A 47,980-nucleotide genomic window follows, 5' to 3' on the forward strand; every position below is an offset into this window, starting at 1 on the left:
GCCTTGACCTCTGCGGCAGTGACCTTGCGGATGCGGTCGGGCCATTCCTCGACATCCTTCACGTTGCCGCCGGTGGCGAGCGTCGAGCCGTACATATTGGCCATGTCGTCCTGCTTGTCGCGGGCAAAGACCATCGAACGGACATAGCGGGTCTTGGCCCGCTCCAGCTCGTCACCGGTCACGCCGTCCTTGGCAATGCGCGCGACCTCGGCATCGACCGCCGCTTCGACGTCGGAAAGCTTGGCGTCGCCGCGCGGCGAGCCATAGACGGTGAAGTTGGTGGCGTCGAGCATGGTGCCCTGAAAGAACGCGCCGGCCCCGGAGGCGATGCCCTGCTTCACCACCAGCTGCTGGTAGAGGCGGCTGCGGTTGTCGCCGCCCAGGATTTCGGCCAGGAGATCGAGCGCCTCCGCCTCGCCGGGCTTGGCGGTGTGATAGGACGGGACCACCCATTGCGTGGAAAAGCTCGGCACCGAGACGCGCGCATCGGTCAGCGTCACGGTGCGCTTGGTGTTCTGCTCCGGCTCGACCGGGCGGATGCGCGGCCGCAGGTCCGGCCCGCGCGCCACCTTTCCGTAAGTCCTTTCGGCCATTGCCTTCACCGCGTCCGGATCGACGTCGCCGGCGACGATCACCACGGCGTTGTTCGGCCGGTAGAAGGTGTCGTAGAACGCCTTGGCATCCTCGCGGTTCAATTGCTCCATCTCCTGCATCCAGCCGATCACCGGAACGCGGTAGGGCTGGTTCTGCCAGAGCGTCGCGTCGACCTCCTCGTCCAACACTGCCTGCGGATCGTTGTCGATGCGCGAGCGGCGCTCCTCCAGGATAACGTCGCGCTCGGTCTTGATGACATCGTCGGTGAGGACGAGGTTGCGCATGCGGTCGGCCTCGAACCCCATCATCTCCTCGAGCGCCGAAGGCGGCACCGTCTCGTGGAAGGCGGTGTAGTCGTAGGAGGTGAAGGCGTTGTTCGAGCCGCCGATGTCGGCCACGGCGCGGTCGAACTCGCCGGCTGCGTGGTTGCTCGTAGCCTTGAACATCAGATGCTCAAAGAAATGCGCGATGCCGGATTTGCCGGGCGGCTCGTCGGCGCTGCCGATCTTGTACCAGACCATATGAGTGACGATCGGGGCACGATGGTCCGGAATGACGACGACTTCCAGGCCGTTCTCGAGCAGGAAATCCTTGACCGCGGCTTCGCCGGCGGCGCGTGCCGGAACCTGCGCCGCGAACGCCAGAGCGCCGGCAAGGAATGCTGCGCGCAGGCCTCTGGTGTTCAATGTCATCAAATGCTCCGGTCTCGGTGGCGCGACGATAGAAAAGGTTCCATGGCGAGGCAAAGTGATTTGTTCGTCATTTTCGAGGCGCGTGCGTCATTTCCTTTTCCCTTGCGGGAGAAGGGACAGTGCCCCTCACCCCACCTCGACAAACCGGATCACCGTGTCGCCATAGCCGCGCTCGTCCACCACGGAAAAACCGGCGCCCGGTTCGAACGGCGCGGACGCCGCCTCCTCGACCACCCAGAGCGCGCCGGGCAGGAGCCAGCCGCCGGCTTTTGCCGAGCGCAGCGCGCGCTCGCCGAGGCCCTTGCCATAGGGCGGGTCGGCAAAGACCAGGCCGAAGGGCGACAGCGTGCCGGCTTCGCCCAACTGGGTCGCGTCGCGGCGGAAGATTTTGGTCCGCCCGGTGAGCCCGAAGGCCTCGACATTGTCGCGGATCAGCCCGCGCCCTTCCGCCGATTCCTCGATGAAGACGCAGTAGGAGGCGCCGCGCGACAGCGCCTCCAGCCCGAGCGCGCCGGTGCCGGCGAAGAGATCGAGCACACGGCCGCCTTCGAGCTTTTCGGCATAGCGATGCGCCAGCACGTTGAACACCGCCTCGCGGGTGCGATCGGTGGTCGGACGGATGGCATTGGAACGCGGCGTCGCCAGCGGACGCCCGCGAAACTCACCGCCGACGATCCGCATTGCCACCCCTCGGCCCCTTCGGACCGCGCGGCCGTTCGCCGCCGCTTCCCTCCGGATCGTCTCTTGGCTTGCCGAACGGCTTGCCCTTGCCGCCCGGCCTGAACGACGCCTTCCGCGCCTTCGCTTCCGCGGCCTTCGCGGCGTCGGCCTCCGCCCTGCCTTTGCCGATGGGACGCGCGCCCGGCGCCATCCAGACATTGGCCTTGCGCTGGCCGGGCGGTTCGATCGGCCGCGGTTCGCCTTTCTTGCCGCCGGCCTTGCCGCCGAAGCCGCGCTCGGACTTGCCGAAGCCGCGCTCGGATTTGTCGAAGGCAGACTTGTCGAAGCGAGACTGGGGACCGCGTTCGCCGAAGGCTCGCTCGGGCTTCGTCGAAAGCTTGCTCAGCGCCTCGTCGCGGCTGCCCTCACGGCGCTTGCGGGCCTTGATCAGCCCGCCCTCGCCGATCGGCCGGCGGTCGCCCTCGCGCGTGAATTTCGGCCGCTCGTCCTCATCGCGGCGCGGCTCGCTGCGTCGCACCGGCTTGTTGGAGAACGGTTTTTGGATCTCGGCGTCGAAATTGGCGCCGGACTCTTCAACCAGCCGCTCGCCGAGCTGCTCGCGCAGCGTGCGGCCCTTGATTTCCAGCACGTGGCCCTCGGGCAGCTCGTTGAGCTGGAACGGCCCGTAGGAGATGCGGATCAGCCGCGTCACCTCCAGTCCCAACGCGCCCAGGATGTTCTTCACCTCGCGGTTCTTGCCCTCGCGCAGGCCGATCGTCAGCCAGGCATTGCTGCCCTGCTCGCGGTCGAGCGAGGCCTCGACCGAGCCGTAGAAGACGCCGTCGACGGCAATGCCGTCACGCAGGGCGGTGAGCTTGCTCTCCTCGACCTTGCCGTGGACGCGCACGCGATAGCGCCGCAGCCAGCCGGTGGCCGGCAGTTCGAGCACCCGCGACAGCCCGCCGTCATTGGTCAGCAGCAGCAGCCCTTCGGTGTTGATGTCGAGGCGGCCGACGGTCATCAGCCGCGGCAGATCGGCCGGCAGCACGTCGAAGACGGTCTTGCGGCCTTCCGGATCGCGGTTGGTGGTGACCACGCCTGCCGGCTTGTGGAACAGGAACAGCCTTGTGCGCTCGATCGGCGGGATCTCCGTGCCGTCGAGATGGATGACGTCGTCGGGCATGACGTTGAAGGCCGGCGACGACAGCACCTTGCCGTTGACCTTGACGCGGCCGGCGGCGATCAGTTCCTCGGCGTCGCGGCGCGAGGCGATGCCGGCGCGCGCCAGCCGCTTGGCGATGCGCTCGCCGGCCTCGGGCGCTGCTTCTGAGGGCCGCGGGCGCGGCTTGAAGCCGCCTTCCGGCTTTCTCGCGGCGCTGTCGCGCGGCGCTCGATCGGCGAAATCCCGCTTCGGGCGTTGCGCGAAGTCGCCTCCGTCTTCGCGCTGCGGCCGGTCGGCCAAGTCGCGCTTGGGCCGATCGCCGAAATCCCGCTTGGGCCGATCGCCGAACTCGCGCTTGGGGCGATCGAAGCGCCGTTCGGCGCGTTCGCCTTCGGCGGCCATCGGCCGGTCGCCGCGCGGCGTGTAGGGCTTACGGCCTTCGCGCTTGTCGAAGGGTTTGCCGTCGCGCGGCGGACCTTTGCGGAACGGTCGTTCGCCACGCTCTCCACCTTCGCCCCCGTCACGAGGCTTGTAGCTGCGTTTGAAATCGCGGCGCTCGCCTTCCGCGGCCGCTGGCCGATCGCCACGTGGCGTATAGGACTTGCGGGCGCCATCGCGTTTTTCGAACGGCTTTCCCTCGGGGCGCGGTCCTTTGCGGAACGGTCGTTCTCCGCGTTCCGCGCCCTCGACGGCGCGCGGCTTGTAGCTGCGCTTGAAATCGCGCGCGGGGCGCTCGCCATCGGCGGCCATCGGCCTGTCGTCACGCTGCGTGTAAGGCTTGCGCGCGCCATCGCGCTTCTCGAAGGGCTTATTCTGCGAACGCGCTCCCTGGCGGAACGGCTTGTCGCCGCGCGGCGTCGGTTTCGATCCGCCTTTGCCCGGCCCTTTGCGTGATGATTTCTTGTCGTCGTCCATATGGATCTTGCTCTTCTTGGACTGCCGCGGCGTACGCGCCCGGTCGGACGCGTTATGCAGGGCAGTGTCATCTTGATTTGCGCATGCAGCAGCGCGGCAAAAACCGATTCCGGTTTTCAGGGTCACGCGCTAGATAACAGGATCACCGTCGGGTGGCGAGGAGTAATCGGAATGCAAAGCGCGTGAAGCGGCCGGATTTCATGGCTTTGGCGCTCAAGGAAGCCGAAGCGGCCGCAAGCCGGGGCGAAGTGCCGGTCGGCGCGGTGATCGCCAACGGCAACATTGTCGTGGCCAAGGCCGGCAACCGCACGCGCGAGTTGGCCGATCCGACTGCGCATGCCGAAATGCTGGCGATCCGCGAAGCCTGCCGGCAACTCGCCAGCGAGCGGCTTACCGGTCACGATCTCTATGTGACGCTCGAGCCCTGCGCCATGTGCGCCGGCGCCATTTCGTTCGCGAGACTCCGCCGGCTCTATTTCGGCGCGGCCGACGAGAAGGGCGGCGCGGTGGTCAACGGCGTGCGCTTCTTCGCCTCGCCCACCTGCCACCACGCGCCGGACGTCTATTCCGGCTTGGGCGAAAGCGAAGCGGCCCTCATCCTGAAGGAGTTCTTTCGCGAGAGGCGGAATGGCAGTGAATGGTGAATGGTTGACGCAAGCAGTGAGTAGCAAAGAAGCAGGTCGTGAGTAGTGAGCAACAGAGACCTATTCGCAATTCGCTATTCGCTACTTACAGCCCCAGCCAGTCAAACCAGCCGCCGCCCTTCTTGCCTTCCGCCTGCGCCTTGAGCCGGCGCTCCTTCTTGTACTCGTCCTCGCCGAGCTCGTTTTGCGGCGCGGTGTCGGCGGCCTGACGATAGGCAAGCGGCGGCTCGCTCAAATACTTGCGGACATTGGGATTGCCCTGCTTCTGCTCCGCGAGGCGGCGCTGGATCTCGGCGGTTCGGGTCGCGCTGGAATCGTCCGGCGACCAGCGCGGCGGATGGCTGGATGCAGAATCGGCCAAAGCCTTCTTCACCGCCACCGGGTCGGTCTGAACGTCCTCGACCGCTTCCGGCTGGTAGTTCGGGTCGTTCTGGTGGGCGGTCGCGTCGGCGCGAATGCGGGCGCGGCGCGCCTCGGGCGATTCGGGCCAGTCGGCGCTCGCCGTCTGGATGCTTTCCTGCGGTGGCGGCAGAGTTTCCTTCTGTCCCGGCGCAGGCTTCACCAGGTCCGGGCGCGGCTTATAGTCGATAGGATCGCGGCGCTTCGGCGTGATCGCGATGGCGCCCGAAACGTCGTCGGCGAGTTGCTCGGCGGCGGTCTTGTCGGTTCCGTAGGTCGGAGAGCCGACGCAGCCCGACATGGCTATGGCCGATGCCACAAGCGGCGCCAGCAGCGCGGCGCGCGCAAACGTTCTTTCGGTCATGCCAAAAAGTCCCACTTTAAAGCCTTTCGGTCGCCACCGGCCACAGGGGCGCGGTCCCCTTCTTCCCCGCGTTTGCGATGGAAATCCGGCGACAATTTGTCTGCCGGAGTGTCGCGTGTTTACCTCAACCACTTGTCAAGGGCAACGCGCGGGCGAATTTGCGCCGCCCGGCGTGGCACTTTTGCACTTATTTCATGGGTGCATATCGTTAGCCCAAAACCGCTGCGCACTCTTGGGCGACATGCACCTACAAACGCCCGAGCGCCCTCAGTTCACGCAGCACGGCAGCATCGCGGGCCGAGACATCGTGAAATTCCGGATCCTGCCCGACATCGGCCGTGTAGCGCCAGGAGCGCGCGCATTTGACCAGACCGCGATCCTGGGCCTTCTCGACGACGACCGCGACGCCCTTGACGTCATCCAGCGTGAAAGCGCCTTGCGGCGCCTTGCCATGGCTGATGACCAGATCGCTGGTGATCGCCATCTCGGCCATGTCGACATCGGCGATGGCTGCTTCCAGCGCCGCATCGTCGATGGTGACCACCGGCACGGCTTCCAGCGAGGAGCCGATCAGTTTATCGGCGCGCGCGATCTCAAGCGCGCCGGTGACGACGCGGCGCACCTGCCGGACCTTGCGCCATTTCTCGGCCAGCGCCTCGTTCCTCCAGTTATCCGGAATGGCCGGGAACTGGTCGAGATGCACCGAGGCGGCTTCGGGGTGACGGTCGAGCCAGGCCTCTTCCATCGTGAAAGGCAGCATCGGTGCCAGCCACTTCACCAGGCATTCGAAGAGATGGCGCACGACCTGCACTGCCGCCTTGCGGCGCAAGCTGGACGGCGCGTCGCAGTAGAGCGCGTCCTTGCGGATGTCGAAATAGAAGGCCGAAAGCTCCACCACCATGAAGTCGAGCAGCGCGCGGGTGATGCGCTTGAACTCGAAGGCGTCGTAGCCCTGGCGCACCGCCTCGTCGAGTTCGGACAGCCGGTGCAGCATCAGCCGCTCCAGCTCCGGCATCTTGTCCAGCGGCACGTCCTCGCCATCGTCATGGGCGAGCGTGCCCAGCATCCAGCGAATGGTGTTCCTCAGCTTGCGGTAGGCGTCGATATTGGTCTGCAGCACGTTCTTGCCGAGCCGCTGGTCTTCCCAGTAGTCGGTCGTCACCACCCAGAGCCGCAGGATATCGGCGCCGGACTGTTTTATCACGTCCTGCGGCACGACCGTGTTGCCGAGCGACTTCGACATCTTGCGGCCTTCCTCGTCCATGGTGAAGCCATGGGTGATGACCGTCTCGTAAGGCGCCCTGCCCCTCGTCCCGCAGCTTTCGAGCAGCGAGGAGTGGAACCAGCCGCGATGCTGGTCGGAGCCTTCGAGATAGACGTCGGCCGGCCATTTGAGGTCGGGCCGATCCTCCAGCGTGAAGACATGCGTCGAGCCGGAATCGAACCAGACGTCGAGGATGTCCGTCACCTGGTGCCATTTCGAGGCGTCGTGGTTGCCGAGGAAGCGCTCCTTGGCGCCCGGCGCGAACCATGCGTCGGCGCCCTCCTGCTCGAAGGCGTCCATGATGCGCTGGTTCACCGCCTCGTCCTTCAGCACATTGCCGTCGGCATCGGCGAAGACGGCGATCGGCACGCCCCAGGCACGCTGGCGCGACAGCACCCAGTCGGGGCGCTCCTCGATCATGGCGCGGATGCGGTTCTGGCCGGCCGCCGGCACGAAGCGCGTGTCGTCGATCGCCTGCAGCGCGCGGCTGCGCAGCGTCGTGCCGTCGCCGAGGTCCTTGTCCATATAGACGAACCATTGCGGCGTGTTGCGGAAGATGACGGGCTTCTTCGAGCGCCAGGAATGCGGATAGCTGTGCTTCAGCCGGCCGCGCGCGAACAGCGCGTTGCGCTTGATCAGTTCCTCGATCACCGCCTGGTTCGCGTTCCCCTTCTTGCCGTTGTCGTCGATGACGCGCGCGGGGCCGTCCTCGCGGTCCGGGCCGAAGCCCGGCGCGTCCTTGGTGAAGAAGCCGGCATCGTCGACCGGGAACGGGATCGAGGTGTCGACGCCGCGCTTGATGAGTTCGGCCACCGCATCCATCCAGGCATCGAAGTCCTCGCGGCCGTGGCTGGGCGCGGTGTGCACGAAGCCGGTGCCGGCATCGTCGGTGACATGCTCGCCGGCGATCATCGGCACGGGGAACTCGTAGCCGCCGCCCAGTCCTCTGAAAGGATGCGAAAGCGTAAGACTTGCAAGCTGTTCAGGGGAGACGTTGTGAAGCCGGTTCAAGGTGACCTTGGCTTTGGAAGCGGCGTCCTCCGCCAGCGCGTCGGCGAAGATCAGCTTCTCGCCGGGCTGCGGCCCGAAGCTGTTCTCGGCCGCGGTCACTTCGTAGAGGCCATAGGCGACGCGCGGCGAAAAGCTGACAGCGCGATTGCCGGGCAGCGTCCAGGGCGTCGTTGTCCAGATGACGACATGCGCCTCCAGCAGGTCGAGTGCCGTCCCATTCAGCGCCGGCGCGGCATCGGCGGCGTCGACCGGCCGGGCAAGGCTCGCCACCGGGAACTTCGCCCAGATCGTGTCGCTCTCATAGTCCTGGTATTCGACCTCGGCCTCGGCGAGCGCGGTGCGCTCGACCACGCTCCACATCACCGGCTTCGAGCCGCGATAGAGCTGGCCGGACATGGCGAATTTCAAAAGCTCGCCGGCGATCCGCGCCTCGGCGTGATAGGCCATGGTCGTATAGGGATTGTCGAAATCGCCGATGACGCCGAGCCGCTGGAACTCGTCGCCCTGCACCTTGATCCAGTGGGCGGCGAAGTCGCGGCATTCCCTTCGGAACTCGTTGACCGGCACCTCGTCCTTGTTCTTGCCCTTGGCCCGGTACTGCTCCTCGATCTTCCACTCGATCGGCAGGCCATGGCAGTCCCAGCCAGGCACGTAGTTGGCGTCGTAGCCGCGCATCTGGAAGGAGCGGTTGATGACGTCCTTGAGGATCTTGTTCAGGGCGTGGCCGATATGGATGTTGCCATTGGCATAGGGCGGCCCGTCATGCAGCACGAATTTCTCTCGGCCGGCGGCTTCATCGCGCAGCTTGCGGTAAAGCTCCATGTCCTGCCAGCGCCTGACCAGGCCGGGCTCCTTCTCGGGCAGGCCGGCGCGCATCGGGAAATTGGTCTGCGGCAGGTAAAGCGTTTTGGAATAGTCGATGGTTTCAGCAGTATCGGTCACGGGAGTGTCGGTCATTGGGTCTGCCATGTGCATTGCCCGTTGGCAAAATAGCTCGGGCGTTGAACTATCATGATCTGGAAAAAGCGCGAGGGGGCCGCGCGCAAAAGTCCCGGCGGCTCCGGCGGCGCTCAGGCCACCCGGAACACCGGGCCCGTAATTCGTATCGCGATCGCAAAAAGGCGCGAAAAGCTCGTCATGGCGTGGCTTTTAGCGGATGCCGCGGCAGGAATAAAGCGCGGATTTCAAGCCAAAGCGCCGGTATTTTGACTTACATCGAGAAATTGAAACGGTAGGTGGTCGACACGCCAACGGTCCACTGATCGCGGTCGCCGCGCTCCTTGACCAGACTGGAATCGGCCGCCGGCCCCATCAGGCGGGAATATTCGGTGAAGACGCTGGCCGTCATCGGCTCGGTCACTTTCCAAGTGATCGCGCCGCCGAGCCCGGTCGACTTCAGCCCGCCGCCCGGATGGTATTCGCTGAGGCCCGAGGCCGCAGCTTCCGTGGCGTTGACGCCGTAATAGGCGTCGAAATAGCCGGCCGAGGCGAAGGAGACACGGGGGCCGCCGGAAATGCGGACGGTCGGGGTGACGTCGTAGAAGGCGTCCGCCGCGATGTCGGCGACGAAACCGTTGTGGGCGCGGATGCCGTGTCTGAGCTCCGCCCGGGCCCGCACCCAATCCAGCGGATAGAATTCGAAGAAGCCGCCGACCTCGCCGCCCCAGCGCACCGGATCAAGGCCTTGCAATTCGTCCTTGCTGGAACGCGAGAACAGGAACTTGCCGGTCAAGCCGGCGCGCACGCTGCCGTCGTCGATCAGCGCCAGCGAGATGTTGTCGTTGCGCGAGGTGAAACGCGCCTCCGGCCCTGCCTTGCCGAGCGAGATGATGGGCTGGGCGCTCAGCATATATTTCTTGCCGCCCTCGAAATTCGGGGCAACGAGACCGGTGGCGCCGAGCGTCAGGTACCAGTCGCCGGAAATCCAGCTCCCCTCGCCGGCCTGGGCAGAGGTGACGGCCATCAGGCCAGAGGCGAGAACCAGCGGAATCGTCCCGACAATACGCATCGTCAACCCTTACGCGAAACAGGCCGGCAGGAACACCGGGCAGCGCAGAAGGCATGGCGTCAGTGCGGTAAATTTTGACTTAAGATCCGTAACAGAGACGGCGCGGACCGCCAGCATGGAGATCGGCCGCCCGGCTCAGCTGCCGCGCGGCGCGTGCGACATGTCCAGCAGCTTGGCCACGGCCTTCGAGCCCTTCCCCGCGACGCGTGCCGATCCGTCGTCACCCACCTCAACGGTGGCGCCGCTGGAGAAGCTAAGCGACCAACCATCACCTTTGGCGTTGCGGCGCCGGTCGGTGAGCTCGATGCCGGCAGCCGTGACCAGCGCAACGATCCGGTCGGCGTCCATGTTCGTCCTCCGAAAACGCGCCCTCAATTCAGGTCAAGCCCGCCGGTAAGATCGCCGAGCGGCGGCTCGCCATGCGCGGCTACGGCCTTGTCGCGAACCACGATGCCGTGCAGGACCGGCAATTCGAAACGCTCGGTGATGAAGCGCAGGATCGACGTCGTGTCATAAGGGGTATGATCGACATAGCCGCGCTTGGCGAAAGGCGAAATGATGATCGCGGGAATGCGCGTGCCCGGTCCCCAGCGGTCGCCCTTGGGCGGTGCGACGTGATCCCAGATGCCGCCGTTCTCATCATAGGTGACGACGACCAGCATGTGCGGCCATTGCGGGCTCTTTTCCAGATGAGCCACGACGTCGGCGATATGGCGGTCGCCGGCCTGGATGTCGGCATAGCCGGAGTGCTCGTTGAGATTGCCCTGCGGCTTATAGAAAGAGACCTGCGGCAGGGCGCCGTCGTCGATGGCCTGGATGAAGCTCGCGCCAGTCAACCCGGCGTCGCGCAGATGTTCGCGCCTGGCCTCGGTGCCCGGAGCGTAATTGGCGTAATAGTTGAACGGCTGATGATGATATTGGAAGTTCGGGATCGGTGTTTTGTTGCCGTGGTCGAGCGTGTACTGCCAGGCTCCGGAATACCACGCCCAGTTTATGTGCTTGAGGCTGAGCATGTCGCCGATGGTCGGTTCCGTCTGCGGCGGCAGCGTGGTGGGCTTGGTAGGATCCGCGAGCAGCCGGTCGCCGCCGGGCGCCGGATCGTTGCCGCTCGGCTGGTATGGCGGCTGCATGGTGTTCACCGCGTAGAAATCCGGCGTCAGGTTGCCGTCGGAGACGAATTTCGGGATCCCGTCGCGCGCCGATTTCGGCGAATTGTCGGCGATCTTCAGCGCTGTGCCGCTGGCGTCCGTCACCGCGATCGACGGCTTGGCCGGGCTCTTGTCGGCATTCGCGTAGTACGGCGCGCAGGCGCAGATCAGCCACTGATGATTGAAGAAGGAGCCGCCGAAGCCGCCCATGAAGAAATGGTCAGCGAGCACGTATTTTTGCGCAATGGCCCACATATCGGTCTTGGAGGCGTCCCAGTTGCTCATCGGCATGGCGCCTGAATCGGCCCAGGCGACGAACAATGTCGTTCTTGCCACCGTTGATCTGCATCTGGTTCTGGTAAAAGCGATGCCACAGATCATGCGTCACGACGCTGAGCGGCACGTTGAACCCTTTCGGGTCGTTCACCGTGAACGGTTCGTTCGGAAGGTGCTCGGTCATTGCCTGCGTCACCGGCGGCGTGACGCCCTTGGCGGTCAGCCCGTCCCAGACCGGCGGCAGCTCTGACAGGACCGAGCCGTTACGGTCGCGCTGCTGCAAGCTTTCCTTGCTCGCCTTGTCGATGCCCTCGGCACCCGGAAAATGGCCATAGAGATTATCGAAGGCGCGGTTCTCGGCGAAGATGACGACCACCGTCTCTATCTTGGCGATGCCGTCCGGCGGATCGCCGGGCTGCGCCGCGAAGGCGGGAGGCGAAGCGACAGTGGACAGGGCGAGAGCCGAGGAAAACAGGGCGAGCCCATAGGATCGCTTCATCGCCGTACCTCCATTGCGCAAAGTCAAATGACCAGCTTCGGTGCATCTTGGCAATAGCCACCGCGCTGGACGGGTGATCACATCGGGATTACCTTCCTTCAACCGCAGGGCGAACTCTGCAGGGAGACGAAGCCATGAGCTTGCAAGGCAATACCCTGGAAGACGCGATCGGACGCACGCGCGACAAATGGGGATGGTTCGTGGCGCTCGGCGTGCTGCTGCTGATTTTCGGCGGCATCGCCTTCGGCAATCTCTTCATCGCCACCGTCGCTTCGGTCTATGTCGTCGGCTGGCTGATGCTGATGGCGGGCGTCATCGAGATCATCCATGCTTTCGGCGTCAAGACCTGGGGGCGCTTCTTCTACTGGTTGCTCAGCGGCCTGCTCTATGCCGTCGCCGGCTTTTTCGCCTTCTACAACCCGCTTCTCGCCTCGGCGGTGCTGACGTTTCTGCTCGCCGTCGCGCTCATTGCTTCCGGGCTGCTGAGGGCCTGGGTCGCCTGGAACCACCGGCCGCAGCAAGGCTGGGGATGGCTGCTGGCAGCCGCGATCATCACCATCCTGCTTGGCCTGATCATCGCCATGGGCTGGCCGGTCAACAGCCTGTGGGTGCTCGGCATGTTCCTGGCCGTCGACCTGGTCTTCCAAGGCTGGAGCTTCATTGCCACCGGGCTGGCGCTCAAGCGGTAGGGTACTCGACCTTCGCGATCGGCCGAAGCCTGCCCAACATCGTCATCCCAGGCGAAGCAGAAGCTCCGTCGCGAAGACCCTGGGATGACGACATGAGAGGGCGTTTCGCCAATCGCCAAGGTTTACAATCTGCTAGCCGGACGGAGGCGCTTTGAGGCTTCTCTTCGCCACCGCGCCTGCCAGACCTCAGAAACAGATGGCGGCGTCCAGTTCCGATAGCGGACGCACACCTGCGAGCAGCGCCCTCGCCTCGGCCTCGTCGCGCTTCATCTGCGCGACCAGCGCATCGAGCCCATCGAATTTGAGCTCGGGGCGCAGATAGCCGAAGAACGACACCTGGCAGATCTCGCCATAGAGATCGCCGGAGAAATCGAAGACATAGGTTTCGAGCAGCGGCACGCCATTATCGTCGACGGTCGGCCGGCGGCCGAAGCTGGCGACGCCGTCATGGAGCGTGCCATCGGCGCGGCGCAAGCGGACGGCGTAAATGCCTTCCTTCAGAGTGGCTTCCGGCGAAAGCTTCATATTGGCGGTCGGAAAGCCAAGCGTGCGGCCGAGCTGCTGGCCGGCGATCACCTCGCTCTCGACGGTGAAGCGATAGCCGAGCAGGCCGGCTGCTTCCCCGACCTTGCCTTCGCAAAGCAGGGCGCGGATGCGGCTGGACGAGACGACCTCGGCACCTTCGTCGCGGAAGGCATCGACCAGCGTGACGCCGAAGCCGTGGCGTTCGCCGGCCGCCATCAGGAAAGCCGGGCCGCCCTGGCGGTCCTTGCCGAAGTGGAAGTCGAAACCGGTGACGGCATGGCTGACGCCCAGCCTGATTTCCAGCACATCGGTCACGAATGCCTCGGCCGAGAGCGAGGCGAAGTCGCGCGTGAACGGCTGCTCGACGAGGGCGGCAAAGCCGAGCCTGGCCAGGAGCCGCGCCTTCATCGGCGGCGGCGTCAGCACGAAGAGCGGCACGTCCGGCCTGAACACCTTGCGCGGGTGCGGCTCGAAGGTGAGCACCAGGGCCGGCACGCGGCGGCGGCCGGCTTCGGCCAGCGCCCGTTCCAGCACCGACAGATGGCCGCGGTGGACGCCGTCGAAATTGCCGATCGCCACGACGCCGCCGCGCAGATGCCCGGGCAACGGCGTGACCGCCGAAATGCGTTCGAAATCGTGCGTCATGTCGACCTGCGTGATGTCGGGGCGCCCGTCATGGTCCGGCTTCCCGCCTATTGCAGCCGCGGGATGACGGCGACCGGGCGATAACCGTGCGTCGTGAGGAATCCCGCCAGCCTTTCGGGATCCGGCCGCAGCGGGTCGCCATAGTCGCGCGCATGAATCCCGCCCGAGACATAGAGCACGTCGAACCCGTTGTCGGCGGCACCCTTGACGTCGGTCATCATGCCATCGCCGATGGCGAGAACCTGTTTGCGCTCGACCGCGTGGCCGAGCAGTCCGGCGACCTCCTTCATGGCGAGGTTGTAGATCGGTGCGAAGGGCTTGCCGGCAATCAGCGTGCGGCCGCCGAGCTGCGCGTAGTCGCGCGCCAGCGCGCCGGCACACCAGATGGTGCGCTCGCCGCGCTCGACCAGGATGTCGGGGTTGGCGCAGATGAAGGGCAGGTTGCGGGCACGCAGCCGCTGCAGCAGTTCCGCGTATTCGGCGGGCTTCTCCACCTCGTCGTCGTAGAACCCGGTGCAGACGACGCCGGAGGCTTCGAATTCCTCCACGAGTTCGACGTCCAAGCCGTCATAGAGGGTGAAGTCGCGCTCGGGCCCGATGTGGAAGATCTTCCTCGGACCCTCGGCGATCAAGTCGCGCGTGACGTCGCCCGAGGTGACGACGCGGTCATAGGCATCTGCCGGAACGCCGATCGCATGCATCTGCGCAACGACGTCGGCGCTGCGCCGCGGCGAATTGGTGATCAGCACCACCGGCACTTTTGCCGCGCGCGCCCGGGCAAGCGCCTCCGCGGCGACGGGGAAGTGCCATTCGCCATTGTGCACCACGCCCCATACGTCGCACAGGATGGCCGCGTAGTTTTCTGTCAGATCGGTGAGCGAAGCGATGATGTTTGGCGAGTCCGCCATGCCGTTATCCTGAGACTGGTCTAGGCAAAGCCGCGACAGCCATCCTTTTGGTTCGGAGGCCGCCATGGCCGGTCCCGCATAACCGAAGCGCTCCATCCTGTCACCAGCTTTCGCCATCGCCGCCGGGACGAGCCGCGACCACGCCCGTTCGGAAGCGTAGGGTTAACACGCCGTCAAAATGGCGGTGCGTGCTTGAACGTTTCGGGCAAGCTGAAATTTAAGGATCTATGACCATGGTAGCACCGAACTAGGACCATGGTCGTATACCGGTATGGGTCTTTTGCGGGGGCTGAGCGCAATGATCGGCAGATTTATAGGCGACAAGCGGGGCAACTACGCCCTGTTGACAGTCATCACGATGGTGCCGCTGATGGGTGCCGTGGCACTGGCCGTCGATTTTACGGAAATGGTTAGAGAGAAGCAGGAGACGCTCAACGCCCTAGATGCTGCTGGGGTCGCGACAGCGCAACAGATCGTCAGCGGAGCGAGCGACGCGGACGCGAAGGCCTACGCCAAGCAGTTCTTCGAGGCCAATCTCAGGCACGTGCTTCCGGCCAACACGACGCTGACCGTCACGCTGCCCAACAACAATGCCGGCGGCGGCACCCTGGTCCTGGAGGCGTCCCTGAAATATCACCCCTATTTCCTGCCGGCGGCGGCGATGCTGCTCGGCGGGACTGCGGGCGACCACGTAGTCAATGTTTCGGCGAGGTCGGAAATCCGACTTAAGAACACGCTGGAAGTGGCGCTCGTGCTGGATAATTCCGGATCGATGTCGACCCTGGGCTCGGGAACCGGGCAGAAGCGTATTGACCTGCTAAAAGCCGCCGCCAAGCAGTTGGTCGACACGCTGGCGCTGCAGGCCAGCAGATGAAGCAGATCTCCAAGCCAGTGCAGTTCTCGCTGGTTCCGTTCTCTGCCTCGGTCAATGTCGGGCCGACGCATGACGGCGACAGCTGGATGGATCAAGATGGTATCTCCCCGGTCCAGCACGAGAATTTCGACTGGACGACGATGAGCGCCGCCAACGATCCGAACAAGTACGCCGAGAAGGTCAATGGCGCCTGGTACAAACGCGGTGACGGTTGGGGCGATACCAAGGGTGAGCCCCTGACCCGCTTCAGCCTTTATGCCGACATGACCGTGGAATCGGGTCGCGAAGAGGTGCCGAACTCAAAGCAGTACATCTGCGACGCGTACAACAAAAAGGGCAAATGCACCGACGGACATTGGACTGACCCGCAATATGTCTACACTACCAGCCGCTATGCGAGTTGGTAGGGGTGCGTCGAAGCGAGGCCTTATCCCTACAACGACGACGACACGACGCCGACCACGTCCAATCCTGGGACGCTCTTTGTGCCCATGTTCGCTCCGGACGAGCCCGGCACGCTGTGGCGCGACTTCAACCGCGACGGCACGAATGATGTCAACAGCTTGAGCTACGGCTACGAGAACAATTGGTGGGCAGACTGGCCTTATTCATTAAACCCAACCGCGGTTCAGCGGCAATCGGACATGCGGAAGTACTTTCTGGTGAAGCCTTACGGTTCGACTTCGGCCGGTGCCGGTGACGGCCCGAACGCAGCCTGCACCACCAGTCCAATCACGCCCCTCAAGGACGTCACGGTGAGTGCGCAGAAGCAGCAACTGACTGACGCCATCAATGCTATGGCGCCAACTGGCAATACGAACGTACCCGAGGGGCTCGCCTGGGGCTGGCGGACAGTCTCAAGCAACGAGCCCTTCACCGAAGGTCGGCCAAACAACGAAAAGGGCAACGACAAGGTCGTAATCGTGCTGACCGACGGCGCCAATACCTACAGCGCGATCAGCGACGCCAGTTACGCCAACAACCGTTCCACCTATGCGGCCTATGGCTATACAGGCAAAGTCAACTCCGCACTGGCAAGCGTCACGCGCCTGTTCATGAATACGAGCACCGCGGTGCCTAAGACCACCTATACGGACGGCAACTACACCGCCGCGCTTGACGAACAGATGCAGACGCTATGCGCCAATGCCAAGGCGGCCGGGATCATGGTGATGACGGTCTCGCTCGATTTGGTTGACACCAAGGCGGACGAGAAGAAGGCCATGGCTGCGCTGAAGGCTTGCGCTTCCGACTCCCGCTTCCGCAGGGACCCGGCCGACCCGAGCAAGCCGGCGAAGCTATTCTGGAACTCGACCGGCGCCACGCTTTCTGACGACTTCAAGGCGATCGGCAACGAATTGTCGAACCTGCGCATCGTCAGTTGATCCGAAAGAGCAACCGCTTGCTGAAGATGCGCGAATTCTGGCTTCGCTTTTGCCGCGACCGGCGCGGCAACTATGCCCTGATGACGGCGATCGCCATGGTCCCGCTGATGGGCGCCCTCGCAATCGCGGTCGACTTCACCGAACTCAACCGTCAGAAACAGATGGTGCTCAACGCGCTCGATGCGGCGAATTTTGCCGCCGCGAGGCGGTTGGCGGAAGGTGCCACCGACGACCAGATCAAGGCCTATGCGGTCGACTTCTTCAACGCCAACCTCAACACCATCGACCCCGCGGACGTAGCGCTCAACATCACCCTGCCCACCAGCCAGGCCGGCGGCGGCTTGCTGACAATGAGCGCCACTCTTACTTACCATCCCTATTTCCATCCGGCTTCGGCAATGCTCGTCGGCGTCGACGGAGTCGACGCGAAAAAGCCCGTTGAGCTCGAGATGAAGTCACAGGTGCGCTTGAAGAACACACTGGAAGTGGCGATGGTGCTCGACAATTCGGGCTCGATGTCGACGAAAGGATCCGGCACGGGGCAGAAGCGCATCGACCTGCTCAAACAGGCCGCCAAGCAGTTGGTCGACACGCTTGCGCAGCAGGCGGCGCAGATCAAGCAGATCGACAAGCCGGTCCAGTTCAGCCTGGTGCCCTTCGCGGCTTCGGTCAATGTCGGACCGGACAACGACAACGCCTCCTGGATGGATGTCTACGGGCTGTCGCCTGTCGCCAACGAGAATTTCGACTGGTCGACGCTCAACGCCGCCGACAAGCACGCCCAGAAGATCAACGGCATCTGGTACAAGAACGGCACCGGCTGGGGGACCGAGGAAGGCCAGGCACTGACCCGCTTTTCGCTCTATCGCGACATGAAGGTGGTCACCAGCCACGAGCGCATCGTCGGCAGCAAGCGCGTCGTCTGCGACGAATACCGGTCCAACAACACCTGCAAGCGAAGCCACAACGAATACGACTACAACGACACCTACGGCCCGTTCGCGAGCTGGCAGGGCTGCGTCGAAGTGCGTCCCTACCCTTACAATGTCGACGATACGCCTGCGTCCGGGGGGCCGAACAACACCGGCATCGGCGTCGGCGACCCGGCGACAATGTTCGTGCCGATGTTCGCGCCCGACGAACCCGGCAACCACTGGAAGGTGACGCAAGATCCCGACGAGCCGAACCCCGCGACCTACGGCGCCGCCAACAGCTGGTGGAACGACGATCCGTCGAGCACCACCGGCAAGACGCGCCAATCCAATATGGCCAAGTATTTCATGCCGCGGCCGATCAATGCGCCGGTGCTGGCAACGGGCGCCGGTCCCAACTACAGCTGCACCACGACGCCGGTCACGCCGCTCACCGACGTCACCACCGCGGACGGGCTGGCCGCGATCAAGGCGGCTGTCGACCTGATGCAGCCCAACGGCAACACCAACGTGCCGGAAGGCATGGCCTGGGGCTGGCGCACCGTGTCCAGCACGGCGCCCTTCACCGAAGGGCGGCCGGAGACCGAACGCGGCAACGACAAGGTCGTCATCGTGCTCACCGACGGGGAGAACACCTATTCGACGGTGAACTCCGATCCGGCCGGCAACAAATCGACCTATGCGGCCTACGGCTATACCGGCGTCGGCTACAAAGGCACCTCGGTCACCCGCCTGTTCGGCGGCACCTCCAGCGACATCGGCCAGTTCAACTATTCCTCGGGCAACTACACCAACGCGCTCAACGAGCAGATGGCCAAGCTCTGCGACCACGCCAAGGCGGCCAACATCATGGTAATGACGGTTGCGCTCGACATGTCCTCGACCGACGCCGGCGACAAGCAGGCGATGGACGCCCTGAAGACCTGCTCATCCGACTCCCGCTTCCGCAAGGATCCCGCCGACCCCAGCAAGCCCGCCAAGCTTTTCTGGAATGCAACCGGCGCGACGCTGTCCGACAATTTCAAGGAGATTGCGAACGAGCTATCGAATTTGCGCGTGGTGGGGTAAGGGACATAAACTGACGCCGGCGCGCCAGAAGCGAAAAGGCAGGATCAGGGGCTTGATTTCAGATAGTATTCTCTTTCCCCTTCATCGGAGGATGCTGAGATGCTGTCAGACCTCGCGAAACTCATCGAGCAGGATCATTTAGCCCTGGATGCCTTCGTCAAGGGCAATCCCGAACCATTGAAAAGTCTCTTCTCACAACGGGATGACGTCGTCATCGCCAATCCATTCGGCCCGCCGGCAAAAGGATGGAAGAAGGCTGCCGAAACGATGGACCGTGCCGCTACCAACTACCGAGACGGAGAGGTTATCGGCTTCGACCGAATTTCCGAGTACGCAACGACGGATTTGGGTTACATCATCGAGATCGAGAGGGTCCGATCCAAGGTCGGCGGCAGCGACAAGCTTGTTCCGATCGCACTTCGAACCACCACTATATTTCGGCGGGAGAAAGGCGCGTGGAAGATCGTCCTTCGTCATGCTGATCCTATAACCTCGCCTCGTCCGGCAGCCTCGATCGTCGGTGAGTAGAAAGGCTACCAAAGCCTGCGGCGCTGCCCGCCCTGGCGCAACGACCGACGCCGGCAAGTCCCTTGCGCTCGTGCGCGGCACAAGGCACATGTCCGTACCCGCCGGCATCGGACCTTCCCTGCCGCAGGTGCTGGAGATCGAGCCATGCCCGACGCCGCCAACCATTTGACTTTCGCGCTGATCTGCCTCGGCATGGTGCTCACACCCGGCCCGAACATGATCTACCTGATCTCGCGCTCGCTGTCGCAAGGACCGAGGGCCGGGCTGATCTCGCTGGGCGGCGTGGCGCTGGGCTTCCTGTTCTATGTGGTGTCCGCGGCCTTTGGCATCACCGCGCTGATCTTCGCGGTGCCTTATGCCTATGACGCGCTGCGCTTTGCCGGCGCGCTTTACCTGCTGTGGCTCGCCTGGCAGGCGCTAAGGCCCGGCGGCCGCTCGCCATTCCAGGTGCGCGAGCTGCCGAAGGACAGGCCGCGCAAGCTGTTCGTCATGGGGCTGATGACCAACCTGCTCAATCCGAAGGTGGCGGTGCTCTATCTGTCGCTCTTGCCGCAGTTCATCAACCCGGCCAAGGGCCATGTGCTGTCGCAGCTTCTGGTGCTCGGCGTGACGCAGATCTCGATCAGCCTGACCGTCAACGCCATGATCGCGGTGACGGCGGGCTCGATCGCCACCTTCCTCGCCGGACGGCCGTTCTGGCTAGTCGTCCAGCGCTGGATGATGGGCACGGTGCTGACGGCGCTGGCTTTGAAGATGGCGACCGAGGCGCAGCGCTGAGATCGGATGATCAGGGCTATGGCTGTTATCCGCTGAAGGCCTGCTTCAAAAACGTGTGGACGTCGCTTGCCGATTTTTCGGCCGCAGCTGCGTTGTACTCCACCCGGTGGCCATACTGCTCGGTGCCCGTCTTGAATGACCGGGAGGCAAAGGCGTGGCGAGCGCCCTTGAAGACATCAAGCTGCACGGCGCTGCCCTTGCCGCTGCGCTGCGCCATCATTTCCCGGCAATTTTTGGCGGGGGTCCAATCGTCGAGCTCGCCGATCAGGATCAATGTCGGGACCGCCACGTCGCCATTCGTAGCCGAACAATTCGGATAGTAATTGACAGCCGCCTTGAACTTGCGATCCATCAGCCGCTCGGCGCCGCCAAGTTGCACGGCCGCGAGCGTTGCGATCCCACCGGCGGAGAACCCCATCAACGCTGTGCGCTGCGGGTCGACGAAACTCAATTTCGACAGGAACTCCAAGGCGCCGTAGGCGTCATAAACGCGATCAGCAAACAGGCTGCCATCGGCGAGCAGGCCGTGATCACACGTCTCGCGAACACCGCGCGTGCTGAAGCTGTCGACAACGAGTACGACGTAACCCCAGGAAGACAATCGCTGCGACCAGGTTTTCTCTACAGTTGGGAATAGGCCCGAACATCCATGGAGAACGACGACCGCCGGGAACGGCCCCTCACCCGGCGGTCGCGTCAGATACCCATTCAATGGCGTGCCAGGAATGGCCTGGAGCGCTCGCCCGTTTTGTTGCGCAATGCGCTGCTGAAACGGCGTCGGCTTCACGGCCGCGCTTTCAAAGTGCGCCAACTCGTCAGCGTTGGCACGCGTAGTATCAATGCAGCCGACAGCCCAAAGCCCGGCCACGAATGCCGCCCCCTTGAGCGACCTCAAGAACATCTTCATGAACCAGGCTCGGTAAACCGTTTCGGGCCGTCTGCTTTGTTCGAGCCGGCGCGGCCTACATCGGCCGGCGGATGGGCCGGATATCCTGCGGCTCCACCACCTTGCGATAGAGATGCCAAGTCGCGTGGCCGAGGACCGGCATGACGACGGCAAGGCCGGCAAACAGCGGGATCGAGCCGATCACCAGCAGCACCGCGACCGTCAGGCCCCAGAGCGCCATCTGCAGCGGGTTGACTATTACGGCGCGCGCCGAGGTCTCGATCGCGGAGACGGCGCCGACGTCGCGGTCGAGCAGCAGCGGGAAGGCAATCACGGTGGTGGCGAGCACCACGACCGCGAAGACGAGGCCGGCAGCGTTGCCGAGCAGGATCAGCGTCCAGCCCTTGCCGGTCGTCAGCACGTCGCGCAGGAAGGTTCCGACGGAGGCGGGCGGCTCGGCGCCGAACAGGCTGGTGTAGATCGACTGCGCGGTGAACAGCCACAGAAGGAACAGCGCGAAAAGCAGGACGCCGATCGCGGCGATCGAGGGCAGCGCCGGCGAACGGCGCACGTCGAGCGCATGGTGCCAGCGGCTGCTCATGCCGAGCTCGCGCCGGCGGCTGATCTCGTAGAGGCCGATCGCCGCAAAGGGGCCGATCAGCGCGAAGCCCGACATCAGCGGATAGACGAGCTGGATTGCACTCGAGCCGGAGGTCCACCGCGTCAGGATCAGGCCGACGACCGGATAGATCAGGCACAGGAACACGTAGTGCGAGGGCTTGGCCCAGAAATCCTCGGCGCCGAGCCTTAGCGCGTCCCATAGATCCGACGTGGTGATGTGGCGCACCGTGGGCTGCACATGCAGCCCTTGCGCGTCCGCCATGACATGAAAACCAGCCATAACCGTCCTCCGTATCGCTCGGGGGGCGGTCACCGCCTGGGTGGCCCGCCCGTGGCTGCCACTTCTAGAACGCCGGGATGATAACCGATCTCCCGGAGGATGTCGCCGCATAACGCGATTTTCATCGGCTGCCCGGCAAAAGCCACGATCGCCGGTATCAGAGGCCGGATGACCAGCCTGACCACCGATTCCCCCAATCTCGACAGACGCACATTGCTCAAGACCGTCGGCCTTGCGGCGCTTGCCGGCATTGCCGCCTGCACAAGCGTCCCGCTGCCGACCGGCGAAGGCGCCGGCGTGTCGTCTTCCGCCACAGGAACGTTGAGCACAATCCGCACATCGGCCGGACTGCCGGCGCTCATCCCGGACACGCAGCTCGAACAGGCGGCGCTGCAGCAGGCCGGCTACATGGCGTCGCGCGCCCGTATGAGCCACACCACGGGCTGGGGCAAGGATTTCGCCTCGCGCATGAAGGGCAACGGCGTGCGTGGCGCCGCGGGCGAAAACATCGCCGAGGGACGTTTCGACCTGCAAAAGCTGTTCGACATCTGGATGCATTCGGACGGCCACCGGCGCAACATGCTCGACCCGGACTTCAGCCGCTTCGGGTTGGCTTACGTGCGCGACGGCCGCGATCCCAGCCTGCGCTACTGGGCACTGGTGCTGGGCCGTTAAACTCAAGAGCGGCCTCTAGCGAGCGGCTCCGCCACTAGCATATGACCGACTAAGCTCGCCTTTTGACCCGCTCCTGCCTGTCCGGTTTCGGGTGGTAGCATTCGGAAAGCGGACACACTCGTTGACTGGTGCGACCGCTAAAATGCCGTTTGCCGGACACGGCGAGGATGCCGAGGGCCTCTGGTATATCGATGTGATGAATCGTTTCGCGCTCGTGTCGACAGGATTCAATGATCTCGGCCGGCGGTGACAACGACAAGCATTGCGTTGCGCTCTATGCGCCCGACGCCCGCTCTCTAGAACGACGACAGCCCCGAGACGAAGACACGGAAGGCCGGTACCCAACCTGCGGATGAGAGTCTGATCAACCGTCGTCTCTAGTTCCGCTCCCAGCCCTGTGCAGCTTCAGCCCAACTGCATGGCAAACCTGCCAAGCAGGCGAGCCTTCTTGCCTTCAACCTTGACAGGGAACATGAGAGACTAGTCGTTTAGCTTTCCGCCACGGTGTCCCATCGTCATCTTGGATGCGTACATCGTCGGTGAACGCTTGCCTGGAAGGTTCGCCTCGAGGACGATCTGCTCGACGAACCCCTGGTTCATTTCGAATTCGACGCATTGGTTGAGTTTGTCCACGATCCAGACCGCGTAGCCCTCTAGCTGCTTCTTGTCATATCCGGAGTCATCGTCGGGAATCTTTGGTTCCGGAGCTGCTGGAATCAGCATGATCTTGGGTTTTGGCAAATCATACGTGTGCCCTTCATATGCGTAACCGAATATCACCCCGGAGGTGAATTCCGTCTTGGGCACCGATGGCTTAACGTCGATTGCGCCGATCATGACCATGTAGTTGGCTATTATCGAATTGACAAAAACGTATGAACTATTGGTTGCATTGATATCAAATATATCTTTCAGAACTGTCATTGTGTCATCGCTTGCAGGGGGATCAATTCCGATTCTAGCGCCAACAAGGGCAAATTGATTATTTAAGATTGCAGTATTTATCTCTGCTATATCATTTCTTGTTTTCAATCGCGGCAAGCCAGGTATTCCATACAAGCGTACTTGCGTGGCATTGAATGCACTGTGGGGATCACGCGTAGTGTAGGTTGGTCTGTGATAATCGTCGCTCATTTTACTCCCTCCTTTTTTGTTGCAGTCGATCAGTTCATAGAATCTCCCGCCATCTGAAGTTTTCTCCAAACTTTTCCGCAAGCGCGGGTGCCACCCGGTCGCTGACATCGACCAGCGTGGCAGCGGCATTCTCAAAGGTCAGGTCATCTGCATCGAGGCGCGGCCATGCCTGAGCAAGTGCGAGGGCGACTTCGTCCCTTGCTCTGATCAGCATGCTTTTGAACATGAAGGGCCGAGCGCGAAAGGCGCGGGACGTGAAATCCGAGATGCGCTGCATATCGGACTGGTCGACATCCTTGATATCGATCCCCAGCAGCCGCTCGTCGGCCAACCCCTCGTGCACCAATGCCGCGTGGTAGACGTCGACGATCGTGTCGAACACAGCTCCCGTGAACGGGCGTGACCTGTCGTGGATTTCGGCCGTCACCTCCGACATGCGGCGTGCATTGCTGGCGAGGCGGATCTGCCGATCGCCAGTCAGTTCGGCAATCCGGCTCAATTCATTGAGAACAAGCAGGTTGCCATCGCAGTGCCGCAGCAGACGGTCCATGCCGCTGTCGAAATTCAGGAAGGACAAGAGGGAGACCAGATCCGAGTTGGCTTCGTGGAACGGTCCGAAATCGCCTTGAGTCAGGCCGCCTGCTGGTGTCCCGAACAGCGAAAACAAGATCGCGTGGCCGACCTCATGTGCGATCACATCGAAGTTGAGCGCATAGGGGTACCTGCCTCCGTCGATGCCGCGCTCTCGGCCGAGTTCCAGATAGCCATAGCCCGATTGCGCATTTTCCCAGTCAACGAAGGGGATGATTTCGAGCCGCTCGTACGTCTCGGCAAAATACCAGACAATCGGTTTGCCGAGGTAGCTTTCCCAGATGTCCAGCACGCGGCTGACCGAGGCGAAAGCGTGCGCAGAAAGGAACTGGCGCGAGGTCAGGGAAAGCTGATCGAAATGGCCGTCAAAGCCAGCCTCGGCAGGCGGAAAGATTTCGCCGACAAACGGTGGCAGATAAGGGTAGTCGTAAGGCTCCTTGTCGAGGAGCGGATCGCGAACGTAGATGCGGTGATCTTCCGGGCCGGAGCGGATCAGATCGGGTGGAGTAGAAATCCATACTGTTTCGGGTGTTCCGTAACCCGAAAGGTGAGGGACCTGCGGGTAGACCAGGAACCGCGTTCCCAGCAACGGATCTTGCGCAACGGCACGATCGACCGCGTCCAATTGCTTGGCCCCCTCTGACACTACCACGCTATCACGGCCCTTACGTTGCGTAAATTGTCGGCCGCCAAGAGGTCAGGGCCTATAGCGCCAGCCCCGCATCATGCATATCCTTGGAGAAGGCCGAGGTTAGCTGTAATTTCGGCATCGGGTGTGCTTTTTCAAATGCTTGCTCCCGCAAAACTTCAAGTGCCCGCAGGGCATCTTGCTTCTTTTGCTGGACGAAAACCGCGCTTAGCTCCCTGCACAATTTCTCGACGTCGTACTTGCCGTCGTGCGCATCCCGGACCATCCGTGCCAGGGTGCGCTGGCGAAAGTTAACGGCCTGTGCCGCACCCTCGAGCCTCGCCCGCTGTTCGGGTGAAATCACGCCGCGCCGGAAAGCAGCGCGAAGGGTCCGGCGCAGATCAATCAGCGCATGCGTCAATTGAGCGAAATTCACCTCGGCCGGTCCATGCAATACTGCTACTGCGTCGTCGGGTGCAAAGGCGAAGCGGCGATACCATCTGTAGATTAGCCCGACGCCTTGCATATGGGGGAACAGCTCGGCTGCTCGAAGGGCACCCATGCTTGCCGCGCCGAAGACATGAATGCCGCGGCTGAGGGCCCACAGGATTTCCTTGTGCCGAACCGCCGGCTCGGCCTGAAAACCGCCGTCTATGACAAGGATCGCACTCGGGTCGAAATGCTGCACGGCCGAAACGATCGAGCCTTGCACGGCCGGGGGAAGGCATACCGCATCGACGACCTTCAACGCGTCGGCATGGGACACGGTAGGGCCGGTGAAGACGAGTTTCGGGCGCATAATCTCTACCCCTGCAAAAGCGGCTGCAAGGCAGGGATGACGATCCTGACAACCGACAGGGCGTCGAGCGGTCGCGTTCCCACCCGGATTAGGTGAACCGCCTCGAACCCTCTTTCTTCGAGAATTGCCAAGAGGACCGAGAGCCCGTCCGATGCCGTGTTGAACTTCTGCTCGGCGAGAGCGCGGAAATCCACGCTGCGCGGGCCATCGCGGAGGAGCCGGCGATGCGCTGCGATCATCTGCCGATCCGGGTATTTCGGATAGAACGCGCGCGTCAGGTCATCGCGCGCGCCCGAGATCGCCGCCAGACGGGCCTGGGCCGCTTCGTAGATGGCGTGTGCCGCCGCGCCGGCGAGACTGAAACCGGCAGCCGAGCCATCAGCCGGATGATCCAAAAGGACCGTTTCCGTCGGTTCGTCTTCCAGCAGATGGCACCACACCACCGGGATGCCCAACGGCGACAAAGCTTGCCAAAGGCCGACCAGCACGTTCTTGGCCGCCAAAGTTTCCAGGAGATCGCGGAGCGACGGATCGTCGATCGTCTCGGGATCGATGCGTTGACGATGGAAAAACCCGTGGGTCCGGTATGCCGTGGCGATCGCGTCGCGTTCGATGCATTCAAGCATGCCATGAACGATGGCATCCGTCTCCTCGAAGCCTGCGGCCAAACCGCTCGTCGATGCCGCGAAAATGCCGTCGTGGGGCAGTGACGGCAACACATAGGCGGTGTGCGCGAGCTCGAACGGGACCAGGTCGCGTCTGCCGGTAAGAAGATTGTCTGCGGCTACCCACGTCGTTTCCCTGCCGCGCCATCCGGGCGCGGTGCCTCCCTGGAGATGCCTTTCGAAACGATCCGGCGGAATGCGCAATTGATCGGCGCAGCCGACGACTGTGTCGAAATTCGCCACCTGCTCTGCAAAGAAGCTCTCGGCCGATTCCAGCATGGCCGATATCGCGGCTTGCGCCAAGGTGGCGCCCTTGCCTTGCGCGACCGCGTTGGAGAGCGAGAAAGGTCTTGTCACCTGCACGACCGGGATGCCGAGTTGGTCGAGCCCGGTAATGTCGGCGATCCGCGTGATGCCCAGGCCTTCGCGCATCTTCATCAGCCTCGCCAGCGCCTCGTCGGGCGGCGGACCCAGGCGTTTATATCGCTCCAGCATCGCGGATGCTCTTGCAGGGCCGGCTAGTGCCGAACGGCCGATTCGGGATTGACGATCAGCGCGGCGCCCGGCTCGAGAGCGGATTTCGCACGTTCGACCCGATCGCGATAGCGCGACAACAGTTCAGGTGCCAGGCCTGATGATTGAAGGGTCTGGTATGTACTGACGAGGAAAGGCACGGCGCTTTGCTCCGCGGCTATGGCGATGCTCTTTTCGAGGGCAGCGATTACGTCCGCCTCCGCATCGCCCTGGAGAAGAAGTAGCTCCGCCTTTCGCCTATAGAGTTCTGCCAGCCAGAAGCGGCTGCCGCCGGCCTCGGCCTGCGCCACAGCCGAGCCCAGCAGAGCGAGCGCCTCATCAACCTCGGCAGTTCGTGTCAAAAGCTCTGCCAGCATGCCGCAATAGACCGGCTCGTCCTCAGGCGTCTGGAACTCGCCATGCAGGCCAAGGCCTTGCCGCATTTTTTCCCTGCCGCTCTCGACCTTGCCGGCGTTGCCGTCGCACCAGCCTTCGAAGATTTGCGCTGCGGCGGCGAGCGCGGGCATATTGTGGTGCTCCGTCAAGTGGCGCAGATCCGCTATCACGCTTCGCAGCATCGAAAAATCGCGACGATAGCAATGCAGCATCGCCTCGTTGAGGTAGGCATGCGCGATGCTGCCGGCATGTCCGGTTTGCTGCGCCCAGCTCTTAGCTTCCGACATCGAATGGATCGAGCTCGCCGGCTTTCCGACGAACCACATCGACAAGGCGCGGTGGGCGAGCCCGCAGACCCTCGCGTCATGCCCGCCGAACAACGCAGCATTGGCTTTGCCCTGGCCGTGCTCATAGAGCGACAGTCCGGCGTCGACGGCCGCGATGCAGCGGTAGTGGCGGCCAAGATTGAAGTCGATTGCCCACACGCAATGCCTGGCCTGGAGTTGCACTTCGGCATCCTTGACATCCCTGAGATCGCTGAGCACGACTTCCGCGCGCTCACCGTCCATGACAGTATCTGTGAACCACCAGCCCCAGTAGATCGGGAACCACTTGGCCCGCTCGGCCACCGGCCGCCGCCGGGCGATCACCACGCCGTCCTCGTACAATTTGCGGGCGGGCGCTGAGTTCGGACCTTCGACAGCGGTCAGGATGGGACCGAGCACGATCATTGCCGATAGCCGCAGCGCGTCTCGCGTGTCGGCTGCCGCAACGCGCTCGCAGAGCGCCAATGCATGCTCGAGTATCTGCCTCGCTTCCGCCATTGCCGAGCGGGACGAGCTTTCCGTGCCTGCGATCACGAACTGAGCGATCGCGTCCTCCACAAGGCCTGCGCGCTCGGCGTGCTCGGCGACCTCGGCGGTGCCCAGCCACCCGGCCAGGTTTCGGTTGCGGCTCACCGCGGTAAACAGGCGGCGATGCAAGGCCTGCCGTCTCTTGCGCAGTGTTGCGTTGTAGATCGTCTCCTGGATAAGCGCATGGCGCACGCCATAGACCGGAACGCCGGAAGGCCGCACGCGGATCAGGAACCCGGCCTCACTCAGCGAGTCCAGCGCGTTTGCGATGATTTCGTCGTCGAGCTCCGGCACCAGCGCGCGCAGCAATTCCTGATTGAAACGATTGCCCGCGACGGCCGCGGCTCGCGCGACTTCGCGTGCCGGCCCCAGCGTTTCGAGCCTGGCCTCGATTACGCTTTCGAACACCGAGGCATGACTGCGCGTCGCGGTCTGCGCCAGCCGATCTGTTGCCGAGGCCGCGTTCTCGGTCATCCACTGGCAGATTTCCTCGATGAACAGCGGGACGCCTCCGGTCACGCGTTCCACCACGTCGAGCAATTCCGGGGAAGTTGACGGCTTGCCTTGCGGCCACATCGCCGCGATCGCCAGCCGCGTTTGCTCGCGGTTGAGCGGCTTTAGCGAGATTTGCCTAGGATTCGATGCTGCCAGCCAGCTCCCGGATTCAAGGCGCGTGGTCGCGATGACAAGCGCCGGGAAGTGACGGGTCGACTGTGCAAGCTCAGCCAACAATTGTCTCGACGTCAGGTCGATCCAATGGATGTCCTCGACCACCAGGAGGATCGGCCCGCTGGCGCACAAGGCTTCGAGCGAGTGGCGAACCGCCCAATTGGCTTTCGCGCGCATCGCCTCGGCGTCGATCTCCTTGAGCATCGGATCGGCTCCCGCAGCGCCGAGCAGGAACGAGAAGATGTCGATGATTTCGGGATCGCGGACGTCATGATGGCGAAATGCCTCCGCCACGGCGGCAGCGCTCAGCTGTCCTTCGTTGCCGGCGAGATCGCCGCGTACGTTCTGTAGCAGCGGATGCAGCGCCGAGTGCAAGCCGCCGGGCGTGCACTGGAAGAACAGCAGTTTCGCGCGCTGGTGACGCGTGCGCCGGCGCACTTCGTGAAGAATGCGCGACTTGCCGATTCCGGCCTCGCCCTCGATCACCACCACGCCGCCGTTTCCCGCAACGGCGCTGGCCCATGCTTCGGCGATCGTGGCGAGCTCGGCCTCGCGAGCGACGAGCGGACTGCTCAGCCGCCCGAAGGCGAAGAATCGATCGACCTCCCGCTTGTGACTCAGCGCGCGCCAGACCAGCTCCGGCTCGGCAAACCCCTTGATCGCATGGGTGCCCCTAAAGCTGAACACATGTGACCGTCGCGCCAGGTTGCGCGTCGCGTCCGAGACGACCACCGTATCCGGCTGCGCGATGGCCTGGAGCCGCGTGGCCATCGCGAAGGCAGGGCCGGTGACATTGTCATGACCGGTGTCGGCGTCACCCTTGTGGATCAGGGTCATCGATGTCGCGATTCCGACCCGGACATGCAAATCGGCGCGGCCTTTGTCCGAACCGACGCGCCTGCAGGCGTCGATGATTTCGAGCCCGGCTCGGATCGCCAGCGATGCCGCGTCCTTGGCGTCCATCTCGGCAGGAAACAAAGCAACGCCGCCATCGCCGACCTCAACCTGGACGGCACCCGAGCATGACGCGACCGCCTGTCTAGCCGCCCGCTGGAAGGCTGATATCAGTTCCTCGAACTCTTCGATGTCCAGGATGGCAAGAAGGTCGGTCGATCCGACCAGATCGTAGCAGAGCGCGGTCAGGATCCGGCGCTCATGCCGGGCTTCGGACGCATTGTTGCCGTTGCCGCCCAGAAAACCTGTTGCCACCGGCGCCGCCGGCAAAGCGACCGGACCCTTGTCCGACATGCTGCGATTTCCTCGCCGAGTGCAGTGACGGCAATATTAGCAAAGTGCGATGCTGTCCACAAAACAGTTGGCCGGTGGGCAGGGCTGGAAAAAGCCGATGCTGGGATCATTATGGAGCTATGCTCATGGAGCAAACTTCCCGTGGCCCTGACACCAGTTGTGACCGCTTTTGGTGGGCGGCCGGGATGACTTCAATGACCGACATGCGGCGCTTAGCGGTCAATTCGGCGGACATAACCGAGCTGCATTTATGGCCGCAATGTCAGCGTGATTGGGACTGGCATGGAGACCGCCACCAAAACATCAATCCATATGAGCGGCCGGCGCGCCGCCGGCGGGCGCGGCCTTCGGCTTGCGCAGCAGGATGACGAACGGGACGGCCAGCAGCGTCATCACCATCAGGAGTTTGAAGTCGTTGATGTAGGAGATCATCATCGCCTGGACGTTGACCAGCCTGTCGACCTGCGAAAGGGCCATGGGATCACCGCTCGCCGCCGCGGGCGAGGCTGCCCATAGGTTGGGGTTGTAGGGGTTGATGAACGCCCCGAGCTCGCTGTGGTTGACCTGCGTGTTCTGCACCATCAGCGCCGCAACCACCGAGACGCCGATCGACGAGCCGAGATTGCGCACAAGGCTGAACAGCGAGGTGGCGTCGGTGCGGTAGCGCGCGTCGAGCGTGGCGAAGGCCACCGCCGAGAGCGGCACGAACACCATGCCCATACCGAGGCCCTGGATGACGCCCGAAGAGATGATCAGCCAGTTGTCCATCTGCGGCGTGAAGCTTGCCATAGTGTAGAGCGACTGCGCGGTGAGCAGGAATCCGATCGCGACCAGAATACGCGCGTCGATCCTGTGCATGATGCGGCCGACGAACAGCATCGAAATCATCGTGCCGATACCGCGCGGGCCGAGCACGACACCGATGGTGACGGTCGGGTAGCCGAAGATGTTGGCAAGCATCGGCGGGAGCAGCGACATCGAAGCCAGGATCAGCACGCCCATGACGAAGATGAAGCCGAGCCCGGTCACGAAATTGCGGTCGAGGAAGATTTTCGGATCGATGAAGGGACGTTCGGACGTCACCGTGTGGATGATGAACACCCAGAAGCCGGTGATCGACAGCGCAAGCTCGATCCAGATCTCTGTCGAGGAGAACCAGTCGACCTCGCCGCCGCGGTCGAGCATCAGCTGCAGCGCGCCGACGCCGAGCGAGATCATGGCGAAGCCGAAGAAATCGAAGCTGCGCACGCGCTTGGCGACGACAGGCAGGTAGGCGGCCATGCCGATGAAGGCGAGGATGCCGACCGGCAGGTTGATAAAGAACACCCAGCGCCAGTTGAAATTCTCGGTCAGCCAGCCGCCGAGCGTCGGGCCGAGGATCGGCCCCAGCATGATGCCGGCGCCCCAGATGGCCATGGCCTGGCCGTGGCGTTCGCGGGGATTGATATCGAGCAGGAAGGTCTGCGACAGCGGCACGATCGCCGCTCCGAACACACCCTGCAGCAGGCGGAAGAGCACCATCGTCCCGAGGCTCCACGCCATGCCGCAAAGCATGGAGAAGATGGTGAAGCCGACGACGGAGGCCAGGAACAGCTCCTTGCGGCCGAGTCGGTCGGCGAGCCAGCCGGTGACCGGCGTCATGATGGCGGCGGCGACGATATAGGAGGTCAGCACCCAGTTGATGTTGTCCGGCGAGGCACCGAGATCGCCGGTCATGGTCGGCAGCGCGACATTGGCAATCGTGGTGTCGAGCGCCTGCATGACGGTCGCCAGCATCAGCGCGACCGTGATCAGGCCGCGGTGCGGTACTTCCTTGAAGGGTTCGGGCGTGCTCATGGTGTGGAACTTCCAGCAGGTAACAAAAACGGGTACATTGGGTTGCCCGGCGGCGGCGCCTTCCTTTGAGACCCTCGTCGCGGTGGAACGCGAGGATCGATGTGGGGGTTACATCGACCGAAAGTCTCTGTTGGAGCGGATGCCTGCCGCCCGGAAACCTGAGGACCGACGGATCCGTGTCGAAAGCCTCTGCCTTGGATCGACCCGCGACGCGGCTCGCCTCAAACGCTCGGCTTTCCCACCCCTCCCCTCAGTCCATTCCCTTGCGCCCGCTCATGCCCGCGGGCTTCACTTTGCGTTACTGCGCGTGCTCGCCGGCCGTGGCGTGACCGAAGATCGACGGCAGGCCGCGCGCGACGCCGGTATCGACGGTGACCGTCGCGCTCATGCCGGTGCGCAGCGCCATCTTGGCGTCGGGGTCGGTCAGTTCCAGGCGCACGGGGATGCGCTGGGTGACCTTGACCCAGTTGCCGGTGGCGTTCTGGGCGGGCAGCAGCGAGAACTCGGCGCCGGTGCCGGCGCCGATCGCCTTGACGGTCGCCTCGAAGGTCCGGCCCGGATAGGTGTCGACCACGATCTCGGCCTTCTGGCCCGGCTTCATATTGGTGAGCTGCGTCTCCTTGAAGTTGGCGTCGATCCAGGTGTCGTCGGTCTCGACCAGCGCGAACAGCGGCGTGCCGACGGAGACATACTGGCCGACCTTGAAGGACGAGGCCTGGTAGACGATGCCGTCGGACGGCGCCTTCACCGTGGTCTGCGAGAGGTTGTAGGCGGCCTTGTCGCGCGCGGCGAGCGCCGACATCACGCTTGGATGCTTGTCGGTCTCGATGTCGGGGTTGCCGCCAAGCGCCGCCTTGGCACTGATGATGCCCTGCTCGGCGACCGCGAGCTGCTGCTTGGCCTTGTCGAGGTCGTTGCGGGCCTCGTCCAGCGACGACTTGGCATTGATGCCCTTCTCAGCGAGATCGGCGGCGCGGTCATATTGCGACTGCGCATAGTCGACCTCGCTCTTGGCCGACTTCTGCTGCGCCATCGCCTGGCTGTAGGCGGCGCGCAGCTGCTCGACATTGAGCCGCGCGGCGGCAACAGCCGCGTCGGCCTGGGCCAGCGCGATCTTGTAAGGCTCGGGGTCGATGACGAAGAGAAGGTCGCCCGCCTTGACCGTCTGGTTGTCGGCAATGCCGACCTGGACGATGCGGCCGGCCGTATCCGAGGCAATCGAAATCCGGGCCTGCTGCAGGTTGGCGTTCTCGGTCTCCTGGTAGCGACCGCCGGTGACCCAGACATAGGCGCCGCCGGCGAGCAGCGCCAGCGGCAGGGCGACCATCAAAAGGAAGCGGCCGGTGCGGCGCTTCTTCCTCGGTGCTGCCGGTGCGGGCTGCGGCTCCGCTGCCGCGGAGACTGGCGCAGCCTCCGGCTTCGCCGGCGCCTCGATCTCGAGCTTGGTGACGTTGTCGTCTGCTTTCTTGGCTGCCGCGTTCATGCTGCCCGCCCTTCCGTATTCTTGATTTTTTCGAGGGACGACGTCTCGCCGTCGGTCAAATTCTGCACGATGGTGTCGAGCACCCGGATCAGGATGCGACGGTCCTCCGGCGATACGCCGATGAGCGATTCCTCATAGACTTCGCCGGCGAGGCTTTTGACATCGGTGTAGGCTGCGTTGGCCTTTTCGGTCGGGAAGATCATGCGCACACGCCGGTCGGCCGCGTCGGCGCGACGCTCGATCCAGCCGCCCTCCTCCATCCGGTCGCAGAGGCGAGAAACGCTGATCGGCTCGATGTCGAGCAGCTCGGCGAGCCGCGCCTGCGCGACACCGGCCTCCTTGGCGACACGGACGAGAAGCCGCCATTGCGCCGAGGAAAGGCCCAACCCGCTGGCGCGCGCCTCAAAGCGCTTGCGCATGAGGCGCTGCACGTCGTGGATCAAAAATCCCAATCTGTCGATGCCATCTGAAACCATGAGCGGCATATATAATAAGCGTGCTTACTATTCAAGTGGCTGCGTTGTTCCAGAAGCCGGCAACCGCACGCGGCCATGCCAGGGCTGCATGGTCGAAGCTCGCCAAGGCGGGCATGAGAGCGCCACAGAGCGCCGGCTCCGGCGTCGTCTTCAGGCAATGGGTGCATGGCATGGTGCCAACTGTCTAGGATTCACAGTGTTTTAGCAGCTGCGCTGGTGCCGTTCGGCATGTTTGTGATACATCTGCCGGCGAGGATCGGGGGATCATCGCAATGCCGACGCTCTATGCACTGAAGCCGGCTTTCCAGGACAGGCTGCGGCCGCTGGTCAACAGGCTGGCGGCGATGGGTGTGACGGCCAACGGCATAACGGTCGCGGCTGCGCTGCTGTCCATCGCGGCTGGATCGGCGATCGCGGTCCTCCCCGGTTGGAGCCCGCTGCTCTTCCTCATCCCCCTGGTGCTTTTCCTGCGCATGGCGCTCAACGCCATTGACGGCATGCTAGCGCGCGAGCATGGCCAGGCCTCGACGCTCGGCATGTACCTCAACGAGATCTGCGATGTCGTCTCCGACCTCGCGCTGATCCTGCCCTTCGCCGCCCTTCCTCAATTCGGCGCCTGGGGCGTCGTCTCCTTTGCCATCGCCGCGGCGCTCACCGAGTTCGCCGGCGTGCTCGGCATCGCAGCCGGGATCGGGCGAAACTATGCCGGGCCGTTCGGCAAGAGCGACAGGGCGCTGGCGCTCGGCGTGGTCGCCGTGCTCGCCGCCGCCGGGCTCTGGCCGGAGGCAATCGCCCCGTTTGTGTTTCCGGCCATGGCTACGCTTTCGCTGCTGACCGCCATAAACCGGATACGCGCCGGTCTTATTGGCAGCACCGGCTGAGCACCGAGACTCGCCATGCCGCCCGGGGGAACCACCATGCTTCACGAACAGGTCGCCAGCGCGCCGGCGGAAAGCCTTGCGCGGCAGGCGCAGGAACGCACCTTCCGCAGCCATGACGGCACGCAGATCTTTTACCGCTACTGGCCGGCGATGCAGGCCAAGGCCAAGGGCGCGGTCGTGCTCTTCCATCGCGGGCACGAGCATGGCGGCCGCATGGCGCATCTCGTCGACGAACTCAGCATGTCCGACTACGCCTTCTACGCCTGGGATGCGCGCGGCAACGGCCGCTCCGCCGGCGAGCGCGGCTACGCTCCGTCTTTCGCCGCGCTGGTGCGCGATATCGACTGTTTCATGCGTGAGATCGCCGCCAGGGACGGTCTTGCCGCGCAGGACATCGCGTTGATCGCGCAGTCCTTCGGCGCGGTGCTGGCGGCCGCGTGGGTGCACGACTATGCGCCCAAGCTGCGCGCCATGGTGCTCGCCTCGCCCGCCTTCTCGGTGAAACTCTATGTCCCTTTCGCCAAGGAAGGCATCGCGCTGTGGCAAAAGATCAAGGGACGCTTCTTCGTCGATTCCTACGTCAAGGCGAACCTTCTCACTCATGACCCTGTGCGCATTGCTTCCTTCGAAAACGACAAGCTGATCACAAGGCCGATCGCCTCGAACATCCTGGTCGAGCTCTATCAGCACGCGGCGCGCATCGTTGCCGATGCGCGCGCCATCACCGTGCCGACGCAGCTTCTTCTGTCGGGCAGCGACTGGGTGGTGCGGCACGCGCCGCAGCACGAGTTCTTCGTCAATCTCGGCAGCCGCGCGAAGGAGCGCCACGTGCTGCCGGGCTTCTTCCACGATACGCTGGGCGAGCGCGACCGCGCCAAGGCGCTCGACCTGATCCGGCCGTTCCTCGAAGCGCAGTTCGCGGCACCCGCGGAAGCTGTAGAGCTGAAGCAGGCGGACATCGCCGGCTACACGCGCGACGAGGCCGACCGCCTCGCCTCGCCGCTCGATCTGCTTTCGCCCAGGGGCCTCTACTGGGCTATGAGCCGCGCCTGCATCCGCATCGGCAGCTGGTTCTCGCAAGGCATGAAGGTCGGCGTTACCACCGGCTTCGATTCCGGTTCGACGCTCGACTATGTCTATGAGAACGAGCCGCGCGGCCTGGGGCCGATCGGCCGCATGGTCGACCGGACCTTCCTCGACGCCATCGGTTGGCGCGGCATCCGCCAGCGCAAGCTTCACATCGAAGAGCTGATCGGCTCGGCGCTGGCAATGCTGAAGGCCGCTGGGCGGCCGACCAACATCCTGGACATTGCGTCTGGTCACGGCCGCTACGTCCTCGATGCGATCGACATGAGCCGGGAGCAACCGACCAGCGTTCGGCTGCGCGACTATTCCGACCTCAATGTCGAGCTCGGCCGCAAGCTGATCGCCGAGCGGCAATTGCCGGCCAGCGTGTCGTTCCAGCGCGCCGACGCCTTCGACGGCGATGGGCTCGCCGCGCTCGATCCGGCGCCGGACCTCGCCATCGTCTCCGGCCTTTACGAGCTCTTCTCCGACAATGCGCTGATTGCGCGCTCGCTCGGCGGCCTTGCCCGCGCCATGCAGCCGGGCAGCCTGCTCGTTTACACCAACCAGCCCTGGCACCCGCAGCTCGAAATGATCGCGCGCAGCCTGACCTCGCATCGCGGCGGCCAGGCCTGGGTGATGCGGCGGCGCACGCAAGGCGAGATGGATCAGCTGGTCGAGGCGGCAGGCTTCGAGAAGCTCGACCAGCGCATCGACCAATGGGGCATCTTCACCGTCTCGCTGGCAAGGCGGCTTTAGGACCACCGCCGCATGCCTTCCAGTGCCGAGCCCCCGCCACTTTCACCCAGCGCCGAGCCCTATGGGCGTGTCGTCCTGCGCGCAGCGCTGTGGCTCGCTTTCCTCGCGCCTTTCTTCTATTCGACCTACGGCTTCGCCAATTGGCTCGCCTCGACGCGCGACCATGTCGGCAGCATCGTGTTCTCCTGGGAACACCATGTTCCGTTCGTCGCCTGGACAATCGTGCCCTACTGGTCGATCAACCTGTTCTACGGACTGTCGCTCCTGCTCAACGACAGCCGCCAGGGCGTCGACCGGCTGGCCGGCCGATACCTCACCGCGCAGATCGTCGCCGTCGCCTGCTTCATCCTGTTTCCGCTGACCGCCACATTCGTGCGGCCGGAAACGAGCGGCCTGCCGGGTTTCCTGTTTGCGGTCCTCGGCGGCTTCGACAAGCCGTTCAACCAGGCGCCGTCGCTGCATATCGCGCTGTTGGTGATCATCTGGGATCATTGGCGCCAGCGCCTCGCCGGTCCTTTGCTGGGGCTCTGGCACGGCTGGTGCTTTCTGATCGGCGCCTCGGTGCTGACCACCTGGCAGCATCATTTCATCGACATCCCGACCGGCGCGCTGCTCGGCTTCTTTGCCCTGTGGCTCTTTCCGGCACAGGGCCAGCTGCCGTTCGCCGGTTTCCGCCTGACTGCCGACGGCAAGGCATGGCGGCTTGCGCTATACTACGCGCTGGGCGCCGCTCTGGCGCTAACGGGCGCTGTGGTCGGCGTCTTCTTCTCCGCCCTCGCCTTGTTGCTCCTATGGCCTTCGCTGGCGCTGGCCATCGTCGCCTTCGCCTATGCCGGGGCCGGCGCGAAAGTGTTCCAGAAGGCGGTTGATGGCCGTGTGTCGCTGGCAAGCCGCATCCTGCTTTGGCCTTATCGCCTAGGCGCCAGGGTCAATGTCTGGGCATGGACGCGCAAGCTGCCGCCGGTCGTGCCGGTCAGCGACGGCGTCTTCCTTGGGCGGTTCCCGAACGCCGCCGAGGCTGACGGCTTCGGCACGGTGATCGATCTCGCCGCCGAGCTTGAGCGGCCGGGCGACGCGCCGGGCCGCTGGCAAAGCTTCGGCATGCTCGATCTGCTGTCGCCGCCGGCGGACACGCTCGACCAAGCGGTGGCGGCGATCGAGCCGGCGCGCCGGCATGGCACGGTGCTGGTCTGCTGCGCGCTCGGCTTCCAGCGCAGTGCCACCGTCATCGCCGGATGGCTCGTCGCGAGCGGCCGCTCGCACACGCCGTCACAGGCGCGCAAGCAGCTCGCCGCGTCCGGACGACCGGTGCATCTTCAGGTCGGACTGGACGAGCCGGCATGACGGACGAAGCCTATCAGCAGCGGACAGCCGCCTTTGCCGCGATGCTGATCAAGCACGCCGCATGGCCGGCCGCGATCGTGCTCGTCTGCGACGGCTTCGCGCCTTTGGTCGCCTCGGCGCGCGGCGCGCTCCAGGCGCCGATCGCGGTGCTGGCGCTGCTGGTCGCGGCGGCAAGCGCCATCGTGGTGCTTGGGTTTTCGGCGCTTCTCGCCTTCGACGCGCTGTTGTTCCGGCTGATGGCGAGCCATGACAATGAGCGTTCGGGATGCGCCGCGGTCGACGACGTGCTGGCGCGCATGCGGCTCAAGCCTGTCTCCTCGTCTCCGCGCCCGCTCGAGGACCGCATCGCCGGAACGCGCCGCCTGCTTGCCCGGCAGCGCATCGCCTTCGCGATCTTCGTCATCGCGTTCCTGACAGCCGGATTCTGGATGCCGGGATGAACAAGCTGTCGCTCCGGACCTTCACGCTGCTGCAGACGGCGACTTCGGTCGGCCTGTCGGCGCTGGCCCGGGCGGTGACCGGCGTGCGTCCGATCTGGAGCGGCTGCCAGCCATCGGACCGGCAGCGCATCTATTTCGCCAACCACACCAGCCATGGCGATTTCATCCTTTTGTCGGCTTGCCTCAGCGAAAGAGAACGCGCCACCACTCATGCGATCGCCGCCGCCGAATATTGGCGAAAGTCGCGCCTGCGCCGCTTCATCGCCGAGGACATGCTGTCCTCCGTGCTGATCAGCCGGCAGTGGACGAGCCCGGAAGAGAACCCGATCTCCGTCATGCTTTCCGTTCTCGACCGGGGTCATTCGCTGATCATTTTCCCGGAAGGCACGCGCAACATGAGCGACGAGCTGCTGCCGTTCCGCTCCGGGCTCTACAATCTGTCGATGGCGCGGCCGGAAGTGGAGCTGATCCCGTGCTGGATCGAGAACATGTCGCGCGTGTTGCCCAAGGGCCAGTTCCTGCCGGTGCCGCTGCTTTGCCGCGTGGTCTTCGGCGCGCCGGTGGCGGTAGCGCCGGGCGAGGAACGCCGCGCCTTCCTCGAACGCGCCCGGGCCGAACTTCTGGCGCTCAATCCCCGCCCTGATCGAGACGAATGATGCGCCACGAAATCAGTATCCTGATCATCGGCCTTTTCGTGGTGCTGACCACCGCCAGCGCCACCGCCGCCGTGCTGTCGGCGCGCGCGCCGAAGCCGCTCAGCGCGACGCTCACCAACCTCACCCAGCGCATCAATGCCTGGTGGGTGATGGTGGCGCTGATGACGGTCGCCTTCTTCTTCGGCCGCTACGGCATGACCATCCTGTTCGCGCTGATCTCGTTCGCGGCGCTGCGCGAGTTCGTGACCTTGACGCACAGCCGCCGCAGCGACCATTGGGTTCTGCTCGGCATGTTCGGCATCGTCATTCCGTTCCAGTACTGGCTGGTGTGGACGGCCTGGTACGGGCTGTTCGTGATCTTCATCCCGGTCTACTGCTTCCTGCTGATGCCGGCGATCACGGCGCTGCACGGCGATACCGAGCGCTTCCTGGAGCGCGTCTCGGCGCAGCAATGGGCGATCATGATCGCGGTCTATTGCGTAAGCCACGTCCCTGCGCTGCTGACGCTGAACGTGCCCGGCTTCGAGGGCCGCAACCTGGTGCTCGTCGCCTTCCTGATCATCGTCGTGCAGGGCAGCGACGTGCTGCAGTACATCTTCGGCAAGCTGTTCGGAAAGCACCGCTTCTCGCCAAAGGTCTCGCCGTCGAAGACCTGGGAGGGGCTGATCGGCGGGCTCGTCGCCTCGAGCCTGCTCGGCGCGCTGCTCGCCTTCATCACGCCGTTCTCGCCATTGCAGGCCTCGGCCGTCGCCTTCGTCGCCTGCACGATGGGATTCCTCGGCGGGCTGGTCGCTTCCGCAATCAAGCGCGACCAGGGCGTGAAGGATTGGGGGCATCTGATCGAGGGCCATGGCGGCATGCTCGACCGCACCGACAGCCTGGTCTTCGCCGCGCCGATCTTCTTCCACCTGGTGCGCTATTTCTGGACGGTTTGAGCGTCGGCATCGGCGTCTCCCCTGCGCAATTCCAAGGTCGCCTCACCCAAACATCGGAAAATTTTCAGAAACCGTTCGGGATTTCCGGAGCCGGAAGCGCCAAGAAGATCGGGCTGGCGAAAAGACAGGCCGCAAAGCCCGATCTCCCTCTCCAGCCAACTGATTTCCCGGTCGCCGCATCCTCCTAGCGCGGCCGCAACCTTGGTCATGGAGACAACATGATTGCACTTTTTCATAACAGGCCGCTGCGGCGCCGCCTTGTCGCCGGATCGATCGCCGTTCTTGCCTGCGGCGGCGCCATGGTCTGGCACGGCGCCAGAAGCGAGGCCTCGAACGTGAAGCCCGCCGCAGCCGAGACAAAGCTTGTCAAGGCCATCGCGGCCGTCCCGATGCTCAGCGCCGATACCCGCATCGCCATCGGCGAGATCCGGCCGAGGCTAGAAAGCGACCTCGGCTTCCGCGTGTCGGGCAAGCTGCTCGAACGTGTCGCCGAGATCGGTTCGACGGTGAAGAAAGGCGAGGTGCTGGCCCGCATCGAAGACCAGGACTATCGCAACCGGCTCGCCAGCGCCGAGGCCGATGTCGCGGCGGCACAGGCCGTGCTTGTCGAAGCAAAAGCTGCGGAGGCCCGGATCGGTGCGCTGCTCGGCAAGGGTTTTACCACCCGAGCCAATTATGACGCGACACTGAAGAATCTGCGTTCGGCGCAGGCCAAGCTCAAGTCGGCGAACATCGCCTTCGAGATGGCCAAGGACCAACTCGGCTATACCGAGCTGCATGCGGAATTCGACGGCATCGTCACCGCCACCGGTGCCGAAGCCGGCCAGTCGGTCAATGTCGGACAGATGGTGGCGCGGGTTGCCGATCCGGAGAGCCGCGACGCCGTGTTCTCGATCGCCGAAGCGGTCTTCGCCAACGCACCCGATACCAAGCACCCGCCAAAAGTGACTGTCTCGCTGCTCAGCAATCCGGCGATCACCGCGGTCGGCAGCATCCGCGAGATCGCGCCTATGGCCGACGCCGCGACCCGCACCTTCCAGGTAAAGGTCTCGATCGAGAATGCGCCCAACGAGATGCGCTTCGGCGCAAGTGTTTCCGGCCGCGCCGAGATGGGCGGCGCGCCGGTCATGGTGCTGCCGGGCAGCGCGCTGTTCGACAAGGACGGCAAGCCGGCCGTGTGGGTCGTGTCCGCCTCGTCGGCGGTGGAGCTCAAGCCGGTCACGGTTGCCCGATACGAGACCGACCGTGTCGTGGTCAGCGGCGGCCTCGCCAAAGGCGATCTGGTCGTCACCGCCGGCGTGAACCGGCTGCGGGAACACGAAAAAGTGCGTATCGTTGAAGGAGAGGAAAAATGACCATGTCCAAGACAAAGGTCCTGATTGCCGGCGCCGGTCCGACCGGGCTGACGCTCGCTCTCTGGCTGACCAGGCTCGGCGTCCCGGTCCGCATCTTCGACAAGGCCACCGGTCCGGGTGAAACCTCGCGCGCGCTCGCCGTCCAGGCCCGCACGCTGGAGTTCCATCGCCAGATCGGCATCGTCGAGGACATCCTTGCCGAGGGCATCCGGTTGGAACGGCTTACGTTGCATACGCCGGCCGGCGTCGCAGCGCGGCTGCCGCTTTCCGATTTCGGCCGCGGCATCAGCCCCTACTCCTTCGCCTTCGCGCTGCCGCAGGACATCCATGAACGCGTGCTGATCACGCATCTGGAACGCGCCGGCGTCGAGGTCGAGCGCGGTACGGAGCTCGTTGCCTTCCAGGACAAGGGTGACGCGGTCATCGCGACGCTTTCGCGGAACGGCAAGACCGAGACCGTCAGCGCAGCCTATCTTGCCGGTTGCGACGGCGCCCGCAGCACGGTTCGCCATGGGCTGAACATCGGCTTTCCGGGCGGTACCTACGAGCAGGCCTTCTACGTCGCCGACGTGAAGGGCACGGGCAACGTCACCCGCAATGGCATGGACACGACCATCAGCACCTATGGCTTCGCTATCGTGATGCCGGTCCGGCAGTCGGGCTCGCTGCGCCTCATCGGCATCGTGCCGAAGGCGCATGAGGCCGACGAGACGATCAGCTTCGAGGCGATCCGCGCCGATGTCGAGCGCGAGACCGGCGTCACGGTCGAGGAGGTCAACTGGTTCTCGACCTATCGCGTCCATCATCGCGTCGCCGAGCGCTTCCGCGCCGGCCGCGTGTTCCTCGTCGGCGATGCCGGACACATCCATAGCCCGGCCGGCGGCCAGGGCATGAACACCGGCATGGGCGATGCTGTGAACCTCGCGTGGAAGCTAGGCGCCGTGGTGCAGGGCCGTGCCGATCCGCGCCTGCTCGACAGCTACCAGCCGGAGCGCATCGCCTTTGCCCACAAGCTGATCGAAAGCACCGACAAGGTGTTCCGCTTCATCACCAACCGCTCGCGACTGGTCGGCCTGTTCCGGCGTTACGTGATGCCGAAGGTCATGAACATCGGGCTCCACACATCGTTCGGGTCGCGCGCATTCTTCGGCGTGATCTCGCAGACGGCGATCGAGTACCGCGCCGGGCCGATCAGCTCGGGCGTGGCGGGCAGGGTCAGCGGCGGCGATCGCCTGCCCTACGTCACGGGCGCGGGCGGCGACAATTTCGAGCCGCTGCGGTCGCTCGACTGGCAGGTCCATGTCTATGGCGAGGTCAATTGCGATTTCCGGGCGATGCTCGCGCCGACAGGAATTGCAGTGCATGGCTTCGCCTGGACAGACGCAGCCGTGAAGGCCGGCCTGCAGCGCGACGCAGCCTATCTGGTGAGGCCGGACGGCCATGTCGCGCTCGCCTCGCCGGTCCAGGAGGCAGCCGCCTTCCAGCGCTATCTCGCCGGCCTCGCCATCAGGCCGAGAACCGCCGAGCGCGCGCCCTACCGTGTGCCGGGCACCATGCACAGCCTGGCCTGAATTGCTATGGCGCGCCCGCCAAGCGGCGGGCGCTGACCGAACCCAAACCGTCATTTGTTTTGGCCAGCCGGCAGGCGCCGGCGGAGCGCGCTTGCGCGCGCCCTGAAAAGGAACCGCATCATGACCAGCTTCAATCTTTCCGAATGGGCGCTGCGGCACCGCAGCTTCATCGTCTACCTGATGATCGCGGCCGCCCTTGCCGGCCTCTACGCCTATGGCGGCCTCGGCCGCGAAGAGGACCCGCCCTTCACCATCAAGACCATGGTGGTGAGGACGATGTGGCCGGGCGCCATCACCAGCGACACGGTGGAGCAGATCACCGATCGCATCGAGAAGAAGCTCGAAGAGCTGCCGGACCTCGACTACGTCAAGAGCTACACCAAGCCCGGCGAATCCGTCGTCTTCGTCAACCTCAAGGACACGGTGGCCGCCGACCAGGTGCAGCCGCTCTGGTACCAGGTGCGCAAGAAGCTCGACGACATCAAGCCGACGCTGCCGTCCGGCGTGCAGGGCCCGTTCTACAACGACGAGTTCGGCGACACCTATTCGCTGATCTACGCGCTCACCTCCGACAGCCTCAGCCATCGCGAGTTGAAGGATCTCGGCACCAGCCTGCGCGCCGGGCTGCTGACGGTGAAGGACGTCGCCAAGGTCGACCTCATCGGCCAGCAGGACGAGAAGCTCTATCTCGAATTCTCGACGCAGAAGGTGGCGGCGCTCGGCCTCGATGTCGGCACGCTGTCGCAGGCGCTGCAGGCGCAGAACGCGCTGACGCCGAGCGGCACGGTCGATGCCGGTCCCGAGCGCATCGCCATCCGCGTGTCCGGCAGCTTCACCTCCGAGGAAAGCCTCAAGGAGATCAACTTCTACGCCAACGGCCATTACTTCCGGCTGGGCGACGTCGCCGAGGTCAAGCGCGCCTATTCCGACCCGCCGCAGCCGATGTTCCGCTTCAACGGCAAGCCTGCGGTCGGCATCGCCATCTCGATGACTTCGGGCGGCGACGCGCTGGCGCTGGGCGAGACCGTCAAGGAGAAGATGCATGAGATGCAGGCCGAGCTGCCGCTCGGCGCCGAGCTCGGCCTGGTCGCCGACCAGTCGCATGTGGTGGAAGAATCCGTCGGCGAGTTCACCAAGAGCCTCGGCGAGGCGATCGCCATCGTGCTCGCCGTCTCGCTGCTGGCGCTCGGCTGGCGTCCCGGCGTCGTCGTGGCGGTCGCCATCCCGCTGGTGCTGGCGATCACCTTCGTCACCATGGAGTATTTCGGCATCTCGCTGCAGCGCATCTCGCTCGGCGCGCTGATCATCGCGCTCGGCCTGCTGGTCGACGATGCCATGATCGCGGTCGAGATGATGATCTCGCGCATGGAGGAAGGCTACGACAAGATCTCGGCCGCCACTTATGCATATACCTCCACCGCCTTCCCGATGCTCACCGGCACGCTGGTGACGATCGCCGGCTTCGTGCCGGTCGGCTTCGCCAAGAGCGGCGCCGGCGAATACTGCTTCTCGCTGTTCGCTGTCGTGGCGATCGCGCTCGTCGTCTCCTGGGTGGTGGCGGTGCTGTTCACGCCGCTGACCGGCGTCTTCCTGCTGCCCGATCGCATCAAGGGGCATGGCGGCAGCCATCAGCCCTCGCGCGTCGGCCGCGGTTTCCAGGCGCTGCTCGAGATGGCGATGCGGGCAAAGTGGCTGGTGCTGTCGGCGACGGCCGGACTGTTCGCGCTCTCCGTCGTGGCGATGGGCTTCGTCGGCCAGGAGTTCTTCCCGAAGTCCGACCGGCCCGAGGTGATGCTCGACCTCACCTTGCCGCGCACCGCTTCGATCAAGTCGACGGATGCCGTGGTCGAGCGCGTCGAGAAGCTGCTCGCCGCCGATCCTGATATCGACCACTGGAGCTTCTATGTCGGCCAGGGCGCGGTGCGCTTCTACCTGCCGCTCGACGCACAGCTCGCCAACGACTTCTTCGCCCAGGCGGTGGTCGTTACCAAGGGCCACGCCGTGCGCCAGGCGGTGATCGACCGGCTGGAGAAGCAGCTGTCGACCGGCTTCGACGACGTCATGGCGCGCGTCACGCCGCTGGAGCTCGGCCCGCCGGTCGGCTGGCCGCTGAAGTTCCGCGTCAGCGGTCCGGATCCGGACAAGACGCGCAGCCTGGCGCAGCAGTTCGCGCAGGTGCTGGGCAGCGACGCCTCGGTGCGCAACATCAACTACGACTGGAACGAGCCGGCCAAGGTCATCAAGGTCGATGTCGACCAGGACCGGGCGCGCGCGCTGGGCATCTCCTCGCAGCAGCTGTCGGAGACGATCAACGCGGTGCTCTCCGGCTCGAAGATCACCCAGATGCGCGACGACATCTACCTCGTCGACATCGTTGCCCGCGCGGTGGAAACCGAACGCGCCAGCATCGACACGCTGCGCGGCCTGACGATCAGCGCCTCCGGCGGACGGCGGGTGCCGCTCGAGCAGGTGGCGAAGCTCACCTACCAGACCGAGCCGCCGCTGATCTGGCGCCGCGGCCGGCTGCCGACCGTGACCGTCCAGGCCGATGTCGCGCCGGGCGAAAATGCCACGCTGGTCACGCGGCGGCTGGAGAGCGCCATCGCCGCCTTCAAGGCGGAACTGCCGGCGCGCTACAGCGTCGAGCAGGGCGGCGTGATCGAGGACAGCGCCAAGGCCCAGGCCTCGATCTTCGTGGTGTTCCCGCTGATGCTGTTCATCATGGCCACCGTCCTGATGGTGCAGCTGATGAGCTTCCAGCGCCTGGTGCTGGTGCTGCTCACCGCTCCGCTTGCGATCATCGGCGTCGCCGGCGCGCTGCTCTTGTCGGGCGCTCCGATGGGCTTCGTCGCGATCCTCGGCGTGATGTCGCTGATCGGCATGGTGATCCGCAACTCGGTGATCCTGATCGCGCAGATCGACCAGCACATCGCCGCCGGCGAGGAACCATGGGCAGCGGTGATCAGCGCCACCACGCATCGGTTGCGGCCGATCCTGCTCACGGCGGCGGCCGCCATCCTCGGCATGATCCCGATCGCGCCGACGGTGTTCTGGGGGCCGATGGCCTATGCGGTGATGGGCGGCCTCTTGGTGGCGACCGTGCTGACGCTGGTTTTCCTGCCGACGCTCTACGTCACCTGGTTCGGCATCAAGGCGCCGGCTGAGAGCACCCCCGCGGCCGAACCGACCGCGGCCGCAGCCGAGCCCCAGCCGCTGGTGGCCTGAGCGGCGCCCTCCCAGCAGCCACGGCGGCCAACGCCGCCGTGGCGACCTTTATCACCCAAAACGGAAAGGAACGATCATGACACCCTTCTTTGGAAATCTTCTCGTTCGCGTGAATGCCGGCTTCCTGGTCCTTGCTTCCGCAGGCGGGCTCGCCACCGACATTGCCGGCTCGTTCTTCGGGCGCGGGGCTGAAGCCGTGCTGCTCAACAACGCACCCGGCACCGGCATCGGCTTCATCGAGGCGCACGGGCTGGCCCTGATCATCGGCGTGACGCTCTGGCGCATCGCCTACTCCCGCAACTGGCACGCCGTGCTGGCTGCCGTGCATGTGCTGCTCGGAACGGCCAACCTTCTGTTCTGGCAGTTCTTCATCGCCGCCGACGTGCTTGTCGTCGGCTACGTAACAACCGCGGCGCACTGGCTGTTCGTGGTTGCTCACCTGGCGGCGCTGACGGGTTCGACCCGGCTGGCCGCTTCATCCTCCCACTAGAACTGAACACCAACCTCAGGAGAAACGAAAATGCCTGTGAAATCTTTCAGGAAAATGCGCTCGGCCGCTGCGTTGCTCGCCATCGGCCTCGCCGCCGTCGAGATTGTCGGCATGGCCGTGCCGGCCCTGTCGCTGGTCGGTACCGCCGAAGCCCGCATCGGGGCGCCCTGGACACCGCACAGCGCCGCGGGCGTCGCTCGGCGCGCCACGACATGGCGTGTGCTGAGGCACACCACCGCCTGGGTCGCCACGCTGCCGGCAGGCTGCGTTCGCACCAAGGTCAACGGCTTCGACGTCTGGCGCTGCGGCCGGACCTACTACCGGCCCTATCAAGGCCGCTACATCGTGGTCGTCGTCGATTGAGGCGGCTCGGGCACAGCCCAAAGCGCGTCGCGCTGAAACGGATTCGGGCGACGCGCTTAAGTTTGTGTGTTGATATCCCAGAACCGCTGCACACTTCCGGGGCGACATGCATTTAGCCGAGGGCAAGCCTGACGCCTTCGCAGAGATGCTCGGCATCGGCCGGATTTTCGAACGGCACGCCGTGCAGCGCATAGTCGAGCGGCGAGAAGGAAGCGCCCTCCTCGATGAGGGCGATCTGCCGCCGCGCCTTGTCCCTGTCGCCCATCTGGGCATAGCAGGCGGCCAGCCTCGTCCTGATCCAGGGCGCCGGCCGCGTCGCGAGCTCCAGCGCTTCCGCCGCCTGCCGATATTCGCCCATCATGTAGAGCGCCAGGGCGCGGTCGAACTGGTACCAGTGCGGATGCAGCGGATCGATGCGGATGCCGCGCGCCAGCCAGGTCAGCGCTTCGAGCGGCCGGCCGCGCATGGTGAGCAGCATGCCCATCTGCTCGATGCTGTCGGCGTCGTACGGGTTGAGCTGCAAGGCGATGCGCATGTGATGCTCGGCCGCCTCGTGATCGCGCATATAGAGGCGGATCAGCGACTGCACGCGGTGGCCGGTCGGCTGGTCGGGCGACAGGGCCAGCCCTTTGTCGGCAAGGTCGCGCGCATTTTCCAGGACAGCATCGCTGGCGCGCCCGAACTCGCTGTCCAGGGAGCGCGCCAAAGCGAGATAAGAATAGGCAAGCCCGTAATTCGGATCTTTTGCGATCGCCGCCTCGAACAAGGCCTCGGCGCCGCGTTGGTCGGTCTGAGCGGGATCGCGCAGCAGCGCGAAGCCGCGCAGCAGGAGCTCGTACGCGGCAAGGCTGGTCACCGGCTTGCGCGAGGCCTGCTCGAGGCCGGCGTTGGTGACCCGCGTGACCAGGCGGCTGACGATCTGCTCGACGATGTCGCGCTCGATCGCGAACAGGCCGGCGCCCTGTGACTGGTAGCGGTCGCCCCAGAGCTGGCTGCCGCTCGCGATGTCGACGAGGCTGACGGCCACCACGACATGCTCGCCCTGGCGGCGCAGCGAGCCCTCGACCAGATAATCGGCGCCGATGCGAGCGCGGATCTGCGGCCACTCGGCGCGGCCGAAGGAGGCGAAGGAAAAACTTGAATTGCGCGCCAGCACCGTGACAGTGCCGAAGCGC

Annotated in this window: 41 protein-coding genes and 2 pseudogenes; 21 read left to right on the forward strand and 22 right to left on the reverse strand. The window is 64.5% G+C overall.

Annotated features, from left to right (window positions below):
* The 3 genes from EOA79_RS04275 to EOA79_RS04285 all read right to left on the reverse strand — a co-directional run.
* Positions 1-1,286, reverse strand: a 1,286-nt coding sequence (locus EOA79_RS04275; RefSeq protein ID WP_164893817.1) for a pitrilysin family protein, incomplete at its 3' end; no start/stop codon positions are given.
* Positions 1,287-1,412: 126 nt separating this feature from the next.
* Entirely contained in the window at positions 1,413-1,967 is a 555-nt protein-coding gene (rsmD, locus tag EOA79_RS04280) for a 16S rRNA (guanine(966)-N(2))-methyltransferase RsmD (protein WP_095824827.1), read from the reverse strand.
* Positions 1,948-4,023 (reverse strand): pseudouridine synthase, encoded by a 2,076-nt coding sequence (locus tag EOA79_RS04285; protein WP_095824828.1) that lies wholly within the window; start codon positions 4,021-4,023, stop codon positions 1,948-1,950. Before EOA79_RS04285 ends, rsmD begins: the two co-directional genes overlap by 20 nt.
* Before the next feature lie 182 nt (positions 4,024-4,205).
* Here EOA79_RS04285 and EOA79_RS04290 point away from each other — a divergent pair, with 182 nt between their 5' ends.
* Complete coding sequence (locus EOA79_RS04290) at positions 4,206-4,667, forward strand: nucleoside deaminase (RefSeq protein WP_066996659.1); 462 nt, start codon at positions 4,206-4,208, stop codon at positions 4,665-4,667.
* 85 nt (positions 4,668-4,752) lie between these two features.
* Here EOA79_RS04290 and EOA79_RS04295 read toward each other — a convergent pair whose 3' ends face one another.
* Positions 4,753-5,430: a hypothetical protein gene (locus EOA79_RS04295; protein WP_082953915.1), complete on the reverse strand. Its 678-nt coding sequence runs from the start codon at positions 5,428-5,430 to the stop codon at positions 4,753-4,755.
* A 247-nt stretch (positions 5,431-5,677) separates the two neighbouring features.
* Entirely contained in the window at positions 5,678-8,662 is a 2,985-nt protein-coding gene (gene ileS, locus EOA79_RS04300) for an isoleucine--tRNA ligase (RefSeq protein ID WP_164748167.1), read from the reverse strand.
* Positions 8,663-8,716: 54 nt separating this feature from the next.
* On the opposite strand from ileS, the gene EOA79_RS04305 reads away from it, so the two are divergent.
* The gene (locus EOA79_RS04305; RefSeq protein ID WP_067325119.1) at positions 8,717-8,914 is read left to right on the forward strand and encodes a hypothetical protein; all 198 of its coding nucleotides are present in this window, start codon (positions 8,717-8,719) and stop codon (positions 8,912-8,914) included.
* 1 nt (position 8,915) lies between these two features.
* Here the strand turns inward: EOA79_RS04305 and EOA79_RS04310 are convergent, their stop codons facing one another.
* The 3 genes and pseudogenes from EOA79_RS04310 to EOA79_RS04320 all read right to left on the reverse strand — a co-directional run bounded on the left by EOA79_RS04310 (position 8,916) and on the right by EOA79_RS04320 (position 11,697).
* Positions 8,916-9,713 carry a MipA/OmpV family protein gene (locus tag EOA79_RS04310; protein WP_095778378.1) on the reverse strand — a complete coding sequence of 266 codons (798 nt, stop codon included), beginning with the start codon at positions 9,711-9,713 and terminating at the stop codon, positions 8,916-8,918.
* Positions 9,714-9,848: 135 nt separating this feature from the next.
* Positions 9,849-10,061: a hypothetical protein gene (locus EOA79_RS04315; RefSeq protein WP_066996644.1), complete on the reverse strand. Its 213-nt coding sequence runs from the start codon at positions 10,059-10,061 to the stop codon at positions 9,849-9,851.
* Positions 10,062-10,084: 23 nt separating this feature from the next.
* A pseudogene (locus tag EOA79_RS04320) lies at positions 10,085-11,697 on the reverse strand (acid phosphatase).
* 73 nt (positions 11,698-11,770) lie between these two features.
* Between EOA79_RS04320 and EOA79_RS04325 the strand changes: the two are divergent.
* Positions 11,771-12,325 (forward strand): HdeD family acid-resistance protein, encoded by a 555-nt coding sequence (locus EOA79_RS04325; protein WP_066996639.1) that lies wholly within the window; start codon positions 11,771-11,773, stop codon positions 12,323-12,325.
* Between the two features lie 186 nt (positions 12,326-12,511).
* Here EOA79_RS04325 and EOA79_RS04330 read toward each other — a convergent pair whose 3' ends face one another.
* The gene (locus EOA79_RS04330; RefSeq protein ID WP_067325110.1) at positions 12,512-13,495 is read right to left on the reverse strand and encodes a bifunctional riboflavin kinase/FAD synthetase; all 984 of its coding nucleotides are present in this window, start codon (positions 13,493-13,495) and stop codon (positions 12,512-12,514) included.
* A gap of 47 nt (positions 13,496-13,542) precedes the next feature.
* Complete coding sequence (locus EOA79_RS04335; protein ID WP_164748166.1) at positions 13,543-14,403, reverse strand: TIGR01459 family HAD-type hydrolase; 861 nt, start codon at positions 14,401-14,403, stop codon at positions 13,543-13,545.
* Positions 14,404-14,701: 298 nt separating this feature from the next.
* Here EOA79_RS04335 and EOA79_RS04340 point away from each other — a divergent pair.
* The 4 genes and pseudogenes from EOA79_RS04340 (at position 14,702) to EOA79_RS04355 (ending at position 19,967) form a co-directional block, all read left to right on the forward strand.
* Positions 14,702-16,662: pseudogene (locus tag EOA79_RS04340) on the forward strand (TadE/TadG family type IV pilus assembly protein).
* A gap of 26 nt (positions 16,663-16,688) precedes the next feature.
* Positions 16,689-18,662, forward strand: a complete 1,974-nt coding sequence (locus tag EOA79_RS04345) for a pilus assembly protein TadG-related protein (RefSeq protein WP_164748169.1) — start codon at positions 16,689-16,691, stop codon at positions 18,660-18,662.
* A 99-nt stretch (positions 18,663-18,761) separates the two neighbouring features.
* Positions 18,762-19,190, forward strand: coding sequence for a DUF4440 domain-containing protein (locus EOA79_RS04350; RefSeq protein WP_095824830.1), 429 nt, complete (start codon positions 18,762-18,764; stop codon positions 19,188-19,190).
* Positions 19,191-19,334: 144 nt separating this feature from the next.
* On the forward strand, positions 19,335-19,967 hold the full coding sequence (locus EOA79_RS04355) for a LysE family translocator (protein WP_095801158.1): 633 nt from the start codon (positions 19,335-19,337) through the stop codon (positions 19,965-19,967).
* Positions 19,968-19,992: 25 nt separating this feature from the next.
* Here EOA79_RS04355 and EOA79_RS04360 read toward each other — a convergent pair whose 3' ends face one another.
* Both EOA79_RS04360 and EOA79_RS04365 read right to left on the reverse strand, forming a co-directional pair.
* On the reverse strand, positions 19,993-20,874 hold the full coding sequence (locus EOA79_RS04360; RefSeq protein WP_245479159.1) for a dienelactone hydrolase family protein: 882 nt from the start codon (positions 20,872-20,874) through the stop codon (positions 19,993-19,995).
* Positions 20,875-20,929: 55 nt separating this feature from the next.
* Complete coding sequence (locus EOA79_RS04365; protein WP_095824831.1) at positions 20,930-21,754, reverse strand: DUF2189 domain-containing protein; 825 nt, start codon at positions 21,752-21,754, stop codon at positions 20,930-20,932.
* A 168-nt stretch (positions 21,755-21,922) separates the two neighbouring features.
* On the opposite strand from EOA79_RS04365, the gene EOA79_RS04370 reads away from it, so the two are divergent.
* Positions 21,923-22,429: a CAP domain-containing protein gene (locus EOA79_RS04370; RefSeq protein WP_095824874.1), complete on the forward strand. Its 507-nt coding sequence runs from the start codon at positions 21,923-21,925 to the stop codon at positions 22,427-22,429.
* 121 nt (positions 22,430-22,550) lie between these two features.
* Positions 22,551-22,679: a hypothetical protein gene (locus tag EOA79_RS34045; protein WP_278120304.1), complete on the forward strand. Its 129-nt coding sequence runs from the start codon at positions 22,551-22,553 to the stop codon at positions 22,677-22,679.
* Positions 22,680-22,909: 230 nt separating this feature from the next.
* On the opposite strand, the gene EOA79_RS04375 is transcribed toward EOA79_RS34045, so the two are convergent.
* From EOA79_RS04375 to EOA79_RS04410, 8 genes are all read right to left on the reverse strand, one after another.
* Positions 22,910-23,563, reverse strand: coding sequence for a hypothetical protein (locus tag EOA79_RS04375; RefSeq protein ID WP_127334840.1), 654 nt, complete (start codon positions 23,561-23,563; stop codon positions 22,910-22,912).
* A gap of 34 nt (positions 23,564-23,597) precedes the next feature.
* Positions 23,598-24,779, reverse strand: coding sequence for a hypothetical protein (locus tag EOA79_RS04380; RefSeq protein WP_164748165.1), 1,182 nt, complete (start codon positions 24,777-24,779; stop codon positions 23,598-23,600).
* Positions 24,780-24,858: 79 nt separating this feature from the next.
* Positions 24,859-25,581, reverse strand: coding sequence for a TfuA-like protein (locus EOA79_RS04385; RefSeq protein WP_095824834.1), 723 nt, complete (start codon positions 25,579-25,581; stop codon positions 24,859-24,861).
* Positions 25,582-25,586: 5 nt separating this feature from the next.
* Positions 25,587-26,741 carry a YcaO-like family protein gene (locus EOA79_RS04390; protein WP_095824835.1) on the reverse strand — a complete coding sequence of 385 codons (1,155 nt, stop codon included), beginning with the start codon at positions 26,739-26,741 and terminating at the stop codon, positions 25,587-25,589.
* 23 nt (positions 26,742-26,764) lie between these two features.
* Entirely contained in the window at positions 26,765-29,926 is a 3,162-nt protein-coding gene (locus EOA79_RS04395; RefSeq protein WP_127334839.1) for an AAA family ATPase, read from the reverse strand.
* Positions 29,927-30,229: 303 nt separating this feature from the next.
* On the reverse strand, positions 30,230-31,762 hold the full coding sequence (locus EOA79_RS04400; protein WP_127334838.1) for a DHA2 family efflux MFS transporter permease subunit: 1,533 nt from the start codon (positions 31,760-31,762) through the stop codon (positions 30,230-30,232).
* 298 nt (positions 31,763-32,060) lie between these two features.
* Positions 32,061-33,245 carry an HlyD family secretion protein gene (locus EOA79_RS04405; protein ID WP_127246848.1) on the reverse strand — a complete coding sequence of 395 codons (1,185 nt, stop codon included), beginning with the start codon at positions 33,243-33,245 and terminating at the stop codon, positions 32,061-32,063.
* Complete coding sequence (locus tag EOA79_RS04410; RefSeq protein WP_127334843.1) at positions 33,242-33,721, reverse strand: MarR family winged helix-turn-helix transcriptional regulator; 480 nt, start codon at positions 33,719-33,721, stop codon at positions 33,242-33,244. Before EOA79_RS04410 ends, EOA79_RS04405 begins: the two co-directional genes overlap by 4 nt.
* A gap of 20 nt (positions 33,722-33,741) precedes the next feature.
* Between EOA79_RS04410 and EOA79_RS32635 the strand changes: the two genes are divergently transcribed.
* The 7 genes from EOA79_RS32635 (at position 33,742) to EOA79_RS04440 (ending at position 39,801) form a co-directional block, all read left to right on the forward strand.
* Entirely contained in the window at positions 33,742-33,909 is a 168-nt protein-coding gene (locus tag EOA79_RS32635) for a hypothetical protein (RefSeq protein ID WP_164748164.1), read from the forward strand.
* A gap of 84 nt (positions 33,910-33,993) precedes the next feature.
* A complete protein-coding gene (locus tag EOA79_RS04415; protein ID WP_127334837.1) occupies positions 33,994-34,602 on the forward strand; it encodes a CDP-alcohol phosphatidyltransferase family protein in 609 nt (202 codons plus the stop codon).
* Positions 34,603-34,638: 36 nt separating this feature from the next.
* On the forward strand, positions 34,639-36,426 hold the full coding sequence (locus tag EOA79_RS04420) for a bifunctional alpha/beta hydrolase/class I SAM-dependent methyltransferase (protein ID WP_164748163.1): 1,788 nt from the start codon (positions 34,639-34,641) through the stop codon (positions 36,424-36,426).
* 12 nt (positions 36,427-36,438) lie between these two features.
* Entirely contained in the window at positions 36,439-37,770 is a 1,332-nt protein-coding gene (locus EOA79_RS04425) for a phosphatase PAP2/dual specificity phosphatase family protein (protein ID WP_127334835.1), read from the forward strand.
* Positions 37,767-38,210, forward strand: a complete 444-nt coding sequence (locus EOA79_RS04430) for a hypothetical protein (protein ID WP_127334834.1) — start codon at positions 37,767-37,769, stop codon at positions 38,208-38,210. The genes EOA79_RS04425 and EOA79_RS04430 overlap by 4 nt, the downstream gene beginning before the upstream one ends.
* Positions 38,207-38,866: a lysophospholipid acyltransferase family protein gene (locus EOA79_RS04435; RefSeq protein ID WP_067324862.1), complete on the forward strand. Its 660-nt coding sequence runs from the start codon at positions 38,207-38,209 to the stop codon at positions 38,864-38,866. Before EOA79_RS04430 ends, EOA79_RS04435 begins: the two co-directional genes overlap by 4 nt.
* Positions 38,866-39,801, forward strand: coding sequence for a phosphatidate cytidylyltransferase (locus EOA79_RS04440; RefSeq protein WP_128292881.1), 936 nt, complete (start codon positions 38,866-38,868; stop codon positions 39,799-39,801). Before EOA79_RS04435 ends, EOA79_RS04440 begins: the two co-directional genes overlap by 1 nt.
* On the opposite strand, the gene EOA79_RS04445 is transcribed toward EOA79_RS04440, so the two are convergent.
* Positions 39,783-40,010, reverse strand: a complete 228-nt coding sequence (locus EOA79_RS04445; protein WP_127240133.1) for a hypothetical protein — start codon at positions 40,008-40,010, stop codon at positions 39,783-39,785. The genes EOA79_RS04440 and EOA79_RS04445 overlap by 19 nt on opposite strands.
* Positions 40,011-40,019: 9 nt before the next feature.
* Here EOA79_RS04445 and EOA79_RS04450 point away from each other — a divergent pair, with 9 nt between their 5' ends.
* The 5 genes from EOA79_RS04450 (at position 40,020) to EOA79_RS04470 (ending at position 46,805) form a co-directional block, all read left to right on the forward strand.
* On the forward strand, positions 40,020-41,156 hold the full coding sequence (locus tag EOA79_RS04450) for an efflux RND transporter periplasmic adaptor subunit (RefSeq protein WP_245322389.1): 1,137 nt from the start codon (positions 40,020-40,022) through the stop codon (positions 41,154-41,156).
* 2 nt (positions 41,157-41,158) lie between these two features.
* Positions 41,159-42,727, forward strand: a complete 1,569-nt coding sequence (locus EOA79_RS04455) for an FAD-dependent monooxygenase (RefSeq protein WP_164893818.1) — start codon at positions 41,159-41,161, stop codon at positions 42,725-42,727.
* 120 nt (positions 42,728-42,847) lie between these two features.
* The gene (locus EOA79_RS04460; RefSeq protein WP_281060250.1) at positions 42,848-45,952 is read left to right on the forward strand and encodes an efflux RND transporter permease subunit; all 3,105 of its coding nucleotides are present in this window, start codon (positions 42,848-42,850) and stop codon (positions 45,950-45,952) included.
* 76 nt (positions 45,953-46,028) lie between these two features.
* The gene (locus tag EOA79_RS04465; protein WP_067324856.1) at positions 46,029-46,442 is read left to right on the forward strand and encodes a hypothetical protein; all 414 of its coding nucleotides are present in this window, start codon (positions 46,029-46,031) and stop codon (positions 46,440-46,442) included.
* Positions 46,443-46,472: 30 nt separating this feature from the next.
* A complete protein-coding gene (locus EOA79_RS04470) occupies positions 46,473-46,805 on the forward strand; it encodes a hypothetical protein (protein WP_066996527.1) in 333 nt (110 codons plus the stop codon).
* A 112-nt stretch (positions 46,806-46,917) separates the two neighbouring features.
* Here EOA79_RS04470 and EOA79_RS04475 read toward each other — a convergent pair.
* On the reverse strand, positions 46,918-47,980 hold a 1,063-nt coding region (locus EOA79_RS04475), incomplete at its 5' end, for an adenylate cyclase (protein ID WP_128292879.1).

The organism is Mesorhizobium sp. M1A.F.Ca.IN.020.03.2.1, from assembly GCF_004023205.1.
Taxonomy (GTDB): domain Bacteria; phylum Pseudomonadota; class Alphaproteobacteria; order Rhizobiales; family Rhizobiaceae; genus Mesorhizobium.

What these genes read in the sequence shown, in the direction of transcription:
- EOA79_RS04425 (WP_127334835.1), top strand. Translation starts at nt 36,439, where the DNA reads ATGCCTTCCAGTGCCGAGCCCCCGCCACTTTCACCCAGCGCCGAGCCC.
- EOA79_RS04415 (WP_127334837.1), top strand. Translation starts at nt 33,994, where the DNA reads ATGCCGACGCTCTATGCACTGAAGCCGGCTTTCCAGGACAGGCTGCGG.
- EOA79_RS04385 (WP_095824834.1), bottom strand. Translation starts at nt 25,581, where the DNA reads ATGCGCCCGAAACTCGTCTTCACCGGCCCTACCGTGTCCCATGCCGAC.
- EOA79_RS04410 (WP_127334843.1), bottom strand. Translation starts at nt 33,721, where the DNA reads ATGGTTTCAGATGGCATCGACAGATTGGGATTTTTGATCCACGACGTG.
- EOA79_RS04465 (WP_067324856.1), top strand. Translation starts at nt 46,029, where the DNA reads ATGACACCCTTCTTTGGAAATCTTCTCGTTCGCGTGAATGCCGGCTTC.
- EOA79_RS04355 (WP_095801158.1), top strand. Translation starts at nt 19,335, where the DNA reads ATGCCCGACGCCGCCAACCATTTGACTTTCGCGCTGATCTGCCTCGGC.
- EOA79_RS04435 (WP_067324862.1), top strand. Translation starts at nt 38,207, where the DNA reads ATGAACAAGCTGTCGCTCCGGACCTTCACGCTGCTGCAGACGGCGACT.
- EOA79_RS04360 (WP_245479159.1), bottom strand. Translation starts at nt 20,874, where the DNA reads ATGAAGATGTTCTTGAGGTCGCTCAAGGGGGCGGCATTCGTGGCCGGG.
- EOA79_RS04420 (WP_164748163.1), top strand. Translation starts at nt 34,639, where the DNA reads ATGCTTCACGAACAGGTCGCCAGCGCGCCGGCGGAAAGCCTTGCGCGG.
- EOA79_RS04285 (WP_095824828.1), bottom strand. Translation starts at nt 4,023, where the DNA reads ATGGACGACGACAAGAAATCATCACGCAAAGGGCCGGGCAAAGGCGGA.
- EOA79_RS04335 (WP_164748166.1), bottom strand. Translation starts at nt 14,403, where the DNA reads ATGGCGGACTCGCCAAACATCATCGCTTCGCTCACCGATCTGACAGAA.
- EOA79_RS04305 (WP_067325119.1), top strand. Translation starts at nt 8,717, where the DNA reads ATGATCTGGAAAAAGCGCGAGGGGGCCGCGCGCAAAAGTCCCGGCGGC.
- EOA79_RS04440 (WP_128292881.1), top strand. Translation starts at nt 38,866, where the DNA reads ATGCGCCACGAAATCAGTATCCTGATCATCGGCCTTTTCGTGGTGCTG.
- EOA79_RS04430 (WP_127334834.1), top strand. Translation starts at nt 37,767, where the DNA reads ATGACGGACGAAGCCTATCAGCAGCGGACAGCCGCCTTTGCCGCGATG.
- EOA79_RS04395 (WP_127334839.1), bottom strand. Translation starts at nt 29,926, where the DNA reads ATGTCGGACAAGGGTCCGGTCGCTTTGCCGGCGGCGCCGGTGGCAACA.
- EOA79_RS04400 (WP_127334838.1), bottom strand. Translation starts at nt 31,762, where the DNA reads ATGAGCACGCCCGAACCCTTCAAGGAAGTACCGCACCGCGGCCTGATC.
- rsmD (WP_095824827.1), bottom strand. Translation starts at nt 1,967, where the DNA reads ATGCGGATCGTCGGCGGTGAGTTTCGCGGGCGTCCGCTGGCGACGCCG.
- EOA79_RS04470 (WP_066996527.1), top strand. Translation starts at nt 46,473, where the DNA reads ATGCCTGTGAAATCTTTCAGGAAAATGCGCTCGGCCGCTGCGTTGCTC.
- EOA79_RS04375 (WP_127334840.1), bottom strand. Translation starts at nt 23,563, where the DNA reads ATGAGCGACGATTATCACAGACCAACCTACACTACGCGTGATCCCCAC.
- EOA79_RS04330 (WP_067325110.1), bottom strand. Translation starts at nt 13,495, where the DNA reads ATGACGCACGATTTCGAACGCATTTCGGCGGTCACGCCGTTGCCCGGG.
- ileS (WP_164748167.1), bottom strand. Translation starts at nt 8,662, where the DNA reads ATGACCGACACTCCCGTGACCGATACTGCTGAAACCATCGACTATTCC.
- EOA79_RS04295 (WP_082953915.1), bottom strand. Translation starts at nt 5,430, where the DNA reads ATGACCGAAAGAACGTTTGCGCGCGCCGCGCTGCTGGCGCCGCTTGTG.
- EOA79_RS04450 (WP_245322389.1), top strand. Translation starts at nt 40,020, where the DNA reads ATGATTGCACTTTTTCATAACAGGCCGCTGCGGCGCCGCCTTGTCGCC.
- EOA79_RS04405 (WP_127246848.1), bottom strand. Translation starts at nt 33,245, where the DNA reads ATGAACGCGGCAGCCAAGAAAGCAGACGACAACGTCACCAAGCTCGAG.
- EOA79_RS04370 (WP_095824874.1), top strand. Translation starts at nt 21,923, where the DNA reads ATGACCAGCCTGACCACCGATTCCCCCAATCTCGACAGACGCACATTG.
- EOA79_RS04325 (WP_066996639.1), top strand. Translation starts at nt 11,771, where the DNA reads ATGAGCTTGCAAGGCAATACCCTGGAAGACGCGATCGGACGCACGCGC.
- EOA79_RS04345 (WP_164748169.1), top strand. Translation starts at nt 16,689, where the DNA reads ATGCGCGAATTCTGGCTTCGCTTTTGCCGCGACCGGCGCGGCAACTAT.
- EOA79_RS04460 (WP_281060250.1), top strand. Translation starts at nt 42,848, where the DNA reads ATGACCAGCTTCAATCTTTCCGAATGGGCGCTGCGGCACCGCAGCTTC.
- EOA79_RS04445 (WP_127240133.1), bottom strand. Translation starts at nt 40,010, where the DNA reads ATGACCAAGGTTGCGGCCGCGCTAGGAGGATGCGGCGACCGGGAAATC.
- EOA79_RS04365 (WP_095824831.1), bottom strand. Translation starts at nt 21,754, where the DNA reads ATGGCTGGTTTTCATGTCATGGCGGACGCGCAAGGGCTGCATGTGCAG.
- EOA79_RS04390 (WP_095824835.1), bottom strand. Translation starts at nt 26,741, where the DNA reads ATGCTGGAGCGATATAAACGCCTGGGTCCGCCGCCCGACGAGGCGCTG.
- EOA79_RS04315 (WP_066996644.1), bottom strand. Translation starts at nt 10,061, where the DNA reads ATGGACGCCGACCGGATCGTTGCGCTGGTCACGGCTGCCGGCATCGAG.
- EOA79_RS04455 (WP_164893818.1), top strand. Translation starts at nt 41,159, where the DNA reads ATGTCCAAGACAAAGGTCCTGATTGCCGGCGCCGGTCCGACCGGGCTG.
- EOA79_RS04350 (WP_095824830.1), top strand. Translation starts at nt 18,762, where the DNA reads ATGCTGTCAGACCTCGCGAAACTCATCGAGCAGGATCATTTAGCCCTG.
- EOA79_RS04310 (WP_095778378.1), bottom strand. Translation starts at nt 9,713, where the DNA reads ATGCGTATTGTCGGGACGATTCCGCTGGTTCTCGCCTCTGGCCTGATG.